Source organism: Halalkalibacter flavus, from assembly GCF_036663575.1.
Classification (GTDB): domain Bacteria; phylum Bacillota; class Bacilli; order Bacillales; family Bacillaceae_D; genus Halalkalibacter; species Halalkalibacter flavus.
Genome location: NZ_JAWRVK010000038.1, coordinates 1 through 40,433, shown reverse-complemented (window position 1 = coordinate 40,433; position 40,433 = coordinate 1). Strand labels below are relative to the sequence as shown.

Annotated in this window: 36 protein-coding genes and 3 pseudogenes; 9 read left to right on the top strand and 30 right to left on the bottom strand. The window is 38.3% G+C overall.

Annotation, left to right across the window (positions count from 1 at the left end; all coding sequences use genetic code 11):
- Positions 1 to 247: 247 nt before the first annotated feature.
- The 6 genes and pseudogenes from motS to SAY88_RS19580 all read right to left on the bottom strand — a co-directional run bounded on the left by motS (position 248) and on the right by SAY88_RS19580 (position 5,515).
- A pseudogene (gene motS / locus SAY88_RS19605) lies at positions 248 to 1,019 on the bottom strand (flagellar motor protein MotS).
- Positions 1,006 to 1,817 (bottom strand): annotated as a pseudogene (gene motP, locus SAY88_RS19600) (flagellar motor protein MotP). The pseudogenes motS and motP overlap by 14 nt, the downstream one beginning before the upstream one ends.
- 97 nt (positions 1,818 to 1,914) lie before the next feature.
- Positions 1,915 to 2,916 carry a catabolite control protein A gene (gene ccpA / locus SAY88_RS19595; protein ID WP_332633838.1) on the bottom strand — a complete coding sequence of 334 codons (1,002 nt, stop codon included), beginning with the start codon at positions 2,914 to 2,916 and terminating at the stop codon, positions 1,915 to 1,917.
- A gap of 352 nt (positions 2,917 to 3,268) precedes the next feature.
- Positions 3,269 to 4,345: a bifunctional 3-deoxy-7-phosphoheptulonate synthase/chorismate mutase gene (locus tag SAY88_RS19590; RefSeq protein ID WP_250096726.1), complete on the bottom strand. Its 1,077-nt coding sequence runs from the start codon at positions 4,343 to 4,345 to the stop codon at positions 3,269 to 3,271.
- A gap of 263 nt (positions 4,346 to 4,608) precedes the next feature.
- Complete coding sequence (locus SAY88_RS19585) at positions 4,609 to 5,076, bottom strand: YtxH domain-containing protein (protein ID WP_332633837.1); 468 nt, start codon at positions 5,074 to 5,076, stop codon at positions 4,609 to 4,611.
- Positions 5,066 to 5,515, bottom strand: a complete 450-nt coding sequence (locus SAY88_RS19580) for a DUF948 domain-containing protein (protein WP_332633836.1) — start codon at positions 5,513 to 5,515, stop codon at positions 5,066 to 5,068. Before SAY88_RS19580 ends, SAY88_RS19585 begins: the two co-directional genes overlap by 11 nt.
- A 184-nt stretch (positions 5,516 to 5,699) precedes the next feature.
- Between SAY88_RS19580 and SAY88_RS19575 the strand changes: the two genes are divergently transcribed.
- Entirely contained in the window at positions 5,700 to 6,815 is a 1,116-nt protein-coding gene (locus SAY88_RS19575) for an aminopeptidase (protein ID WP_332633835.1), read from the top strand.
- Between the two features lie 42 nt (positions 6,816 to 6,857).
- Here the strand turns inward: SAY88_RS19575 and murC are convergent, their stop codons facing one another.
- The 7 genes from murC to SAY88_RS19540 all read right to left on the bottom strand — a co-directional run bounded on the left by murC (position 6,858) and on the right by SAY88_RS19540 (position 16,024).
- The gene (murC, locus tag SAY88_RS19570; protein ID WP_332633834.1) at positions 6,858 to 8,159 is read right to left on the bottom strand and encodes a UDP-N-acetylmuramate--L-alanine ligase; all 1,302 of its coding nucleotides are present in this window, start codon (positions 8,157 to 8,159) and stop codon (positions 6,858 to 6,860) included.
- A 355-nt stretch (positions 8,160 to 8,514) separates the two neighbouring features.
- Positions 8,515 to 9,612 (bottom strand): nicotinate phosphoribosyltransferase, encoded by a 1,098-nt coding sequence (locus tag SAY88_RS19565; protein WP_332633833.1) that lies wholly within the window; start codon positions 9,610 to 9,612, stop codon positions 8,515 to 8,517.
- Positions 9,613 to 9,724: 112 nt separating this feature from the next.
- Positions 9,725 to 12,568 carry a DNA translocase FtsK gene (locus SAY88_RS19560; RefSeq protein ID WP_332633832.1) on the bottom strand — a complete coding sequence of 948 codons (2,844 nt, stop codon included), beginning with the start codon at positions 12,566 to 12,568 and terminating at the stop codon, positions 9,725 to 9,727.
- A 344-nt stretch (positions 12,569 to 12,912) separates the two neighbouring features.
- Positions 12,913 to 13,707, bottom strand: a complete 795-nt coding sequence (locus SAY88_RS19555; RefSeq protein ID WP_332633831.1) for a DUF1444 domain-containing protein — start codon at positions 13,705 to 13,707, stop codon at positions 12,913 to 12,915.
- Between the two features lie 399 nt (positions 13,708 to 14,106).
- A complete protein-coding gene (locus SAY88_RS19550; protein ID WP_250096734.1) occupies positions 14,107 to 14,430 on the bottom strand; it encodes a thioredoxin family protein in 324 nt (107 codons plus the stop codon).
- A 20-nt stretch (positions 14,431 to 14,450) separates the two neighbouring features.
- Positions 14,451 to 15,482, bottom strand: coding sequence for a PTS sugar transporter subunit IIC (locus SAY88_RS19545; RefSeq protein ID WP_332633830.1), 1,032 nt, complete (start codon positions 15,480 to 15,482; stop codon positions 14,451 to 14,453).
- Between the two features lie 32 nt (positions 15,483 to 15,514).
- Positions 15,515 to 16,024, bottom strand: coding sequence for a hypothetical protein (locus tag SAY88_RS19540; RefSeq protein ID WP_332633829.1), 510 nt, complete (start codon positions 16,022 to 16,024; stop codon positions 15,515 to 15,517).
- 131 nt (positions 16,025 to 16,155) lie between these two features.
- On the opposite strand from SAY88_RS19540, the gene SAY88_RS19535 reads away from it, so the two are divergent.
- Positions 16,156 to 16,596, top strand: a complete 441-nt coding sequence (locus tag SAY88_RS19535; protein WP_332633828.1) for a YtoQ family protein — start codon at positions 16,156 to 16,158, stop codon at positions 16,594 to 16,596.
- A gap of 465 nt (positions 16,597 to 17,061) precedes the next feature.
- On the opposite strand, the gene SAY88_RS19530 is transcribed toward SAY88_RS19535, so the two are convergent.
- On the bottom strand, positions 17,062 to 17,583 hold the full coding sequence (locus SAY88_RS19530) for a DUF84 family protein (protein ID WP_332633827.1): 522 nt from the start codon (positions 17,581 to 17,583) through the stop codon (positions 17,062 to 17,064).
- A gap of 93 nt (positions 17,584 to 17,676) precedes the next feature.
- The gene (locus tag SAY88_RS19525; RefSeq protein WP_332633826.1) at positions 17,677 to 18,750 is read right to left on the bottom strand and encodes a M42 family metallopeptidase; all 1,074 of its coding nucleotides are present in this window, start codon (positions 18,748 to 18,750) and stop codon (positions 17,677 to 17,679) included.
- A 178-nt stretch (positions 18,751 to 18,928) separates the two neighbouring features.
- On the opposite strand from SAY88_RS19525, the gene SAY88_RS19520 reads away from it, so the two are divergent.
- Positions 18,929 to 19,234, top strand: a complete 306-nt coding sequence (locus tag SAY88_RS19520) for a PepSY domain-containing protein (RefSeq protein ID WP_332633825.1) — start codon at positions 18,929 to 18,931, stop codon at positions 19,232 to 19,234.
- A gap of 76 nt (positions 19,235 to 19,310) precedes the next feature.
- On the opposite strand, the pseudogene SAY88_RS19515 reads toward SAY88_RS19520, so the two are convergent.
- Positions 19,311 to 20,151, bottom strand: a pseudogene (locus SAY88_RS19515) (YtnP family quorum-quenching lactonase).
- Positions 20,152 to 20,278: 127 nt separating this feature from the next.
- Entirely contained in the window at positions 20,279 to 20,920 is a 642-nt protein-coding gene (trmB, locus tag SAY88_RS19510; RefSeq protein WP_332633824.1) for a tRNA (guanosine(46)-N7)-methyltransferase TrmB, read from the bottom strand.
- A 168-nt stretch (positions 20,921 to 21,088) separates the two neighbouring features.
- Here trmB and SAY88_RS19505 point away from each other — a divergent pair, with 168 nt between their 5' ends.
- Positions 21,089 to 21,340, top strand: coding sequence for a YtzH-like family protein (locus SAY88_RS19505; RefSeq protein ID WP_332633823.1), 252 nt, complete (start codon positions 21,089 to 21,091; stop codon positions 21,338 to 21,340).
- Between the two features lie 107 nt (positions 21,341 to 21,447).
- On the opposite strand, the gene SAY88_RS19500 is transcribed toward SAY88_RS19505, so the two are convergent.
- Together SAY88_RS19500 and pulA are read right to left on the bottom strand one after the other, a co-directional pair.
- Positions 21,448 to 22,242 carry a phosphotransferase family protein gene (locus SAY88_RS19500; protein ID WP_332633840.1) on the bottom strand — a complete coding sequence of 265 codons (795 nt, stop codon included), beginning with the start codon at positions 22,240 to 22,242 and terminating at the stop codon, positions 21,448 to 21,450.
- Positions 22,243 to 22,375: 133 nt separating this feature from the next.
- Positions 22,376 to 24,529 (bottom strand): type I pullulanase, encoded by a 2,154-nt coding sequence (gene pulA, locus SAY88_RS19495; RefSeq protein ID WP_332633822.1) that lies wholly within the window; start codon positions 24,527 to 24,529, stop codon positions 22,376 to 22,378.
- 185 nt (positions 24,530 to 24,714) lie between these two features.
- Between pulA and purU the strand changes: the two genes are divergently transcribed.
- Positions 24,715 to 25,584: a formyltetrahydrofolate deformylase gene (purU, locus tag SAY88_RS19490; RefSeq protein ID WP_332633821.1), complete on the top strand. Its 870-nt coding sequence runs from the start codon at positions 24,715 to 24,717 to the stop codon at positions 25,582 to 25,584.
- 186 nt (positions 25,585 to 25,770) lie between these two features.
- On the opposite strand, the gene SAY88_RS19485 is transcribed toward purU, so the two are convergent.
- The 5 genes from SAY88_RS19485 to thpR all read right to left on the bottom strand — a co-directional run bounded on the left by SAY88_RS19485 (position 25,771) and on the right by thpR (position 28,766).
- Positions 25,771 to 26,094 carry a type II toxin-antitoxin system HicB family antitoxin gene (locus SAY88_RS19485; protein WP_332633820.1) on the bottom strand — a complete coding sequence of 108 codons (324 nt, stop codon included), beginning with the start codon at positions 26,092 to 26,094 and terminating at the stop codon, positions 25,771 to 25,773.
- Between the two features lie 393 nt (positions 26,095 to 26,487).
- On the bottom strand, positions 26,488 to 27,102 hold the full coding sequence (locus SAY88_RS19480) for a hypothetical protein (RefSeq protein WP_332633819.1): 615 nt from the start codon (positions 27,100 to 27,102) through the stop codon (positions 26,488 to 26,490).
- Between the two features lie 65 nt (positions 27,103 to 27,167).
- A complete protein-coding gene (locus SAY88_RS19475) occupies positions 27,168 to 27,854 on the bottom strand; it encodes an LrgB family protein (RefSeq protein WP_332633818.1) in 687 nt (228 codons plus the stop codon).
- On the bottom strand, positions 27,851 to 28,213 hold the full coding sequence (locus SAY88_RS19470; RefSeq protein WP_332633817.1) for a CidA/LrgA family protein: 363 nt from the start codon (positions 28,211 to 28,213) through the stop codon (positions 27,851 to 27,853). The genes SAY88_RS19475 and SAY88_RS19470 overlap by 4 nt, the downstream gene beginning before the upstream one ends.
- Positions 28,206 to 28,766, bottom strand: a complete 561-nt coding sequence (thpR, locus tag SAY88_RS19465; protein ID WP_332633816.1) for an RNA 2',3'-cyclic phosphodiesterase — start codon at positions 28,764 to 28,766, stop codon at positions 28,206 to 28,208. The genes SAY88_RS19470 and thpR overlap by 8 nt, the downstream gene beginning before the upstream one ends.
- 163 nt (positions 28,767 to 28,929) lie before the next feature.
- On the opposite strand from thpR, the gene cysK reads away from it, so the two are divergent.
- Positions 28,930 to 29,865, top strand: a complete 936-nt coding sequence (cysK, locus tag SAY88_RS19460) for a cysteine synthase A (RefSeq protein ID WP_332633815.1) — start codon at positions 28,930 to 28,932, stop codon at positions 29,863 to 29,865.
- 127 nt (positions 29,866 to 29,992) lie between these two features.
- On the opposite strand, the gene pepV is transcribed toward cysK, so the two are convergent.
- Complete coding sequence (gene pepV / locus SAY88_RS19455; protein ID WP_332633839.1) at positions 29,993 to 31,411, bottom strand: dipeptidase PepV; 1,419 nt, start codon at positions 31,409 to 31,411, stop codon at positions 29,993 to 29,995.
- 279 nt (positions 31,412 to 31,690) lie between these two features.
- Between pepV and SAY88_RS19450 the strand changes: the two genes are divergently transcribed.
- The gene (locus tag SAY88_RS19450; protein ID WP_332633814.1) at positions 31,691 to 31,909 is read left to right on the top strand and encodes a DeoR family transcriptional regulator; all 219 of its coding nucleotides are present in this window, start codon (positions 31,691 to 31,693) and stop codon (positions 31,907 to 31,909) included.
- A gap of 84 nt (positions 31,910 to 31,993) precedes the next feature.
- On the opposite strand, the gene SAY88_RS19445 is transcribed toward SAY88_RS19450, so the two are convergent.
- The 5 genes from SAY88_RS19445 to SAY88_RS19425 form a co-directional block, all read right to left on the bottom strand.
- Positions 31,994 to 32,704: a pseudouridine synthase gene (locus SAY88_RS19445; protein ID WP_332633813.1), complete on the bottom strand. Its 711-nt coding sequence runs from the start codon at positions 32,702 to 32,704 to the stop codon at positions 31,994 to 31,996.
- A complete protein-coding gene (locus SAY88_RS19440; RefSeq protein WP_332633812.1) occupies positions 32,691 to 33,380 on the bottom strand; it encodes a hypothetical protein in 690 nt (229 codons plus the stop codon). The genes SAY88_RS19445 and SAY88_RS19440 overlap by 14 nt, the downstream gene beginning before the upstream one ends.
- Before the next feature lie 75 nt (positions 33,381 to 33,455).
- Complete coding sequence (rodA, locus tag SAY88_RS19435; protein ID WP_332633811.1) at positions 33,456 to 34,640, bottom strand: rod shape-determining protein RodA; 1,185 nt, start codon at positions 34,638 to 34,640, stop codon at positions 33,456 to 33,458.
- 39 nt (positions 34,641 to 34,679) lie between these two features.
- Positions 34,680 to 35,834, bottom strand: coding sequence for a putative lipid II flippase FtsW (gene ftsW, locus SAY88_RS19430; protein WP_332633810.1), 1,155 nt, complete (start codon positions 35,832 to 35,834; stop codon positions 34,680 to 34,682).
- Positions 35,835 to 36,442: 608 nt separating this feature from the next.
- Positions 36,443 to 38,083: a putative polysaccharide biosynthesis protein gene (locus tag SAY88_RS19425; protein WP_332633809.1), complete on the bottom strand. Its 1,641-nt coding sequence runs from the start codon at positions 38,081 to 38,083 to the stop codon at positions 36,443 to 36,445.
- 316 nt (positions 38,084 to 38,399) lie between these two features.
- Here SAY88_RS19425 and SAY88_RS19420 point away from each other — a divergent pair, with 316 nt between their 5' ends.
- Positions 38,400 to 39,671 (top strand): BaiN/RdsA family NAD(P)/FAD-dependent oxidoreductase, encoded by a 1,272-nt coding sequence (locus tag SAY88_RS19420; protein WP_332633808.1) that lies wholly within the window; start codon positions 38,400 to 38,402, stop codon positions 39,669 to 39,671.
- A 304-nt stretch (positions 39,672 to 39,975) separates the two neighbouring features.
- The gene (locus SAY88_RS19415; protein WP_332633807.1) at positions 39,976 to 40,155 is read left to right on the top strand and encodes an H-type small acid-soluble spore protein; all 180 of its coding nucleotides are present in this window, start codon (positions 39,976 to 39,978) and stop codon (positions 40,153 to 40,155) included.
- Positions 40,156 to 40,433: the final 278 nt, after the last annotated feature.

Genomic DNA, 40,433 nt, shown 5'->3' with positions numbered 1-40,433 from the left:
AGGGATTTTTTTGATTGTAGTTAAATCAATTTCCAATTTTCTAGTTTTAGGGTGTTGACATATTACCGCTGTGCTATGAGAACATAAAAAAAGTGACTATTGTAGAGGTACTGAAAAGACAAATTTCGACTTTTATGCGTATCTCTACTGTAATCGTACCTAGCAAACACAATATACCTTAAAGAAGTGTCATGTTCAAAACTTCTATCGATGATTGTGGTAATAGTGATTACAGAGTTTAGTCACCTTAATATGAGTTAGCGTCTTCATGAGTAGGATCTGAGATGACAATGACTACTCGACGATTTAATTGTAAGTTTTCAACAGTCGTATTGGGAACGACTGGTCTTGTATCACCGTATCCTGTTGCAATAAAACGCTTAGCCTCAAGGTTATGTGTATCTATTAAAAAACGAATTACACTACTTGCTCTAGCACCAGATAGTTCCCAATTAGAAGGATAACGATAAGTTGAAATGGGCCTACTGTCTGTATGTCCTTCCACCTTTACACTATTTGAAATTGCTTTTAATAATGTTCCAACTTTACTTAGGAATAGCTCTGCTTCAGGAAGTAATTCTGCTTCAGCTGTTTCAAATAACGTTCGTTCTTGTAACACAAGAACAACACCTCGATCATCTCGCGTTGCTGATATTAATTCTGTCAGCTCATTCTGTTCAAGAAAGTCATTAACTTCTTTTAAAAGCTCATCCATAGCTACATGAGTTTCATTCAATAGGGCTGTCTCTCTACCAAACTCCCCTTCAGCAAAGGGAACTTTTCTCTCTTCTCCCCGCTCTTGACTGAGGGTTTACAAATTCAATAGCTGATGGCATATACTCAAATATTTGTCTTTGATTAAATGAGTCAGCGATTGCTCTAAACTTCTGAGCGTCAACAACTGACATAGAAAATAGCAGGATAAAAAAGACTAAAATGAGGGACATCAGATCTGAAAATGTCACCATCCACTTTGGTGCGCCTTTTTCTTCTTGACGCTGACGCTTACGAGGCAACATTTTCTTCACCTAGAACGTCGTCTTCATTTTTTGCTTTATTATTTGTAACTGAAAAAGCACTTAATTTTTCTTGTAGGACTTTCGGGTTTTGTCCAGATTGAACGCCAATAACACCCTCAATAATGATTTGTTTAATAAATACTTCTTCATCCGTTTTATTAGCTAGTTTCGTAGCCATTGGCAAAAAGACTAGATTAGCTAGAACCGTTCCATAAAGAGTTGTTAGTAAAGCTACAGCCATATTCAGCCCAAGGGTAGCAGGATCATTTAAATTTTGCAGCATAAGAACAAGACCAACTAACGTTCCTATCATCCCCCAAGCTGGTGCATACTCCCCTGCTTTTTAATAATAGCTCGTCCTTTGCGATGACGTTCTTCCATTGCAACTACTTCTGCCATCATTATATCCTTAATGACATCTGGTTCAATTCCATCTACAGCAAGCAAAACACCTTTCTTAATAAAAGGATCCTCCACTTCATCTAACCCGGCTTCTAAAGCTAGTAATCCTTCACGTCTCGCCTTCGTTGAGAGATCAACAAAGGTATCAATTAAATTCTCTAAATCGTGACTTTCAGTACGAAATGCTTCCCCTAATACTTTGGGAACCAATTTTAATTCTGCCAAAGAAAACGTAATTATAATTGCCGATACAAGTCCTCCAATTACGATAAGAACTGAAGCGATCTGGATAAAGAAAATAAATCCAGATGGCCCAGAGTTTGAGAAGACAGCCAATAGAATAACAATCATACCTAGTAAGATTCCTATTGGCGTCATAATATCAAATTTTTTCATAATCCTCTCCCAGTGGGCGCTTCATTCCGTTCTGATTACATCCTTCTACGTTATGATCAAAACGTAGTTCGTTTGCCAGAGTCAAATTTAGCTACCCTTATGATTTCGTTGATTGTCTAATTTCAATTCGGTGCGGGAGCACAACAACATGATCTGTTACTTCTTCTTTGTTCATGAGTTTCGTTAATAAACGCATAGAAACAGCACCAATATCATACATTGGTTGGACAACTGTAGATAACGTTGGGCGAACCATCGTAGCTAGACGCGTATTATCAAATCCTAACACTTCAATATCATCTGGAATTGTTAACCCTTGGTCTTGCGCACCATGAATAACGCCTAATGCCATTTCATCTGTAGAAGCAAAGATAACAGAAGGTTTGTTTTCTAACTCCAAAAATGAATTCATTGCTTCTATACCTGAATCATATGTGTAATCTCCGATGACAACTAATTCCTCATCAAAAGAAAGTCCCGCTCCTTCAATTGCTTCGCGGTAACCTAAGAACTTCTGATACCCATTAACCGGATCATCAAGCGTACCTGAAAGCATCCCAATACGAGTATGGCCCTTTTCAATTAAATTCGAAATGGCATCATAAACAGCTTGTCTATAATCAATGTTTACTGATGCAATTTCGCTATTGGTGTCAAGTGTAGCGGCTAAAACAACAGGAACTGGTGAACGCTTAAATTGTTCAACATGCTCTTCAGTAATGTGACCACCCATAAACACAATACCGTCTACTTGTTTCTCAAGTAACGTATTAATTAAGTGGATTTCCTTCTCTTGGTTTTGATCCGAGTTACAAAGGATAATGTTGTACTTATACATTGTGGCAATATCCTCGATACCTCGTGCTAGCTCAGCAAAGAAAATACTTGAAATATCAGGTATAATCACTCCAACAGTTGTCGTTTTCTTACTAGCAAGTCCTCTTGCCACAGCATTCGGACGATAACCAAGTCTCTCAATTGCTTCTAACACTTTCTTTCTTGTTGCTGGTTTTACATTAGGGTTTCCGTTTACGACACGTGAAACGGTCGCCATCGAAACACCTGCTTCTCTTGCTACATCATAGATTGTTGTATTCACTAGGATCCTCCTTAATTTTTGAAAATAAACTTTTCGTTTTCATGATTGTATAGATATCATACGATACTATGAAGAGGTCCGCAATGTTCTACACTATTTATATCGACAACCTTCAAATTTTTTTCATAGTATTTTCAAAAAAACCTACGTTCATTCACCATTTTTTCTTCTTATTGACAAAAAGAGAGGGGATGTCCTAAAAGGTCTGTTTTTGACCTTTTAGAACATCCCCGAAGCAATGAGCAGAGTCGCTACATCTTTAAACCTTGAGAAGAGTAGTTTACACACTCACGGATGTAGCGCACAAAGCTATTGCCACCTCTGTACCCGACTATGAGACAGTCTCTTAGTATTACCCCTTATACAATCCCGAAGCTTGTAAATCATCAATAAATTTATTGAATTGAGGGATATCCATTTGCTGAGCTGAATCAGATAAAGCTACTGCAGGGTCTGGATGAACCTCTGCCATGATTGCATCTGCACCGATAGCTAATGCTGCTTTAGCTGTTGGAAGTAATAGATCTCGACGTCCTGTAGAATGTGTCACATCAACTAACACTGGCAAGTGAGTTTCTTGTTTTAAGATTGGCACTGCTGAGATATCTAACGTGTTTCTAGTAGCTGTCTCGTATGTGCGGATCCCACGCTCACATAACATTAAATTGCTGTTCCCTTTTGCTACGATGTACTCTGCAGCATGGATAAATTCTTGAATTGTTGCTGATAGGCCACGTTTTAATAATACTGGCTTATCAACCGCACCTGCAGCTTTTAACAACTCAAAATTTTGCATGTTCCGAGCACCAATTTGAATTACATCTAGGTATTCTATAGCTGTTTCAATATCAGAAGGATTTACGATTTCACTAATAACTACCATATCAAGTTCATCAGCAACTTGCTTTAAGATTTTTAAACCCTCTAATCCTAAACCTTGGAAATCATATGGAGATGTACGTGGTTTAAACGCTCCTCCACGTAACAACTTTATTCCTCTTTCTTTAAGAGCTTTCGCAACGGTTAATACTTGCTCGTAACTCTCAACTGCGCATGGACCCATAACAAGACGTTGCTGGCCATCCCCCATCATAACACCTTTAAGATCGACAACTGTATTTTCAGGGTGCTTTTTACGTGAAACAAGTAATGCTTTACTATTATCTTCCTCTTGCAGTTCAAGACTTGCTTTGAAAATTTGTTTAAACAAATGTTGTAATGTAGATGTCTCAAATGGACCTTTATTATTTGCGGCAATATGGTCAAGCATGCTACGCTCTCTTACCGGATCAAATCGATTTACACCTTGCGTACTTTTTACTTTTCCAATTTCTTGAACAAGACGAGCTCGCTCATTGATTGTTTCAAGAAGCTTTAGGTTCACCTCGTCTAACTCTGTTCTCAACACATCTAATTGGTCATTACTCACTATTCTCCACTCCCTTTTACAATGCTTCTTTTGTATTTAAAATTCATTATATATGAAAATTCAGAGAATGTCACGAACTTTTTCTTTAGCGCTTTTAAGCTTTTATGCTTTTTAGCTTTTAAGTGATAAAGCGTTTTTTTTGGTGGATTATATTTTCGTTTCCTATGAATTATGTATCTTATGTATCGCATGAGGTTTTTGCCAACATAAATGAGAAAACCCCTCATTCCTTCGTAAGGATGAGAGGTTTCCTTTTCAATAGTTTATTTCGACTGTGCTGCAGCAGTTTCTTCTTCTTCTATCTTTGATTGAATGTCATTTATCTCTTGTTTTACCGTCTCAGCAATTTCTTCCCCTGAGTTTTGAACTTCTCCAGCAAGATTTCCTACAATTTGTTCAGCTGAGTTAGACGCCTCTTCAGCTTCAGTTTTTAAATTTGAAGTCGCCTCCTTTACCTTACCTACGACTTGTGCAGATTGGTCTGAGACAACTTTAGCAATGTTGGATGATTTTTCCTTTGCGTAAGTAGCCCACTCATTTCCTTTATCATATGCAGTTGATGTGAATTGAGTCGTTTTATCACGGGCAATTTGTGCCTGTTCGTTAATATCGCTTCGGAGTTCTTTCCCTGATTTAGGTGCCAAAAATAAGGCTGCTGAAGCACCTACAATCCCACCAATTAATGATCCAATTAAAAAATCCTTTGTGTTCATGCTATTCTTATCGCTCATAACCTTTCTCCTCCTTCAGCTCACTCTGTTCTTTTTTTTGTTTAAATTTTGAATATAAATCAATTGCGACATTGCCCCATTGAACGGCTTTTGCAATTTGATCCGATTGTTTAACAACTTGAGATGAGACTGTATCAGAAACATGTCTGATGGACTTATTAACTTGCCCAACCGAATCACCAAGATCCTTTACTGATGAAAAAACGGTATTCAATGATTCCGATTTCTCTTGAAGATCGTCAGCTAAGCGATTTGTACGATGTAACAATTCCTCAGTCTCTTTTGTAATTCCTGTTACTTGCTTTTCTAATCCAGCCATCGTATTCGCAACATGATCAAGCGTTCGATTTGCTGATTTCAATGTTCGAACCAAATATATGACTAATACTGCAAAGGCGATTGCAGTTACTAAAGCACTTATGTACAATAAACTTTCCATTATAGATCTTCACCTCCTTGACTTTCCGATCTATAATTCGTATTACCCATTCTCACGTGATATTAAACCTCTCCATGAATAATAATTCGCGGTTGTCTCGGAATTTCCTGCATCTTTTCACAATTACTGTTATGTTTTCCTATTATCGTATACAATAAGAAAGAACGTTTAAGGAGGAATTTGAATGAGAGATCCGAGAATTCAAACATTAGCCAAAAATTTAATTACCTACTCAGTTGAGTTAAAAAAAGGGGAAAAAGTTTTAATAGAAAATTTTGGCCTTCAACGCGAGCTGGTTACCGCACTTGTACAAGAAGCCTATCTTGCTGGTGGATTTCCATTTGTCTTATTAAAGGATCATCAGGTGGATCGTTCTTTGTTAATGGGCGCACAAGAAGAACAACTTGAAATGATGGCTTCCTTTGAAGCTCAGGTAATGAGCGAGATGGATGCTTATATTGGTCTGCGTGCAGGTGATAATATTTCAGAACTGTCCGATGTCCCAAATGATAAGATGGCATTACACGGCAAAACAGTTGGTACAAAGGTTCACAGAGAAATTCGTGTTCCAAAAACAAAGTGGGTTGTTTTAAGATATCCGAGCTCGTCTATGGCACAGTTAGCTAACACAAGTACAGAAGCATTTGAAGATTTTTACTTTAATGTTTGTAACTTAGATTATAGCAAAATGGATGAAGCGATGGATTCACTAGTTGCCTTATTAGACCGTACGGACAAAGTACAACTGAAAGGACCAGGTACTGATTTAATTTTTTCAGTAAAAGATATCCCGTCTATTAAATGTGCTGGAAAACGTAATATACCAGATGGTGAAGTTTACACAGCTCCTGTTCGCGATTCAGTTAACGGAACGATTACATACAATACACCTTCTCCATATCAAGGGTTCACGTTTGAAAATATTTCATTTACATTTGAGAATGGAAAGATTGTTGAAGCATCAGCAAACGATTCCGAGAGAATTAATAAAATATTAGATACAGATGAGGGAGCTAGATTTATTGGAGAATTCGCGATAGGTGTAAACCCATACATTCAACATCCAATGAAAGACATTCTTTTTGATGAGAAAATTGATGGAAGCTTCCATTTCACACCAGGGCAATGTTATGAAGAAGCTTCAAACGGTAACTCATCTAGCATTCATTGGGATATCGTGATGATTCAACGTCCAGAATACGGTGGGGGCGAAATTTATTTTGACGACGTTCTCATTCGCAAAGATGGTCGTTTTGTTGTACCGGAACTAGAAGCACTTAATCCGGAGAACTTAAAATAAAAAAACAAAAAGGGTGACTCACACGTTTGAGTCACCCTTTTCTTAATTGGAAATTGCTTTTTCATAAGCTTGTTGGAACTTTTGAATATCGCCAGCTCCCATAAAAAGAAGAACACTATTTTCGTGATTTTTTAAAACGTCGATTGATTCTTCCGTTATTAACTGTGCATTTGGAATTAAATCTTTTAAATCACCAATCGTTAAAGAACCAGCTTGCTCTCTTGCTGACCCAAAAATATCACACAAATAAACAACGTCTGCCTGTTTTAACGACTCAGCAAATTCGTTAATAAATGTTTTCGTTCTTGTAAATGTGTGTGGCTGAAAAATAGCTACGACATTGTAATCTGGGTATTTTTGTTTCGTCGCCTCAATGGTCGCTGCAATTTCAGTTGGGTGATGAGCGTAATCATCGATTAACACTTGTTTATCAATCACTTTTTCCGTAAAGCGGCGTTTAACACCTTTAAATGTCTTTAAGTGCGTTGCAACCACATCTGCCGGTACATTTTCATAATGACAAAGCGCAATGACTGCTAAAGCATTTAAGACGTTATGCTTTCCGTACCCTGGAATCGTAAACGTTCCATATAGACTATTACGAACGTACACATCAAATTGCGTTCCTTCATTTGTTGTCTCTACATTTCTAGCTTGAAAGTCATTATGTTCTCCGAAACCATAATATACAACAGGAACATTGGCATGAATTCCTTGTAAATGTTCATCATCACCACATGCTACGATTGCTTTTTTCACTTGCATGGCCATTTCTTGAAATGCAGAAAAGACATCTTGAACATCTTTAAAGTAATCTGGATGATCGAAATCAACGTTTGTCATAATGCAATAGTCAGGTTTATAGTTCAGGAAGTGACGACGATACTCACAAGCCTCAAACGCAAAATACGTGGAATCCTCTTCTCCTTTTCCTGTACCATCACCAATTAAATAAGAAGTAGGAAAAGCTGAACCTAAGACATGAGCTAACAACCCCGTCGTTGATGTCTTTCCATGAGCTCCCGTTACCGCAATACTTGTAAAGTTTTGTATGAATTCTCCTAAAAAGGTTGGGTATTTCTTCACTTCAAGACCTAATTCATGAGCTCTTTGTACTTCTTCATGATCATCACCATAAGCTGCCGATACAATCACTTGTTGATCACTTTTAATATTGTTACGTTCAAAGGGCAATAAATTAATCCCTTTTTGTTCAAGCGGGCGCTGTGTAAAAAACTGTTTCTCAACATCCGACCCTTGAACTTGTTTTTTCATATCATGTAAAACTTGAGCGAGTGCGCTCATACCAGAACCTTTTATACCAATAAAATGGAAATTTGTCATATTTGGACCTCCAAAATTCACATGGTTTTCTTGCGTCCAATGGTGTCAGTATTGCATTTGTTCAAAAATGTTCTCTCTTATCGATGCAACCCCTTTATACACTTGCATTGACCCATTATATCAGAAAACGACGCTATCACCAATTTGAGCCATTCTTCTGTATTCACCCCATAGTATATGATATAACACGAAGAAAAGACCCTCTTAAGTAGAGGCTACAGAAAAAGGTTCACTTTTTCCTTTTTCATAGCCTCTACGCAATAAAAGGAACCGATATTGTGAGTATATCTTACGCCATACAACTATAATTAAAGTTGTACGTCCAAACGCACGGATCCATTGTTACTTTCTTAATTTACTCTACTATTTGTAGTCTTGGGTTATCACGGAATCTTCGACCAGCCTTAGCTTCATGCTCACCATTTAACAGAACATTGTCACCCGTAAAACCAATGTTAAGCTTCAATAAGCTTCCTCCAACACCATAAATGTCGACTGGAACACCCGCTTCTTCATATTCTCTTATTCTTGTAGCAGTGAATCCACCAGTAGCAATAATTTTAATATGCTCAAATCCTTCCTTATCTAACGCTTCTCTTAAAGCAAAGATTAAAGTCGGATTTGCACCACGCGGGTCAAAAGCCCCCATGACTTCTGGCTTTCGGCAAAAATACTGGTCAACCATCGTTCTAGATGTATCAACTCTTACTCCTTTAAGTTCCGTGCCGAATTCACGAGCTACTTTTAAGGAATCTGTAATAACATCATTATTGTAATCAACAAGGGCCATCAAATCATCTTCTGGATACGTTTCTTTGTACGCACGAGTTGCAGCAACAACATCTCCTTGAAACAGCTGGATTAAGGCGTGAGGCATCGTTCCCATTCCTTTTTTCCCCCACCATTCGTTCATTGCATGTGTTGCTTGTGCTTTAGAACCTCCAATAAAGGCTGCATAACCATCTCCAGATTGCTGCGTAAAGTGATCATCACGATCTCCCATGAAAATAATAGGTTTTTGAATTCCCGATTGTCTAGCAGCCTTAGCTACATTATAGACATTTGTAGCTACAGATGTGCGCCTAGCAAAGATCCCATCGATAATTCCCTCTAAATAGCCAAAATCTTCATATTTACCAGTAATTGTTAATACTGTTTCGAATGGCTTAATTTTATCTCCATCTTCTAAAGACCTAATTTCAAGCTCATTTGCGTTTTGGGCAAATGTTTTTATTAACGCAATGACTTCATCAGTCCCACATAAAACAGCATGTTCCTTTTGAAAAAATTGCATTGTCACAATGTTATTTGGACGATATTTTTCAACAATCTCTCTTGTTTTCAAAAAATAAACGGCAGAGAACCAGCCCTCTTGAACACGTTCATCAAATTTAAAAGTTTCGTTTGTTAAACGTTTTATTTCTCCATTCAATTTCCGTGTAATCTCTTTCATCCATCTAAACTCCTTGTAATAGACCATTCAGCAGTAGAATAGGTAACGTTTTTATCTTACTATCATATATAACCTTTTCCATTAAGACAAGGTAAAAAATAGTAGAACTACATTACCCCTCTTTATGATAGAGAACTTCCTCGAGCTCGAGTTCATCTACAAGGACATGTCTTGGCTTACTCCCCATCGCTTCAGATACAATTCCTCTTTCCTCCATCATATCAATAAGTCTAGCTGCTCGGTTATAACCAACACGGAATCGTCTTTGTAAACTTGATGCAGAGGCTGATCCCTGGTCAATAACAAAATAACAAGCTTCTTCAAAATGCTCATCATCGACTGCTTCGTGGGCAACATGCTTTAATTGCTCCGTTTGCAATAAATACTCAGGCTCTCTTTGCTTCTTCACGTGAGCAACGACATCTTCAATCTCTTCATCAGATACGAAAGTTCCTTGAACACGAACAGGTTTCGGCGAGCCATTTTCATGAAAAAGCATATCCCCTTTACCTAGCAATCTCTCAGCTCCTCCCATATCCAAAATCGTTCTTGAATCGGTTTGAGAAGATACCGAGAAGGCGATTCTTGTTGGGATATTTGCCTTAATCAACCCAGTAATGACATCGACTGACGGTCTCTGAGTTGCAAGCAATAAGTGAATTCCACATGCTCTTGCTTTTTGTGCAATCCGACAAATTGAATCTTCCACCTCTTGTGGGGAAACCATCATTAAATCAGCTAATTCGTCGATGACTACTAAAATAAATGGAAGAGCAGGCTTATCAGGAGATTCAGAATAAATCTCATTATATCTGCCTACATCACGCACACCTTGCTGACTAAACAATTCATATCTACGCTCCATTTCAAGAACAACCCATTTTAAGGCCGCCGTTGCCTGTTTGGCATCTGTAATAACAGGTGTTACTAGATGTGGTAACCCATTATATGGGGCAAGTTCAACCATTTTCGGGTCAATCAACATTAACTTCACTTCATCCGGAGTCGCTTTAAATAATAGACTAACGAGAACGGAATTAATGCAAACACTCTTTCCAGAGCCAGTAGCACCTGCAACAAGTCCATGAGGCATTTTCTTTAAATCCGTTACGATAGGTTGTCCGGAGATATCCAGTCCTAGTGCAACCGTTAATGGTGACTCAGAACGTATAAAGTTTTTTCTACGTAGAATTTCACGTAAAAATACTGGGGTAGACGTGCGATTAGGGACTTCTATGCCGATGGTGTTTTTACCTGGAATTGGCGCTTCAATTCGAATATCTTTGGCAGCTAATGCCAGCTTCATATCATCGGTTAACCCCGTTATCTTTGTTACTTTCACACCCCGACCAGGTTGAATCTCAAACCTTGTAACAGAAGGGCCTTTCGTTACATGAACAACTTTTGCATCAACATGAAAACTTTGCAAGGTTTCTTCTAAAATCGTACCTTGTTCCTTAAGCCATTCAGACTCATCCTGTTCCTGTAATTCAGGGTAATTAAGTAGTTGAATACTAGGATAAGAGTAATCAATTGGGCTTTTCTCAGGCGTAGGTGCAGATACTTGAGTTTGTTTCCTTTTTCGATCCTGTGGCAGCATCATTACATTAAATGGAATTGCTGCTTTTTTAGGTTTGCTCACTTCAGAAGTCTTGTGATCCTGTTTTTCCTTTTTTAGTTTCTTAGATTCAACAGAAGTACTTTCAACTTCTCCTGTTTTTTGCTTTGGAGATTTCTCAACTGTTTTTAAAATGCTCTCTTGATTTCCTTCAAACTCCGAAGCTTCGAGCTTTATGTAATTCTCTTCAACTTTTCCTTCTTCTTGTTTAACTTCTGTTAAATTTATTTCTTCTACTGATTCTTCTGTTTCTGTTAATTCTACTTCTTCTACTGATTCTTCTGCTTCTGTTAATTCTGCTTCTTCTACTGACTCTTCCACTTCTGTTAATTCTACTTCTTCTACTGATTCTTCCACTTCTGTTAATTCTACTTCTTCTACTGATTCTTCCACTTCTGTTAATTCTACTTCTTCTACTGATTTTGCTTCGTCTATACTTTCTTCTAGTTCTAGTTCTATTTCTGCTTCAATTATTTTCTCGATTTTTTCTTTTACTTCCTCTACAGTTTCTTCGACGTCTCCTTCGCTTATTTCCTCTGTTTTTTCCTCTAGTTCTTCTACAACTGTATCAAAAGTTACATTTTCCTGTTCTTTTCTTTCTTCTTGTTGAAATGTTGCTCTGGCTAACGCCTCTTCTAAAATGGTAGGTACATCATAAGGCCTTCCTTTCATTTCAGTTGAACCTAGTTCGAGCTCATTTGTTAAACCTTTGACATCTTGAATCACTTCAAGTTCATTCTCTGAACCTTTACGCTCCTTAATTACTTCTTCACTTGAAATTTGAATTTCTTCTATAGGATTCTTTTGTTCAATTATTGGTTGTAAGCTCTCTGTGACGTTTTTCTCTATTTTCTTTTCTATTTGTTCAACTTTATGAGGTTTGGTTTCCTTTTTGCTTTTATCCTCAAACGGAAGAACAGATAAGGTGTCACCCAATCTACTTTTTGCCGATTCTCTTGCTTTAAAACCATATACTGGGGATGGAATCTCCGATAGCTTAAACTCCGATTTCGAGTTAGAGTTCCATGTTGGATCAACCTTTTCCACTTGTTTTTCCTTTTTCATTGTAGGATTGCTTGTTCTGTTGTCAATCTTTTGTTTCCTGTTTTTCAATTCGCTCACTTTTGGTTTTGGTTTATCATCAATTAAAGGAAAGCGAAAATTTCCTTTTTTCGGATATTGATAAACGACTTTAGACTCACTTTTTTTATTTTCTACTTGAAACGACTTATATGTCGTCTCCGTTCGATGCTGCCTCGCTTCTATTTCCTTTTCTTCCGTAGGTTCTCCGCTTAAAAATTGTTGGAGCCTCCTCATCCAGCGATGCAATGTTCCCATTGTGATCACTCTCTTTCTTTAATCATTTCTTCAAGTAACGATAGAAAAAGGTTGACTCATACCAATCTAATCAATGTTAGAAGTGATCTGTTCCCAGTAAAGAACAGACGCATTGGATTTGAGACAACCTTATATCATCACAGTTATTTGAGCACGGCACCAATCTCATATCAATCGCCTCTAGCAAAAACGTCTTTTTCGTTCAAGTAATACAGAATGCATACCGTTCCTCCATACCTTTTACTAAAAAAGACATTGTGTTTTGACAATTACTTTTTTGTTCTCTATAACTATATCATTGTACCATAATTAATCTTATTGTGATGGGGCTTATCGACCTAATTCTATTTTGGTTTTCTTTGGGCCAAAATAAAGGTTGGTTCTAATTCCCCATCTTCGTATAGGAAAGGTAACGCCGTAACCGGCACTCTTCCTTCTCCAAAAAACTGAAGAGCAAGTTGTGCAAGAACATCATAGCCTCGCTCATTTACAATATCAGCAAAAATAAGTACATCTTGATGCGGGACAGCAACAGCTAGTTGGCCAGTTGCCATCTTTTCCATTTTCTCTAACAATGATTGATCGAGAATTCGACTAGCATCAAATCCATCTTTTGCTCGCAAGAAAAAGAAGCGATTTCCTGCTACAGTATCTTCTTTTAAAGGCTGTGGCAATGATCGGACGTTAAACATCGCTACTTCACGAATTTTTGCCTTCGTAAAGGACGTTCCTTCAAGCATGCTTTCTTGGATCAGAGTGTATGATTCTCCTTGATCAATGACGTAATAGACCCGCGTTTCAGCAGTATGTTCGTCAAACAACAGTGCTTCTCCTGCATTTGACTCTGTCGGGAAAGAAGTAGAACGAATGACTGGGAAAATACGTTTCTCATTCCCTGTAATCATTGGCTTATGTTTCATCGCCTCTAGTCCGACCTCAACATATCGAACAACTTCATCGATCGAACCAAACTCTTTCCTCTCCCATTTAGCAAGCAATGGTTTTAGCGAAAGAGTAACTCCTTTTTTTATTTCGTCATCTTCTATTCGTAAAGTCGATTCCTTATGATCATAAAAAATGGTCCACCCATCTCTTGTTAACCTCTGCTCAATCTCTTTTCGAAACTGTCTCATTTCCATAAAACGATCCTCTCCTTCTATCTATCCTATTTTATCAGAAAGGAAAAGACGAACCAAATCGATTGATTTAAAAAAAGATAGAAACCTTTGCTTTATCAAAGTTGATACAAAAATAAAAAAGGGGGTGTCTTTGAGACACCCCCGGAGCAATGAGCGAAGTCCTACATCTTATAAAAAGCCTTGAGAGGAGTGGGTTACACACTCACTGCGCGTAGCGAACGGAGCCATTGCCTCCTCTGTTCCGGACTTTTGGGACAGCCCCACATACTGCGATGGCTCCACTCGCCGTGCGCCTATATGAGAAAACAGCTCATATAGGCTTAAAACATAACGGCGGCTCCGCTCTTCGCTTCGAGTTTTTTTGAAAAAGGTAAAAAGCGACCTTTTTCAAAAAAACTCTTAAAAATGTGATTCTGCTTTTGTAAGAAATTCTTCAATCTCTTCTTGTGATTTACGATCTTTACTTACAAATCGTTCTACTTCTTGCCCGTTTACAAAAGCTAGAAAGCTTGGGATTCCAAAAATATTTAGTTCTCCGCACAGATCGATAAATTGATCACGGTCGACATAGTAAAAAGAAAAACTAGGGAAGTCAGCTTCTATCCTCGGTAAAACTGGCTCAATTACGCGACAATCTGGACACCAATCAGCCGAAAACATAAATACAGCTGATTCTTTACTCGAAATTTCTTTAAATTGTTCAACACTTTGAAGTTTTTCCATTAAAAACACCCTCACCTTACTTATTGTTCTATCTTCATATCTCCTAATCGAATGGTGCCTCTTTTTCTCATCCATTCAGCTATGAGTAAACTTATTATAGCAGGTCCAATGAAATACAGTAAAACAACACCAATTAATACATGCATGGAAAACCCCATATGTGTAAATGTCATAATCGGACCAACGAGCCCACTCGTTCCCATTCCTGCTCCTGCTGGATTGTTCGTCATTCCGAATCCAACAGTCGCAACAGGTGCTAATAGAGCACCTGCAACTGTTGGAGGAATAAGGATATACGGGTTCTTTACCACATTAGGCACTTGGAGCATCGACGTTCCTATTCCTAATGAAACTAGCCCAGACCAACCATTTTCGCGAAAGCTACTAACAGCAAAACCAACCATTTGTGCCGCACACCCAACCGTTGCTGCACCTGCAGCAATTCCTTCAAGTTCTAACATGATTGCTAGTGCAGCACTTGAAATGGGTGCTGTTAAAGCTAGTCCCATTAACGTTGCCACAATTATCCCCATCAAAATAGGTTGTTGTTCTGTCCCCCACATGATAAGGGAGCCAAATTGCTGCATTCCTGCTTGAATCCAAGGTCCAATGATAGAAGCAGATAAGAAGCCTGTAATAATGGTAACAAGTGGCGTTAATATGATATCAAGCTTTGTTTCTCCTGAAATGAGTTTTCCTAGTTCTGTCGAAATAACGGCCGCCACAAAAGCACCAGCTGGTCCACCTAACTGAGCTCCCGCTGCCCCGCTCACAATTGTCGCAAAAGCAACAAGTTTTGGTGCCTTTAATCCGTACGCAACCGCAACACCAATTGCAGGTCCCATTAGTCCCATTGCTAGAGAGCCAACTTCTTGTAACCACGTCCCTACCGTTAACATTCCTGTATGAAGAGCCACTTGTTCCCCTACTGTACGGATGATGAGTCCAATAATTAGCGAAGCAAATAAACCTAATGCCATATGGCTTAATGCGGTTATGAAATATGTTCGCCACGAAAGGTCAATCCCTTTTTTCTTTAAAAATGTCGTCACGATTAGTATCCTCCTACATCAAAAGAAATCTGTTATTTAGCTTGATATGACTGAACAATTTCAGTCATTGCTTCAATGCTGTCCCTAAGGTCATTATAGGTTGTCAGCGTTGATAACTTTGCACCGCCAACTGTTACAATGACAAATAACTGTTCTTCGTCTTCTTCAGTTACAATTAAATAGGCCAACTGATCTTCTGCTTCTAAAAGCTCGTAAAGCAAAGCCCCACCCGCAGCCGCTAAATCACGTTGAAGATGAATACTACTTGTTGCAGGTTCTGCTGGTTGATGAAATAAAACGAATAATTGCTCACCACTTTGAAATAAAGCATTGTATTCAATGTCCTCTATTACTTCAAATCCTCTAGGTAAGTAAACATGAAACATTGATAACTCAGTATTAGGTTCAAGAGAATCTTCTTCTAGGTTATGAATAAAGGCTTGATGACCTAACTCTAACGCCTCTTCTTCTGTGACTTGGCAACCTACAACTAGTAATAGGAACGTAAGAAACAAACTTACTTTCCAACATTTTGTAATCAATTATTACACTCCTTTTTTCTTATCTTGCACAATTCTACCTAATAATACCCCTGTAGACACAAGCTGACAAGACAACTTTCCACTACCCCTGATATAATAAAACTGACTCATTACAAAATAGGAGTGATTTCATGAAATTAACCGTCTATTTAGCAGGAGAAATTCATAGTCCATGGCGTGAGTATTTACGTAAGCAAGCAAGCGAACGTAACCTTCCACTTGTCTTTACTGGTCCTATGGAAGATCATGATCGTTCAGACAACATTGGTGAGGAAATTTTAGGAGAACAGCCAAATAAAGTGTTGAAAGACGAAACAGCTTCTAGTATTAATAATTTACGAACACAAATCTTACTTTCCAATTCTGATGTGGTCATTGCTTACTTTGGAGAAAAGTACAAACAGTGGAATAGTGCAATGGATGCAGCAACAGCTATCACCTTAAATAAACCTGTGATTCTTATTCGTGATGAAAAACTTCACCATCCATTAAAAGAATTATCTAACAAAGCTCAATTAGTTGTCGAAACACCCGAACAAGCTCTTCAAGCACTTTCATATGTTTTTGAATAAGGAAAGCCGCGCATGCGGCTTTCCTTATATGCAATGTGCGGAGCCGTTGCCTTGAGTGGTCTTCTCAGAAAAAGGCGTGCGACGTGCAGAGCCATTGCACTTCTTCGACTATACTTTCAAGCCCCTTGATTGAAAGCATGTTAGTATACTCACTGAAAAAAAAAGTAACCACTAAGTAGAAACCAACCTAGCCGTTACCTTTTTATGTTGCACTCATTTCGTTCCTTCTGCCAATTTAAACATTCCAATTGCCATCCCTATACTCGTTAAATATATGGCCCCCGTAAAGGCAAGTACAATAGCTACAGTTGCTCTAGTCATTGTCACCACTCCTTCTTACATCAAATTCTTACTCCCACTTTTATTATAATAAGAAGGGAGCAATGTGACTGAGCTAGTCGTGTCTATAATTTACATTTAATGGAAATTATTAATATAAACACTATGATTAAATTGTTAAGAATATTAATGCCTTGCTTGTACTAGTGAAGTAACATATTGTCCATATAGTAACCTAACTATGTGAGTAAAAAGTTCTTTTCTACTTACCCAACCACCCGTATATATTCCAATTGCTCCCTCTTTTTTTCTAGTGTGAATATCTCCTGTTACATCAGCCATTACAGTACCAAGTTCATCTCCTTGCCGTAGTCTATTTGCAACTTGTTCTGGCAAAGGGAACTTTGCTCCACTTGCTATCCATTCAGCTCCTTCTTTATGCGATAGAACTCCCCAATTACAGAGTAACAATCCCGATTCTGTTTCTTGCACCCCACCTTCCAACCCAAAAGCCAAGTCAGCACCAGTCATGGCAAGTGCATGTTTGGCACGGTTTCTGGCTCCCTCTAACGTTTCGTTATCTGAAAATGGCTGTCCACTTACTCCTGATTTTGCTTTGACACTGATAAACGTATGACCCTCTCTTATGAGCGAATCTTGAACGGCATGTACTTTTGCCGGATTTTTTGTTCCTATGGCAACAATCATTGTTTACTCCTCTCTTTTCAACAACAAAAACAAGGTTGACCTACAAGGATTAACCCCAAGCTACCAACCTCATTTTAGTCTTATTTTCCCCTTTTATACCCCGTCATTAATAGTCTTAACCGTACTATTATCGACTGCTTTCACTAACTTAACAATCAATTCCTTCGCTGCTGCATAATCATCAATATGAACGATCGAAGCTGAAGTATGAATGTAACGAGAACAAATACCAACGACTGCAGATGGGACCCCGTTACCAGACATATGAACCCGACCTGCATCGGTACCACCTTGAGAAATGAAATACTGATAAGGAATTTCATTTGATTCCGCCGTATCTAGTACAAAATCGCGCATTCCACGGTGGGTAATCATGGATCGATCATAGATCCGAAGCAATGCTCCTTTTCCAAGTTGACCAAATGCATCTTTGCCCCCTGTTGCATCATTGGCCGGACTTGCGTCTAACGCAAAGAAAATATCAGGTTGAATCATATTAGCTGCTGTTTGGGCTCCTCTAAGTCCAACCTCCTCCTGCACGGTTGCACCTGAGTACAAAATGTTTGGAGTTTCTTCATGTTGTAATTCTTTTAATAATTCAACAGAAAGCCCAACGCCATACCGATTATCCCACGCCTTAGCCATTATTTTTTTGTTGTTAGCCATCGGTGTAAATGGACAAACCGGAACAATTTGTTGACCTGGTTTCACCCCAATATTGGTCGCATCTTCTTTATCGTCAGCACCAATATCAATATACATTTGCTTAATATCCATTGGTTTCTTGCGCTGAGCCTCTTCTAATAAATGAGGAGGTGTCGATCCGATAACACCAATGACTGGGCCATTATCGGTCATAATTTGCACACGCTGTGCAAGAAGGACCTGACTCCACCATCCTCCTAATGTTTGAAAGCGAATTAAACCGTTCTTGCTAATCGATGTAACCATGAAACCAACTTCATCCATATGACCAGCTACCATCACCTTTGGTCCATTCTCTAACCCACGCTTCACACCGAAAATACTGCCTAATCTGTCTTGAATAATTTCATTCGTATATTTTTCCATCTCGGAGCGAACAAACTTACGTACATGATGCTCAAATCCTGGCGCACCTTGAAGTTCTGTTAAAGTTTTAAACAATTGCATTGTTTCTTGATTCATGTCATGAAACTCCTTTCGCTTCCCGAAAAAATATGTATCATCTTTATCTTATCCGAAACACTTTTTGATTTCCACCGTAACCTTTATTCTTAAGAGGTCATATATAGATTGAAACCGTTATTCTATTTTGGATATACTACAAAGTGAGAGTAATCTAAATGTGAAAGGATGAAAACTAATGGTGAAACGTTTCATTGCAGGATTAGGGATTGGTTTAGCCGCTGGATATCTTCTTGGTCCAACGTTAAAAGGCGACAAAATATCTCCGGAAAAAGCATTAAAAGAAGTAAAAAAAGCCGTATCAAAAACATATGCAATTTCTGGTTCATGGATTCATATGATCCCGGAAACTGTCGACCGTAATAATATCTCCTATACCGTTTATCGCGGTGGTCTTTCTACTACTAATGAACAAGGAACGACGCAATATGAATTTTTGGTCGATACAAAGTCCGGTACATTACTCGAACTTCAATCATCTTAGAACTGAGGTGACTCTCCGCTACATATAGCTATAGAGAGTCACCTACAAACACCTAAAAAGGCTACACTCTTTTTTATTACTTTCTAATAATGGAATCAACAATTTCGCCATCCTTGTTCCATTTGATTGCTCGATACTTGTAATCATGATAAAACAAAAAATAGGCTTCTTTTTCTCTTGCAAACCTTTGCCACCTCTCTTTTTCATGTATAGACGTTATCGGGTAATCGTCATATGCCAGAACCCATAATACATTTGAGTGTGCTTCAGTTGGCATAATATCGGCTAAATGAAGAAATGTTTCTCCTTCATGCTCAATAACGAGAATGCTATGCCCTTCACTGTGTCCACCAGTATGGATAAGACGGATGCCTGGTATGATTTCAATTTCATCTTGAAATGTTTTCACATTGGATTCAATCGCCTTCCAATTCTTTTCCCAGTATGTATTGATAGACCTGATATTAGGATGTTTCATCTCATTCCATTCCACTTCAGAAGTAATGATGAAAGCGTTATCAAAGACCGGTACATCTTCTCCGTCCACATCCATGACAAGTCCTGTGGCGTGATCAAAATGCATATGTGTCATTAAGACAAAATCAATATCTTTTCGACTGAGATTTAAAGCTTCTAAGTCTTTTTCAAGTGATGACTCTTCAGTGACACCAAAATTTCTTTTTTTGTTTATCCGTTAAGCGTCCTTTCCCAATTCCACTTTCAACTAAAATTCGGTAGCCATCTTTTTCAATTAGAAAAGGATCTGTACGTAGTTCAATTTGATTCTTATCATTATGTGGATATCGTTTACTCCATAAAGGCTTCGGCACAACACCAAACATCGCTCCTCCATCCATATGAGTAACGCCTCCATTTAACCAAGTGATTGACAACCCATTTCGTTCAATTCGTTCCATTTTGATCAGCCTCCCTTTGTTAGTTTTTAGTTTTCATAACCTATTCTATTCTTGAAGCATGAAAGACATGTTTTTCATCTAAAAAAGGAAAGAATCCCTATTCGAATTCTCCCCTTTGGGCTAGCCTTTATGACCTAAATTTAGACTCACAACGATAAATTCTCATTCCCTTTCTTGAGAATTTACGTTCATATTCTGTCATAACATTCCCTTTTATTCCGCTGCGGTGCAAATCTAAGCTTACATTATGCAACGTCATTCCATATCCAGAAAAACTTTCCAAAGAGTATTCAAACAGACCTTGGTTATCTGTTTTAAAATGGATTTCGCCACCATCAACTAAAATTTGTTCATACATCTCTAGAAAACCCTTATAAGTAAGACGACGCTTTTTATGACGATTTTTTGGCCAAGGGTCTGTAAAATTAATAAAAAGGCGTTCAGCTTCTCCCTTTTTAAAGAAATTAAGAATATCTGCTACATCTTCATTTAAAAACTTAAGATTTGGACGATCTAGATCTTTTACTTGCTCTAGAGCTCTGAGCAATACACTGTCATACTTTTCAATTCCGATAAAATTAATATGTGGATGAAGTTCACTCATTCCAACTAAAAACTGTCCTTTTCCTGTTCCAACTTCAACATGAATTGGATTTTCGTTATTAAAAACTCCCTTCCAACTTCCCTTATGTTGACTTGGATCTTGGACAACAATATTCGGATATTGTTTTAACTCATCTTTTGCACCTGGTATATTACGTAAACGCAATTAAATCACCTCTAGTTATTTATTTAAACAATTGATTGTAAGCGGAATGAATTTATGAGGCTTGTCTACCTCCTGATTATTTAGCAAGTATAACGTAGTTTCGAATAGCTTTTACTTACATAGTACAAAATAATGCGTAAGGAAATACATACAAAGGAGTGTTCGATCATGCCTATTACAAATCAAGATAAATTACGGTTACTAAAAGACTTATTGGAAAATCAAGCTGCTGAGAACTACATGACAACGGATGAAGCTGAACAAATTGAACGACTGTTATCTTCTCTGAATGATGATCCCACTTTACAACCTGTCGTTTCACAAACTTTAAGTTTAATTCGGGAAAAGCATCAGCTGAACCATGAGCCGTTTCAACAAAATGATGTCGAACAATGGTTAAACGCTCTTACAATTGAATAATTCGACAGCAACTATATTTATTCCTCAGGAAATATCTACATGAACCGAGGAAATCTTTATAAAACACAAACCAAAAGACTCACCATCTTAGAAACGGTGAGTCTCTTCTAATTTTCAAGTAGGCTTCTTATATAATCTTTTAATTGTTCTGCCTGTTCAAACTGACCACGGCCAAAATGCCATAATAAAACAGAGATCGATTGAGAAACAACATACCAATGCATCCGATTCCGTAAACAATCTTCAAGCTCAACACCATATTGGCGCAACCAGTACTCCCATTCATTCCGAGGAATATAAGAGTACAACAGAAGTCCAAGATCAAGAGCTGGATCCGAGACAGTTGCCCCATCCCAATCAATTAAGTAAAGGTGCTCTTCTTCATCAAGCATCCAATTATTATGGTTAATATCACAATGGCAAACAACAAAATGTTCATGAAGGACAGATTCCAACTTATCAAATAAATAAGCCATTCCAAGCTCAATCGTTTCATCCTCTATTTGAAAGGCTTGTAACTGCCTTCGCAAGTTCTCAACGATGACATATGGTGTCAATGGTTCATTGCCAATCCGTTTAAACATATCAAGGAGTTCACTTGAACCATGAATTTTTGCAAGTAACGTTGCAACTCTGCTCTCTTTCATTTCATATGCCTTTAGCTCACGACCTTGCACCCATTTTTGGGCTGTAACAACATCACCGTTCTCTAAGCGCCTGGTCCAGAGTAACTTTGGAACAATTCCTTCGGCTGAAAGGACAGCAAGAAAAGGCGACGAGTTTCTTTTCAAGAAAACTGTCTGTTCACCTTGCTGGGCTATATATGCTTCTCCTGTTGCACCACCAGCTGGATGAACTTTCCAGCCATCTCCTAAAAATTGTTCCACCCAATTCACCCTCAATTTCATAAACTATCCATCACTTACTTTATATTAGTATTATATCGTATTTGATGACTTTTACCTATTTCATTTTAAAAAATTTATGCAAAAGTGAGACATTCGGTTGATTTATCATATATAAAAATCTTTGCCTCTATTTTGTCTTATAATTCACACAAACTAAAGTTGATAGCGGAGAAACGTTTACGCAGTCCTCTCCTATTTTGCTTAATGGTATCAGAGAAGCGGCCTGATCGTCAACGACTACGTACCATTCGTTCTCTTTCGGGAGCAAAAGCCGCTTAGAATGAAGACTAGCGTTATGGATAACGATAATATCATCCCAACGATCCAACTCACCAAGATTTCTTAAATGATAGGCAATGCAATCTGATTCAACGAGAAGCAAATGAAAATGTTCTTTAATTAACTTATAACTTTCCATCCGAAATGCTGGGTGAAAACGTCTGATTTTAATTAGGCCACGAATATAATTAACCGTTTTTTCAAAATGAGCTCGTTGCCCCCAGTCGAATTGATTTACCCAATCTGGTTGGTTGTAGCTGTTTTCGATGCCATGTTTGGTACGAAACCACTCTTGACCTGCATGTAAAAAAGGGATACCTTGAGAGAGCAATACGATGGAAGTTGCTAGTCTGTGTCGCTTTTCTAGAAAAACTCCTTCTTCATATGGATGAATTCTTTTTAACTTATCCCAAAGAGTATGATTGTCATGAGCTTCTACATAATTAATTGCCTGCCTTGGGTTTGAAAACAGTTCAATGCTTCCTCTCACACCACTTAGTATTTCATCTATCGAAAAATCGTTGCCACTAATAAATCCAGGCTGTATCGATTCAAATGTACTACCTTTAATCCCATCTCGAAACTTATCTTGAAAAAATCCGATCTCTTTTAATTCTCGTGCTTGATCTGTAACTGCGCGTATTTCAGTTGGATAGGCTGTCGGAAGATCCCAGCCTTCCCCAAGAACAAATATGTCTTTACTACTCTTAGTAGTTTCCTCTGTTACTTGCTTCATTGTTTCGACATCCAAAATCCCCATCAGATCAAAGCGAAAGCCATCAACCTTAAATTCTTTTAACCAATATGAGATGGAATCTACGATCATTTTCCGAGCCATTTTCCTCTCTGATGCAAAGTCATTCCCTACTCCTGTTCCATTACTCATTTCTTTCTCGTCTGTATAACGAAAGAAATAGCCCGGTACAATATTCTCTAGTGGAGATTCCTCCCAAATATAGACATGATTAAAAACAACATCCATGATTACTCGAAGCTGTTTCTCATGCAAACTAGCTATGAGTGACTTTAGTTCCCTAATTCTTGAATAACCATTATACGGATCGCTTGCATAGCTCCCTTCAGGAACAAAGAAATGGGTTGTATCATAACCCCAATTGTAATGAGTAGGATTTTGCCTGTTACTCTCATCAATACTTCCAAATTCTTGGACCGGTAGCAACTCAACATGAGTGATCCCTAACCTTTCTAAGTAATCAATTCCAGTAACTAAGTTCTTTTCATCAAAAGTATTTGTTTCGGTCATTCCCAAATACTGACCTTTTTTTGTAATCCCATTCAATCTTCCAATTGTAAAATCTCTTATATGTAACTCATAGATGATGACATCATTTTTTGCTTGCATAGGCTCTAGCTTTGGCCAATGTTGCGGATTCGTTTTAGTTAGATCCCCTATCATTGCTTTTTTACCATTCGCTGATAAAAATTTAGCATAAGGATCAACAACCTTACGCCAAGATTGGTTCACACACACCTCAAGTATATACCAAGCTCCCTCCCTATCGCCTTCGAGGTCTACTCTCCATACACCTTTGTCATCACGATAACAGGCTTTCCTCTCCCCTTCTTCATCGTACCAATTTTCGAAAAGAACCAGATTCACTTTTGTTGCAATAGGAGCCCAAACGGCAATCTTTGTCCATTCTTTTGTATAGGTCATGCCAAGATCATCCCCGGCATAAAAAAACATCTCGTCAAATGCTTCAGTCCTCACCACATCTGTAATTTGGACAAAGCTTCTACCTTCACCAAATTCAACATAGTTATCTTCTTCAAAGCAAAAAGGCTCAGTTAACTGAAGGTCTACCTCTTGGCCATTTACTCCTTTTAACAAAAGAGGCCATTTCCCAGAATCATTACTAATAAACCAATTTTCTTCAATATGCTCAATGGAACTTTCCATGTTGACGAGGATGTTGTCAATGGTGACGAGCGTTGCAAATTTTATCGGATGATTGACAAATGACTCCTTCTTTTGCTTCAATGATGAAAGCCCCCTTTTCTAAAGTCTAAAGAATATCGTAAGATCGTATCGTACTGTTTCTTTTAATGTATTTGTAGTACTATTGTATAACATTATGAGGAATGAGCTAAAACGATTCATTTACTCTTACTATTACTTATTTCTTTTTATTTTGAGAAGGCATTGATTGAATTTGGAGGATCGAAATGAACTACAATATTAACAACACTAGTGTCCGATTATTAATTTCTTGTCATGACCAACCTGGAATTGTCTCTGCTGTTTCAACATTTTTACACCAATATAAAGCGAACATTGTTCAATCAGATCAATACTCCACAGATCCATCTGGTGGAATGTTTTTTATGCGTGTTGAATTTGAAATGTTAGACCCAGATTTTGATATTACTATGATTCGTACTGCTTTTACTGAGATCGGTCTCTCTTTTGAAATGGACTGGCGTATGGAACTTGCATCTCGAAAGAAAAAAATGGCGATCTTTGTTTCAAAAGAAGACCATTGTCTCCTTGAATTATTATGGAGATGGAGAGCAGGAGAAATTGATGTTGACATCCCTCTTGTCATAAGCAATCATCCTGATTTAAAAGAACAAGTTGAATCTTACGGCATTCCTTTTTTCCATATTCCTGTTACAAAAGCAACGAAGCAGCAAGCCGAGCAAGAAGCTATTCAAAAGCTTCATGAACATAACATTGATTTTATCGTTTTAGCTAGATATATGCAGATACTTTCACCTGACTTTGTCGGAACCTTCCCAAAACGAATCATCAATATTCATCATTCATTCTTGCCAGCTTTTATCGGTGCCAACCCTTATGCAAAAGCATTTGAAAGAGGGGTAAAATTAATCGGTGCCACGGCCCACTATGTTACTGATGACCTAGATGAAGGACCAATTATTGAGCAAGATGTGCTCCGTGTAAATCATCGTTATACGACAGAACAGCTACGTGTTGCAGGTCGTAATGTAGAACGGATTGCGCTTGCTAGAGCAGTAACTTGGCATATAAATGATCAAATTATTGTTCACGGAAACAAAACAGTCGTATTTTAACAAAAGAGGCTGTATCAAAAGGTCCGTTCTTTGACCTTTTGATACAGCCTCAAAGTAATGAGCTAAGCCGTCGCAATCTTTTGAAGCCTGTTATGAGTGGTTTTCTCATAGCAGGCGCGCGACGAGTGTGCCATTGCCAACCTTTCAAAAAAAATCCGTTCTTTGACCTTTTGATACAGCCTCAAGCTAATTACTTTTTAACGTTAGTAGTTCATTGTTTATGTACTCAAATTCTTCTACTTCCATTGGTGGGTCTAAGAAGATTAGTTGCGCTTCGCTCCGAATATCAGGAAGTTGTTGCTCTCCATGCATTCGAATCCATAAATAAAGTGATTCTTGCAGTCCTTTTTTTGCCTCCTTTACCGTCTCACCAAAACTAACACAGCCATCAAGTTGATCTAATTCAATCATCACTTCCATTCCACCTAGCCAATTGTAAACTTTCCTAACTCTCCAGTTGAAGTCTTCTGGTTTACATTCAATCCCATATGGTTTTTCTATCTCAATCAACCTACCTCTCCTTCCTACTTGTTCCCCCTATCTTTTTTAACCAAAACGCACTCGTAATTATACGCACTATTTAAATCTAATTCAAATCACTATCGATATGAAGACCTTCCTCTTGATTTAACTTTCGTTTATATGCATTTGTATGACAATGTGATAGAAGCAAAGACGTAACTTTCATTTGCTGACTTTTAATCGGAGAAAGATGCTTCTTCAACTTTTCATGCCAAAGAGTGAATGTTCTTCGATCAACAAACTCGACTTTCGCTCCTTGCACCTTATTATCTATTATACTGTTTTTGCAAATCACGATGTTTCTAATGGGAAAAGAATGCCCAGCCTCCTCAAGAATTGGCTTGATAACTCCTGTCATGCGAGATAGCGAAACAAGAGGACTTAATCTATACGAGTTTCATTCACATATTCAATCCAGAAACGATCAGAACTCGCTTCAAACACACTATGCTCTTCTCCTTCTAAGGTAGAGATGCAATAAATTTCCGTAGGGCTAATTAGTATAATTTCTAACTCTACCGGAGCTTGTTTCACAGAGAAAACAGGCCTATACATAAGAAAATAATTATCTGGAAGTTTTTGGGCGAAAAATTGCAACCAGTCATCTTTCTTATATTTTGGATGGAGCCTTGATTCTTCTAATAAAGATGAACTTGCCCAGCGCAATTGCGAAAGATACAAGTCATGTAAGAACTCCTCTTTCAGTTGCTCAAACGTCATTTGGGTTAAATGGCTATCACTTTCATTTATATCTTCGTATTGTTTCTTTTTTGTGTATCTAGACCAGTTCTTCACTTTTTGTAGTATTCCAAAGAAACGCCCTTTCTCCTCCTCCAGAATTTCTTCAGCGGAAGTCGAATCATACTGTAGTTGTTCCCATTCTGATTTCACATAAGACCAGCGTTCTTTTTTCATTCGAGTAAATTGACTCGGATAACGGTTCAAATCAAATTGGTAACGAGAGATATAATCTTCAAGTTTGACTAAATGGGTCACGCTCGTACCTCCAGCTTTATCCTAATGTACTTCAAGTTTCGTCTCTTCAAATCCTATCATGTCCATTAGTAAAAAAGAAAGACGATAAATGGACCAATAAATGAAACAATGATTGCACTTAAGGTCATCGCAACCGAACTAGATGCCCCTTCCTTCTCACTATTCTCCAGCGCTTTAGCAGTTCCTATCGCATGAGCAGCACTTCCCGTACCAATTCCCTTTCCAATCTCATGCACAATGTTACACCATTTAAATAAATATGGAGCAGTAACTACTCCTCCAATTCCCGCAACCATAACCAACACCGCCGAAAGAGGCGGAATCCCTCCAATTGTTGTAGCAATATCCATGGCTACTGGGGTCGTTACTGATTTAGGAACCAGTGAATAAATTAGTTCTTTTTCTAATCCCATCCATTTTGAAAGTAGAAGTCCACTTGCAATCCCAATGATTGCTCCAATACTCACACTAGTTATAATTGGAATCAAATTGTTTTTCAACATTGGTAATTGCCGATATAAAGGGTAAGCTAGAGCAACAACCGCTGGACCTAGGAGCATTTCCAGCCATTTTCCACCAAGAGCATATGTCTCATAAGGAATTTGAAAAACAAGTAGTATGATGATCATTGCAATTGTTGAGATGAGCAATGGTAGCATATACGGATAGGGATAACGTTTATAAAGCTTTTTAGAACCTACATAAACTCCAATCGTTAATAGTAAAAAAACGAGGCTCATCATGATTTTCATTTTTTCATAATCTCCTTTTTCTTTACTAGATTCTGTCCAACTAAACCGGAAATAACCATTACCATCATCGTACTAATTAATGTAATTAAGATTAATAGAAATCCTCTCCCAGCAAAGACATCAAGAAATTGTAAAATTCCAACGGTTACTGGTAAAAATAAAAGTGGCATGTGACGTAAAATAAATGACGAACCTTCTTCGATATAACGTACAGGCAAGATTTTTGTAATAAGGACTAGAAACAAAAGCAGCATACCAATGATGCTGCCCGGAATCGCCAATCCAAACTGTCGTTGTATACTTGCACCTATTAAATAAAAGCATGTTAAAATAGCTATATGAACCATTATTCTAATCATTGGGTATTATCCCTCCGCCAAACTGAAACCTGTGTACCGTTTTATATTTAGGTGTTTCGGTTAGAACGCTTTTGTATAAAATGAATTCATCTACGCACCAGTGCACACCCTGCATTTGACTTCCATCAACAGCTTCATAGTCATTATCTATCGCCCATTGCCTGGCTAAAGTGATATGAGGAGAGAATGACTTCTTATCAAGTGCAAAGCCACTTTCTTCACAAAGCCTGGACACGTCTCTTTGCAATTGATACAATTTCGCTTCTTCTTTCACACCAATCCAAAAGATTCTCGGCTTTTTCTTCGAACCAAAAGTTCCATATGTAGAAAGTTCCAACGTAAATGCTTCCCAATTGGTTACTAAGGGTTGACATTTTTTCTCAATTTGTTTCAATTGTTCTTGTGTACATGAACCTAAAAAAACGAGTGTCAAATGAAGATCTTTTTCATGAACCCAGCGTTTAAAAGGGAAGTCTTTTCGAGAAATAGACTCTACAATTTTCCTCTTCAATGTTGACGGCAAAGGAACAGCTAAAAAGTAATGGGTTTGCATATGTAAATACTTCCTTTCTCAAAAAACATCTCGATTTAAGAAACTCCATTTATCCACTTAATAAAAACCACTTTATACCATTTTACTCTTTCTTATAACAACTAGGAAATCACTTTTTTTCTATGCTAAAATAAATATATTAACTATAAGAGGAAGTGTAATTATGACTGTTGTAAATAATATTGCAGAATTAATAGGTAATACACCGCTTGTTCGCCTTAATCGTATTGCTGATCCTAATGGTGCGACTGTCTATTTGAAAATGGAAATGCAAAATCCAAGTGGCAGCGTAAAAGACCGCGCAGCTTATAACATGATAGTCCAAGCAGAAAAGGATGGCCACCTAAAACCAGGTTCAACGATTATTGAGCCTACAAGTGGAAATACAGGAATCGGTATTGCTATGAACGCTGCAGCAAAAGGCTATCGAGCCATTTTGACGATGCCAGATACAATGTCTGCCGAACGAATCAATATATTAAAAGCATATGGCGCAGAAGTTGTTCTTACACCTGGAGATAAGAAAATGCCCGGTGCGATTGAGAAGGCTCATGAGCTAGCTAAAGATATCTCTAATAGCTTTATTCCGATGCAATTTGAAAATGCAGCTAATCCTGATGCCCATCGTCTTACAACTGCTGTAGAAATCAAACAATCACTTGATTCAATTGGTAAATCTCTCTCTGCCTTTGTTGCTGCTTCTGGTACAGGCGGAACCATCACAGGGACGGGCGAAGAATTGCAGAAATTTTACCCGGAAGCAACCATTCATGTTGTTGAACCTGCAGGATCACCTGTCTTATCAGGAGGACAACCAGGACCACATAAACTAGTTGGAACTAGCCCTGGATTTATCCCTCCTATTTTAAATGAAAATGTCTACAATGAAATTTTAAAAATTGAAGATGAAGATGCCTATCGTGTTACACGTGACTTAGCACGAAAAGAAGCCATTCTCGTGGGCCCTTCTTCTGGTGCTGCTTGTTTTGCTGCAATGGAGGTTGCCAAACGACTATCCCCAGACGATGTTGTTGTTGCGATTGCTTGTGATACAGGTGAGCGATATCTTTCCACTGATTTGTTTCAGTTTGGGAAATAACTAATCTAAAGCAATGAGCGTGTCGCTACTTCGTTTAAAAGCCTTGGGAGGAGTGGACTTCTCCTCTCAAGGGGAGTAGCGAACGGAGTCATTGCCACCTCTGTCGCTGGCCGTCGAGACCCCTATCTTAACTTTCCGTTTTTGCAAGCTCATAAATAGCTTCAGCATAAATTGCTGTCATTCTTAACAGATCATCGATTTCGATATACTCATCTTTCTTATGAGCCACATCTTCTCTTCCAGGAAACATCGGTCCAAACGCAACACCTGTTTTTAGAGATCGTGCATAAGTCCCTCCCCCAATTGCTAGTAACTTAGCATGCTCTCCTGTTTGACGCTCGTAAACTCGTTGTAATGTTTCAATAAGTGGATGATCTTCTTTAACATAATTTGGACCCATATGGTCTTGTATGATCAATTTTGCATTCTCTCTCTTGGCTACTTCTTTTAGTTTATTTAAACATTCCTCACCTGAAGCTGTGACCGGATAACGAATATTCAATCCAACTTTGCTTTCTCCATTTGCTTGAAAGTGAAATAACCCAGCATTCATTGTTAACGGTCCCGACACCTCATCGCTCACGGCTATTTGTAATCCTTCTCCATCAAAGTCACAATGTTTAACAATAAACTCAAGATAGTCATTGGCTGCTTGTTGAAAATTTGCTTTCGCTAGAAAACTAGCAAGGTATGTTCCGGCATTCAAGCCATTTTCAGGTGTTGATCCATGAGCTGATACACCATCATAACGCAAATGTAATTCCTCACCAGTATTATCAACCTTGCCAGTATGTCCATGTTCAAGCAAATGCTTTTGAAAGTTCTTTTCAAGCTCTTTAAGAAGGCTTCTCTCTCCTATGATTGTCGCACGCGCTAGTTCAGGCACCATATTAAATCTTTCTCCTGCTTCAAACATAGAGAGAATAAGCGTTCCCACCTCTTCATCCTTCTTAACTTCCCACAGAAAACTCACATCGGTAATTCCTTTTTCAGCATGAATGATAGGAAAATCAGCATCTGGCGCAAACCCTATTGTCGGCATTTCTTCATGTTTAAAATAATGTTCCACACATCGCCAATTGCTTTCTTCATCTGTACCTAGAATCATCCGTACTCGTTTATGTAGCTCTAGATTTAATTCTTTCACTATTGAGAGGGCAAAAAACGCTGCCATTGTTGGCCCTTTATTATCAATTGCCCCCCGTGCGTAAATACGCCCACTGCGAATGTCCGCTGAAAAAGGGGGAGACGTCCAACCTTTTCTTGCTGGTACGACATCAAGGTGGCACAAGATCCCTACACTTTCATTGCCTTTCCCATATTCGATAATTCCCGCAAAACCATCCACATTTTTTACAAAAAAATCATTTTGTTCACCTTTTTGTAACAAATATGTTAAAGCTCGTGCAATTCCTGCTCCAAATGGCGCATCCTCCGTTGATGTCGATTCGTCTAAAACACTTGAAATACGTAGGAAATCTTGAGTTTCTTTAATTATTTTTTCTTTTCTTTTTTCTACTTCAAATAGCCAATTTATTTCCACTATTTCCATCACCCTCCATTAAGTACGGAACATTTTCGTACACTGGTTTTGCATAGTTGTTAGAATTATTGTAAAATGTAGACAAACGGAATGAACCATGCTTCATCTGAACCACTTACAACATTACCTTTCTTATAATGCAAATGCAACTAAGAGAGGAGAACGGTCATCCCTGTAAAATGTTAAAGACATTTGACAGCTGTAATAACATGCATGATATACCATGTTATTACATAGACTCTACCTAAGAACAAGTCATGATTATGAATAAGGAGTGGTTTTTTGAAAACTTCAACTGATCGTATGCTGACTCGTATTAAGTCTATCTACCTTTACATCAAACAAAGGGGGACCGTCACAACGAATGAATTAGTTGAAGAATTCGGTATAACCCAACGGACGATTCAACGTGACCTCAACGTGCTTGAATACAACAATCTCGTTGAGAGTACTACGCGTGGTAAGTGGAGTGCAACCAAAAAGAAGACTCAAGTTTCGTAATATATATGGTGTAAAGCCATATGCAATAGGTAAGCTAAAAGAAGGTGTCTCTATGGTTTTTAGAAAACCATAGAGACACCTTCTTTATCTTGTTAAAAGCAAATCAATTTCAGATTCCGTTAGTTCTCTATATGTACCTAGTTCTAGATCATGATCAAGCTCAAGTTCTCCAATCTTCAAACGCTTTAGTGAAAGAACTTTTTTTCCTACAGCCTCAAACATCCGTTTCACTTGATGATATTTTCCTTCTGTAATGGTTAGTTTAATTTCTGAGGTAGCCCCCTGCTCTAAGATGATTAGTTCCGCCGGTTTCGTTACATAGCCATCTTCTAATGTTACACCTTGTTTAAAAAGAGTGATATCTTCGTCCGTCACCTCGCCCCGGACTGTTGCTGCATATGTTTTTGGAACATGCTTTCTAGGTGACATTAGCGCATGTGAAAATTGACCATCATTTGTAATTAAGAGTAACCCTTCCGTATCTTTATCTAATCGTCCAACCGGAAATGGTTCATACATTGCATGTTCATATAGCAATAGATCAATGACCGTTTCATGCTCTTGATCTTCAGTAGCAGAGATAACTCCTTGAGGCTTGTTAAGCATGAGATAAATATATGGTTTATATTTCACCTCTTCCCCAAAAACCGTTACCAGATCCAAATTTGGATTTACATGTGTTTTGCCTTCCTTAACTACTTCTCCATTTACATGGACACTGCCTGATTTCATTAGCTTTTTCACATCTTTTCTCGTTCCAAATCCCATATTGGCAAGTAATTTATCCATTCTCATTTTCTTGTTCTCCTTTCTGCTGCAATCTATCGGCAATTTTTCTAGCAAAGCCCCCCAAATCATTTGTTTGATAGGAATCAATCACACCATGAACGGTTTGATCAAACGTTTGTTTAATAATTGCCTCAGTTACTTCGTTCGCCTTTAACAAGTTCCCAAGTTCTACACTCATTTTTATTGCTGCCTCTGTCCCTAATTGATTAGCAAGAAGTACTTCTTCCTCTCCGGCAATTTCAATTTGCATCGTAGGAAACCAAGATGCAAGCTTCCCCTGTTCTCTCTGATGGTGTGCAGGCAATGCCAACAAACCTTTTTTCTCTTTTTTAGCAACTATCGCATGTCCTGCCAACTTTAGCGGGACCACTTTTTTCTCAACACAAAGTTGCTTCACCTCATCTTCCGTTACCGCTGTTGCCATATGGTAGACCGTTACCTCCTTTTGAAGACAATGATCATATTTTATTAGAAAATCTTCGTAGCCACTTTTTGGCAAACAAAGGAAAATTGCTTTTGCCTCTCTTAAGTTAGCTTCACTAGCTTTTTTTACAAAAGGAAACTGCTCAACTAAGTTATCAACAGTTTGCTCATTCCGACCGAACACATACGTAGTTCGGTCTTTCTTCAAAACGGTTAAAAGCATACTAGCTAGACGGCCTGATCCAATAATAACTTTCATCTACTCTACCTCCTATTTGCATTACATTGTTCTTTCTAAAAAAGAAAGAGCTGAAATCAAAATGATTATCAACTCTTACATACTAGACTCTTCTGTTTCAAACATATAATGCCGTGTTCGTATATTAACATTAAGAATAATCCCCATTGCCAGCATATTGGTTAAGAGTGCACTTCCTCCGTAACTGATAAAAGGAAGAGCCAAACCTGTAATAGGCATTAGTCCAATCGTCATTGCGATATTTTGAAACACTTGGAAAACAAGCAATCCAATAACGCCTGAAACCAAATAGGTTCCAAATAAATTATTACATGTTAATGCAATGATGATCATTCGATAGAACAAAAGAAAATACGTTACGATTAAAATCGTTGCACCAATAAAACCAAACTCCTCACCAATTACCGTAAAAATAAAATCTGTATGAATCTCAGGAATTCGATCACTTTGCGTCTGAACTCCCTGCATGAACCCACTTCCATGTAATTGACCAGACCCTATCCCTCTCATTGCATTGACAAGTTGATAACCAAATGATCCTTGATGCTCATATGGATCCAACCAACCATAAATACGATCGAGCTGATGCGATGCAATAATCTTTGAAAACAACTCAAAATTATGATTATGCAACCAAACCAGTGATGTGATTCCTGCTACTACCGACAATCCTAAAAACAAAAGTATTCTCCAAGCAACCCCTGACATTAAAAGCATTGTTCCCATAATACTTGCAATAACAAGCGCCGTTCCTAGATCCGGCTGTCTTAGTATTAAGAAAAATGGAGGAAGCCCAATCGCAACAACCTGCCCAACGATAATTAAATCCGATTTGAGATCTTTTGTTACTCTATTAGCCGTCACCCGATACAACATATGAGCGAGCGCAATAATTAAGAATATCTTCATAAACTCTGATGGCTGTATTTCAGCAGGTCCTAAATCAAGCCAGCGCTGAGAACCATTACGAAATACACCAAGAGAAGAATATGCAACAAGTAACAAAAGAGTAATCCCAATCCCATAAAGGGGAATCGAGAAGTTTTTAAACAAATCATAGTCGATTAACATAACGCCTACCATAACGACGATCCCTACGATAAACCAAATAACTTGGCGCTTCACATAGTAAGTCGGGTCATTACTAAAGTATTGACCAGATCCACTATAAATAGCTAACAAGCTAATACACATGAGCACAAACAACAGAAATAACAATGTGTAATCAATCTGCTGAAAGCCCGTTTTCCTTTCTTCCATTGTAGCCTCCATCTATAAGAAACAGCTCTCTGACTTTATTTAAGAAGCAGAAAGCTGTGTTTCTTCCTTGTTTTCTTTGAGTCTGTTATGACGTATGTTATTACGCGAAATATTCGCTAAGATAGCCAAAGAGACGAGTGTAAAGAACAGTGAGGATCCTCCATTACTTATTAATGGCAGTGGGATTCCTGTAATTGGGAGCATTCCAGTAACCGCCCCTATATTAAAGATAATTTGTACTGCGATTTGAAAAACGATTCCAAATGCTAACAAGCTTCCAAAGGGACTTTTGCACTTTGCTCCTATCATAACACCTCGGATCAAAATAAGTGCATGCAAGCCTAATACTATTAGTACACCTAATAACCCTAATTCTTCAGCAACGATCGCTAGAATAAAATCTGTATGCGCCTCTGGTAAATAATAGAGCTTTTGAACACTTTGACCTAAGCCTGTTCCTCTTAGACCGCCATGTGCCATCGCTATATAAGATTGAATCACTTGATGTCCATCACCCATTGGATCAGCAAATGGATCTTGATACGACGTAAGACGCCTCACCCGGTAAGGGGCAGACATAGCAAATACGACAAAAAGCGTAGCTCCAACCACCCCTAACCCAATTAAATGACGCCACTTAGCGCCAGAGAAAAAGACTAGAAAGAAGGTAACAAGAAGAATCGACGTTGCCGTTCCAAGATCCGGCTGCATCATAATTAACCCAAATACAAATCCGACTACAACTAATGGCGGCATGACACCTTTTACAAATTGGTCAATATACGCTTGTTTCTGTGAATAAACTTGAGCTAAATAAATGATCATACCGATCTTTACAAATTCGGAAGGTTGTATCCTTAATGGACCTAATTGAATCCAACGCTGAGCCCCTCCAATCGTTACGCCAAACCACGGGAGCAAGACAAGAAATAATGCAAAAATGGAAATCAGTATGATGATTGGAGACATCTTCCGATAAAATCGATAAGGAAAGTGCATGACAACTAAAAAAGCAAATACAGCTAATACAAACCAAAGCAACTGTCGTTGTATAAAAGAATATGGATTGGGGACCGTCTGTCCTAACCCTAAAGGATAACTTGCACTAAATACCATCACCAAGCCGAACCCAGCCAAAAGGAACGTAGTGATGATTAACAGCCAATCATTATCTTTTCGAAATGAATACTTCATCGCGCCCCCCTGCTCTAGCAAAATTTCGTTCATCATGAACGCCAGTCCAAAAAGCGGAAAGGAAGACATAACTAACATTCCAGCTTTTCTAGAAGCTTACATGCCTGCAGACTCGGACTTTTAGAACATTCTCTATTATATCAAACCACCCATACAAGCAAAAGAGGCTTTCATTGCCAAACAATGTCGAAATTGTTAGAAGAACTCGGTTTCGGCCAGACTCCCCCAAAAAGAAACAAAATTTCCCTTTATTTCTCACACTTGACCGAAGCCAGCAATCTCCGGCCGAAGCCTTAGTTCTTCTTACCACCCAAACTCCACCCTCTCTCACCCGGAATAACTGAGTGGAAGAAGATGAAATTCTTCTTCCACTCAGCTATGAAGGGGAGCTTGACGATAATCCTATCTCTCATCTTGCCTCACACCCGACCGAAAACGGCAACCTGGAGCCGAAGTTTTTCTTACCTGCCAAACTCTTCCCTTTTCCTTTCAACTATGAGGGAGGCAGTAAGCTTCCTTTACACTTTCTTTTCAACCGTCGAAGTCAGCAACCTACGGCAAATCCTAGCTTCTTACCAACCTGAAAACTGGAAGCAAAAGGGCAAAACCTACCCCTCTTGCCTTTCTTTCTGTTTCTTCCTATTCAAAAATCTGAACCTTGCTCCAAGTACTTGCCCAGCCAAATTGGAACGATAACTTAAAAACAAATAAATAGCTGAACCAACTAAGACACCGACAATCAAACTAGGAAATGCTCGTAGTTGCGATGTAACTGGAAGTAATTGTTGCATTCCTACATTGACAACCATGACACCGACTGCCATAACAACCGTAAAAACAATGATTAATATGGCTCGTTTGGCAATTAATTTGTAACTGAATTCAGCATATTTCCCAATAGCCCAGACTGTTATGACAAGCGAGGCTGTATAACCTACGTACGTAGCTAATACTCCTCCAAGCGGCCCGAACAAAGATAGAAACCAACTATTTGTTGCAAGTTTTAAGGCGAGACCAACACATAGAGCGATGACCGCTATTTTCTGTTTGTTGATTCCTTGGAGAATTGCAGCAGTTACAGCAAACAATGAAAAGAACAATGTAATCGGAGCATAATATTGTAAGATATATCCTCCAATTTCATAATCAGCAAGTCCATAAAGCGCACCAAAAGCTGGATATGCTAACACCGACATACCTACTGCAGCAGGTATCGTCAAAAATAAAATCACTTGATAAGTTTGACTGATCTGTTTCTGCAACAAATTAGTATCATTTATTGTAAATGATTTTGTAATAGTTGGAATTAATGTAATCGATAGTGCTGTTGCTAGCGCCATTGGAATGAGAATGATTTTATGGGCCGTGTTTGAAAACACAGCAAACGCAACTTCTGACTCATCCTGTGTTAAATGTGTACCAATCAATGTATTATTAAACGTAAATAAGTCTATTAGTTGATAAAGCGGAATCGCTAATCCTACAAAGGAAAGTGGCAATGCATAGGTAATTAACTCTTTATACATGGACCTTAGCGACAGCTGATGATCCATCGTGCTTTTCTCAATCTGTTCATGAATATATTTTTTTCTTTTAAACCAGTATGTTAACAGGACAGTTAAACCACCAAGCGCCCCTACAAAAGCGCCAAATGTTGCAAACCCAACTGCTAGGCCCGTACTACCTTCCATAATGTTCACAATTGAAAACGTAATGGCTAATATAAAGACTATCCGAACGATTTGTTCAATCACTTGTGATACAGCCGTAGGCCCCATTGATTGGAACCCCTGAAAATAGCCCCGAATAATAGACATAATCGGAACAACAAGTAAAGCGACACTTACCATTCGAATCGTAAAGACTATCTCATCAAATGTATTACCTTGCTCGGTTGGATTTTCAATAATCCAAGGTACGATGTAAGGTGCTGTGAAAAATAAAACGAGAAAGGCAAGTAAGCCGGTTATGGACATAAATAGTAACCCTGATTTAAACAATCTGTGTCCCGTTCTGTAGTCACCTAATGAATTATATCTTGAGACGAATTTAGAAACGGCTATTGGAACACCTAATGTGGCTAAACTTAATAAAACGGTATATGGTAAATAGCCATATGAGTATAGGGCAATCCCTGTTTGGCCCACAATAGCAGTAAAAGGAAAAATATAAATAAGACCTAATATTTTAGAAGCAAACGTAGCGGCTGTTAAAACCATCGTACCGCGCATTAATTTTGAATCCGACATTATTGATTCCTACTTTCCAAATCCCTTTATTTAAGAAGATCATTTTAACTCCTTATGCATTTTACCACAGTCTCCTTTGTGTTGCTCGAGTTAACATTGAATTCCTTTTTTTTATAAATAGTGATACTGTATGAGTCTGTTCAAAAAAAAGAAAAACGGCAAAAGCTCCACACGTTGCACACCTCTATGAGAACCCCACTCCTAGAGGTTCAAAACCTTGTAGCGGTTCCGCTCATTGCCTAGAGTCTGTTCAAAAAGGGATAAACTAACCCTTTTTGAACAGACTCTGTAATTAAAGAAATTGAGGTGAAGAAACATGAAGAGATATGATGTCATAGTTATAGGCGGTGGTCCTTCGGGTTTGATGGCATCCATAGCAGCTTCTGAACATGGCGCAAGTGTACTTCTTTTAGATAAAGGGAACAAACTTGGTCGTAAGCTTGCTATTTCAGGAGGTGGCCGCTGCAATGTAACAAACCGCATGGAAATTCAGGATCTCATTGCGCACATTCCAGGAAATGGTCGTTTTATGCACAGTCCATTCTCTGTCTTTAATAACGAAAGCATCATTGCCTTTTTTGAAGGACTAGGCATTCAATTAAAAGAAGAAGATCGTGGAAGGATGTTTCCAGTAAACGACAAAGCAACAACTGTAGTTGAAACACTTTTAAACCGGGTTCGTGAGTTAGGAGTGGATATTCGTACGAACACAACTGTCAAAACGATTAACTATTCAGATGAATCTGTCTCTGAAGTGGTTTTACAAAATGGTGAACTTATCTCTACCCCAACAGTCATTGTGGCAACCGGTGGGAAATCAGTTCCCCACACAGGCAGTACCGGAGATGGCTACCCTTGGGCTGAGAAAGCAGGACATACCATTACCGATTTATATCCAACAGAAGTACCTATTACTTCAAGCGAAGAATTTATACGCAATAAATCTCTACAAGGTTTGTCATTAAGAGATATTGAGTTAACTGTGTTTAACCCTAAAGGAAAAAAAATAAAAACCCACGATGGTGATATGATCTTTACCCACTTTGGTATTTCAGGCCCTGCTGCACTACGTTGTAGTCAGTATGTTGTGAAAGCATTAAAGAAGTTTGAAACAAAAACAATTAAAATGGAAATTGATCTATTTCCTTCTTTATCCGAAGAGACTCTGTTTCAACAATTACTGGCTAAGGTAAAAGCCGAACCGAAAAAATCAATGAAGAACTTATTAAAAGGCTTTGCACCTGAGCGATTTTTGTTATTCGTATATGATAAACTTTCTTTTGATACGCAAGCACAAGCATCTTCAATTCCACATGAATGCTTTCGATCCCTCGTAACAATTTGTAAGCATTTTGAAATTGAAGTAAACGGTACACTATCGATAGAAAAAGCATTTGTTACCGGAGGTGGAATTTCTATTAAAGAAATTGAACCGAAAACGATGCACTCTAAAAAGAAAAAAGGCTTATATTTTTGCGGCGAAGTTCTCGATATTCATGGCTATACAGGTGGCTATAATATTACTGTTGCCTTTTCCACAGGGTATACAGCTGGGAAATCCGCAGCAGAACAAGTTGTTCACAAATAATATCCACATTATCCACAGAAGAAGGATTATTCTGACTATTTATTTCATATTCCGACAAATTCTTTATCTGCCCAATATATTCGCTTGTGTATATATTGGGTTATCCACATTTTTATTCACAGTATAAACAAGTAACAAAGACCTAAATTTGCTAGCTTTCCTACTGTGAAATCCTAAATATTCTATAAATTCACACTTCAATCTTTTGCAGTTTTTTTAAATAACCCTTCATTTTCCTTCCTTACCGAATAATCTCACCTTTTTCCACACAATATAAAACGAATCTAAAAGAGGAGTGAATGAGATGGATGAAAAACGAGTCAAGCAAATATTATCTTCATCTGCTGATATTAATGTTACCTATAACGGGACTTCTGTTTGGATTGACAAATTGCATGAAGATGGTAAGACAGCAACTGTTCATTTACGCGGACCGTTAGAAGAACGTTCTGATGTAGATATTTCAGAATTAGAAGAAGTTTAATAAGAAAAGCCGCGCATGCGGCTTTTCTTAGAAGCAATGCGCGGAGCCGTCGCCTCACTTTTAGCCTTTTCTGAGCGGGTTTCTCAGAAATGGCGTGCGACGTGCGAAGCCATTGCTCTTCTTAGTGTTCACTTTCAGACATCTTTGAACGTCCCCAATATTAATAAAAGCCGCGCATGCGGCTTTTATTAGAAGCAATAGGCGGAGCCGTCGCCTCACTTTTAGCCTTTTCTGAGCGGGTTTCTCAGAAATGGCGTGCGACGTGCGAAGCCATTGCT

Excerpts from the sequence above, each read along its gene's own strand:
- SAY88_RS19560 (WP_332633832.1), bottom strand. The coding sequence starts at position 12,568 with ATGGGAACATTGCATCGCTGGATGAGGAGGCTCCAACAATTTTTAAGC.
- SAY88_RS19520 (WP_332633825.1), top strand. The coding sequence starts at position 18,929 with ATGGTGAAACGTTTCATTGCAGGATTAGGGATTGGTTTAGCCGCTGGA.
- thpR (WP_332633816.1), bottom strand. The coding sequence starts at position 28,766 with ATGCAAACCCATTACTTTTTAGCTGTTCCTTTGCCGTCAACATTGAAG.
- SAY88_RS19525 (WP_332633826.1), bottom strand. The coding sequence starts at position 18,750 with ATGAATCAAGAAACAATGCAATTGTTTAAAACTTTAACAGAACTTCAA.
- SAY88_RS19425 (WP_332633809.1), bottom strand. The coding sequence starts at position 38,083 with ATGTCGGATTCAAAATTAATGCGCGGTACGATGGTTTTAACAGCCGCT.
- SAY88_RS19565 (WP_332633833.1), bottom strand. The coding sequence starts at position 9,612 with ATGAAAGAGATTACACGGAAATTGAATGGAGAAATAAAACGTTTAACA.
- SAY88_RS19585 (WP_332633837.1), bottom strand. The coding sequence starts at position 5,076 with ATGAGCGATAAGAATAGCATGAACACAAAGGATTTTTTAATTGGATCA.
- SAY88_RS19535 (WP_332633828.1), top strand. The coding sequence starts at position 16,156 with ATGAAATTAACCGTCTATTTAGCAGGAGAAATTCATAGTCCATGGCGT.
- SAY88_RS19550 (WP_250096734.1), bottom strand. The coding sequence starts at position 14,430 with ATGGAAAAACTTCAAAGTGTTGAACAATTTAAAGAAATTTCGAGTAAA.
- SAY88_RS19530 (WP_332633827.1), bottom strand. The coding sequence starts at position 17,583 with ATGATTGTTGCCATAGGAACAAAAAATCCGGCAAAAGTACATGCCGTT.
- cysK (WP_332633815.1), top strand. The coding sequence starts at position 28,930 with ATGACTGTTGTAAATAATATTGCAGAATTAATAGGTAATACACCGCTT.
- SAY88_RS19555 (WP_332633831.1), bottom strand. The coding sequence starts at position 13,707 with ATGGAAATGAGACAGTTTCGAAAAGAGATTGAGCAGAGGTTAACAAGA.
- SAY88_RS19505 (WP_332633823.1), top strand. The coding sequence starts at position 21,089 with ATGCCTATTACAAATCAAGATAAATTACGGTTACTAAAAGACTTATTG.
- SAY88_RS19415 (WP_332633807.1), top strand. The coding sequence starts at position 39,976 with ATGGATGAAAAACGAGTCAAGCAAATATTATCTTCATCTGCTGATATT.
- SAY88_RS19470 (WP_332633817.1), bottom strand. The coding sequence starts at position 28,213 with ATGATTAGAATAATGGTTCATATAGCTATTTTAACATGCTTTTATTTA.
- murC (WP_332633834.1), bottom strand. The coding sequence starts at position 8,159 with ATGACAAATTTCCATTTTATTGGTATAAAAGGTTCTGGTATGAGCGCA.
- SAY88_RS19440 (WP_332633812.1), bottom strand. The coding sequence starts at position 33,380 with ATGAAAGTTATTATTGGATCAGGCCGTCTAGCTAGTATGCTTTTAACC.
- SAY88_RS19445 (WP_332633813.1), bottom strand. The coding sequence starts at position 32,704 with ATGAGAATGGATAAATTACTTGCCAATATGGGATTTGGAACGAGAAAA.
- SAY88_RS19475 (WP_332633818.1), bottom strand. The coding sequence starts at position 27,854 with ATGAAAATCATGATGAGCCTCGTTTTTTTACTATTAACGATTGGAGTT.
- ftsW (WP_332633810.1), bottom strand. The coding sequence starts at position 35,834 with ATGAAGTATTCATTTCGAAAAGATAATGATTGGCTGTTAATCATCACT.
- rodA (WP_332633811.1), bottom strand. The coding sequence starts at position 34,640 with ATGGAAGAAAGGAAAACGGGCTTTCAGCAGATTGATTACACATTGTTA.
- SAY88_RS19580 (WP_332633836.1), bottom strand. The coding sequence starts at position 5,515 with ATGGAAAGTTTATTGTACATAAGTGCTTTAGTAACTGCAATCGCCTTT.
- purU (WP_332633821.1), top strand. The coding sequence starts at position 24,715 with ATGAACTACAATATTAACAACACTAGTGTCCGATTATTAATTTCTTGT.
- SAY88_RS19575 (WP_332633835.1), top strand. The coding sequence starts at position 5,700 with ATGAGAGATCCGAGAATTCAAACATTAGCCAAAAATTTAATTACCTAC.
- SAY88_RS19420 (WP_332633808.1), top strand. The coding sequence starts at position 38,400 with ATGAAGAGATATGATGTCATAGTTATAGGCGGTGGTCCTTCGGGTTTG.